This is a genomic window from uncultured Piscinibacter sp., from assembly GCF_937952055.1.
GTDB lineage: Bacteria > Pseudomonadota > Gammaproteobacteria > Burkholderiales > Burkholderiaceae_C > Piscinibacter.
In genome coordinates this window covers 1-56,639 of sequence record NZ_CALFYO010000006.1, presented here as the reverse complement: position 1 = coordinate 56,639, position 56,639 = coordinate 1, and the positions used below count along the sequence as shown (strand labels likewise).

Annotated in this window: 45 protein-coding genes; 12 read left to right on the top strand and 33 right to left on the bottom strand. The window is 71.5% G+C overall.

Annotated features, from left to right (window positions below):
* Positions 1 to 70: 70 nt before the first annotated feature.
* Complete coding sequence (locus tag Q0599_RS01570) at positions 71 to 424, top strand: hypothetical protein (RefSeq protein WP_298824694.1); 354 nt, start codon at positions 71 to 73, stop codon at positions 422 to 424.
* A gap of 289 nt (positions 425 to 713) precedes the next feature.
* Positions 714 to 1,013: a hypothetical protein gene (locus Q0599_RS01565; RefSeq protein WP_298824691.1), complete on the top strand. Its 300-nt coding sequence runs from the start codon at positions 714 to 716 to the stop codon at positions 1,011 to 1,013.
* Positions 1,014 to 1,155: 142 nt separating this feature from the next.
* On the opposite strand, the gene Q0599_RS01560 is transcribed toward Q0599_RS01565, so the two are convergent.
* Together Q0599_RS01560 and Q0599_RS01555 are read right to left on the bottom strand one after the other, a co-directional pair.
* Entirely contained in the window at positions 1,156 to 1,929 is a 774-nt protein-coding gene (locus Q0599_RS01560) for a matrixin family metalloprotease (protein WP_298824688.1), read from the bottom strand.
* Positions 1,930 to 3,667: 1,738 nt separating this feature from the next.
* Complete coding sequence (locus Q0599_RS01555; protein ID WP_298824683.1) at positions 3,668 to 4,108, bottom strand: hypothetical protein; 441 nt, start codon at positions 4,106 to 4,108, stop codon at positions 3,668 to 3,670.
* Between the two features lie 371 nt (positions 4,109 to 4,479).
* Here Q0599_RS01555 and Q0599_RS01550 point away from each other — a divergent pair, with 371 nt between their 5' ends.
* Complete coding sequence (locus Q0599_RS01550; protein ID WP_298824681.1) at positions 4,480 to 4,629, top strand: hypothetical protein; 150 nt, start codon at positions 4,480 to 4,482, stop codon at positions 4,627 to 4,629.
* 1 nt (position 4,630) lies between these two features.
* Positions 4,631 to 4,906, top strand: coding sequence for a hypothetical protein (locus Q0599_RS01545; RefSeq protein ID WP_298824678.1), 276 nt, complete (start codon positions 4,631 to 4,633; stop codon positions 4,904 to 4,906).
* A 170-nt stretch (positions 4,907 to 5,076) separates the two neighbouring features.
* Here the strand turns inward: Q0599_RS01545 and Q0599_RS01540 are convergent, their stop codons facing one another.
* The 9 genes from Q0599_RS01540 to Q0599_RS01500 all read right to left on the bottom strand — a co-directional run bounded on the left by Q0599_RS01540 (position 5,077) and on the right by Q0599_RS01500 (position 16,577).
* Positions 5,077 to 8,286 carry an efflux RND transporter permease subunit gene (locus tag Q0599_RS01540; RefSeq protein WP_298824675.1) on the bottom strand — a complete coding sequence of 1,070 codons (3,210 nt, stop codon included), beginning with the start codon at positions 8,284 to 8,286 and terminating at the stop codon, positions 5,077 to 5,079.
* A complete protein-coding gene (locus tag Q0599_RS01535) occupies positions 8,283 to 9,884 on the bottom strand; it encodes an efflux RND transporter periplasmic adaptor subunit (protein WP_298824672.1) in 1,602 nt (533 codons plus the stop codon). The genes Q0599_RS01540 and Q0599_RS01535 overlap by 4 nt, the downstream gene beginning before the upstream one ends.
* The gene (locus Q0599_RS01530) at positions 9,881 to 11,236 is read right to left on the bottom strand and encodes a TolC family protein (RefSeq protein ID WP_298824669.1); all 1,356 of its coding nucleotides are present in this window, start codon (positions 11,234 to 11,236) and stop codon (positions 9,881 to 9,883) included. Before Q0599_RS01530 ends, Q0599_RS01535 begins: the two co-directional genes overlap by 4 nt.
* Positions 11,237 to 11,349: 113 nt before the next feature.
* Positions 11,350 to 11,709 carry a hypothetical protein gene (locus tag Q0599_RS01525; RefSeq protein ID WP_298824666.1) on the bottom strand — a complete coding sequence of 120 codons (360 nt, stop codon included), beginning with the start codon at positions 11,707 to 11,709 and terminating at the stop codon, positions 11,350 to 11,352.
* A 29-nt stretch (positions 11,710 to 11,738) separates the two neighbouring features.
* Positions 11,739 to 12,926, bottom strand: a complete 1,188-nt coding sequence (locus Q0599_RS01520; protein ID WP_298824663.1) for a type II secretion system F family protein — start codon at positions 12,924 to 12,926, stop codon at positions 11,739 to 11,741.
* Positions 12,927 to 12,929: 3 nt separating this feature from the next.
* A complete protein-coding gene (gspG, locus tag Q0599_RS01515) occupies positions 12,930 to 13,355 on the bottom strand; it encodes a type II secretion system major pseudopilin GspG (protein ID WP_298824661.1) in 426 nt (141 codons plus the stop codon).
* 18 nt (positions 13,356 to 13,373) lie between these two features.
* Entirely contained in the window at positions 13,374 to 13,934 is a 561-nt protein-coding gene (locus tag Q0599_RS01510) for a response regulator (protein WP_298824658.1), read from the bottom strand.
* 10 nt (positions 13,935 to 13,944) lie between these two features.
* Entirely contained in the window at positions 13,945 to 15,228 is a 1,284-nt protein-coding gene (locus Q0599_RS01505) for a hypothetical protein (protein ID WP_298824656.1), read from the bottom strand.
* Positions 15,225 to 16,577 (bottom strand): HAMP domain-containing sensor histidine kinase, encoded by a 1,353-nt coding sequence (locus tag Q0599_RS01500; protein ID WP_298824655.1) that lies wholly within the window; start codon positions 16,575 to 16,577, stop codon positions 15,225 to 15,227. The genes Q0599_RS01505 and Q0599_RS01500 overlap by 4 nt, the downstream gene beginning before the upstream one ends.
* 548 nt (positions 16,578 to 17,125) lie before the next feature.
* On the opposite strand from Q0599_RS01500, the gene Q0599_RS01495 reads away from it, so the two are divergent.
* Genes Q0599_RS01495 through Q0599_RS01470 form a run of 6 tightly spaced genes read left to right on the top strand, consistent with a single transcriptional unit; the run spans position 17,126 to position 28,925 of the window.
* Positions 17,126 to 23,110, top strand: coding sequence for a hypothetical protein (locus tag Q0599_RS01495; protein ID WP_298824653.1), 5,985 nt, complete (start codon positions 17,126 to 17,128; stop codon positions 23,108 to 23,110).
* A gap of 8 nt (positions 23,111 to 23,118) precedes the next feature.
* Positions 23,119 to 25,032, top strand: coding sequence for a cytochrome D1 domain-containing protein (locus tag Q0599_RS01490; protein ID WP_298824650.1), 1,914 nt, complete (start codon positions 23,119 to 23,121; stop codon positions 25,030 to 25,032).
* Positions 25,033 to 25,043: 11 nt separating this feature from the next.
* A complete protein-coding gene (locus tag Q0599_RS01485; RefSeq protein ID WP_298824647.1) occupies positions 25,044 to 25,667 on the top strand; it encodes an SCO family protein in 624 nt (207 codons plus the stop codon).
* A gap of 1 nt (position 25,668) precedes the next feature.
* The gene (locus tag Q0599_RS01480) at positions 25,669 to 26,283 is read left to right on the top strand and encodes an SCO family protein (protein ID WP_298824644.1); all 615 of its coding nucleotides are present in this window, start codon (positions 25,669 to 25,671) and stop codon (positions 26,281 to 26,283) included.
* 3 nt (positions 26,284 to 26,286) lie between these two features.
* The gene (locus tag Q0599_RS01475; RefSeq protein ID WP_298824641.1) at positions 26,287 to 27,870 is read left to right on the top strand and encodes an ABC transporter substrate-binding protein; all 1,584 of its coding nucleotides are present in this window, start codon (positions 26,287 to 26,289) and stop codon (positions 27,868 to 27,870) included.
* Positions 27,867 to 28,925, top strand: coding sequence for a peptidylprolyl isomerase (locus Q0599_RS01470; protein ID WP_298824638.1), 1,059 nt, complete (start codon positions 27,867 to 27,869; stop codon positions 28,923 to 28,925). The genes Q0599_RS01475 and Q0599_RS01470 overlap by 4 nt, the downstream gene beginning before the upstream one ends.
* A 63-nt stretch (positions 28,926 to 28,988) precedes the next feature.
* Here Q0599_RS01470 and Q0599_RS01465 read toward each other — a convergent pair whose 3' ends face one another.
* From Q0599_RS01465 to Q0599_RS01360, 22 genes are all read right to left on the bottom strand, one after another.
* On the bottom strand, positions 28,989 to 29,474 hold the full coding sequence (locus tag Q0599_RS01465; RefSeq protein WP_298824635.1) for a hypothetical protein: 486 nt from the start codon (positions 29,472 to 29,474) through the stop codon (positions 28,989 to 28,991).
* Between the two features lie 335 nt (positions 29,475 to 29,809).
* Positions 29,810 to 30,217 carry a hypothetical protein gene (locus Q0599_RS01460; protein WP_298824633.1) on the bottom strand — a complete coding sequence of 136 codons (408 nt, stop codon included), beginning with the start codon at positions 30,215 to 30,217 and terminating at the stop codon, positions 29,810 to 29,812.
* 233 nt (positions 30,218 to 30,450) lie between these two features.
* A complete protein-coding gene (locus tag Q0599_RS01455) occupies positions 30,451 to 30,984 on the bottom strand; it encodes a type II secretion system protein (protein WP_298824631.1) in 534 nt (177 codons plus the stop codon).
* Positions 30,971 to 31,354 carry a type II secretion system protein gene (locus tag Q0599_RS01450; RefSeq protein ID WP_298824630.1) on the bottom strand — a complete coding sequence of 128 codons (384 nt, stop codon included), beginning with the start codon at positions 31,352 to 31,354 and terminating at the stop codon, positions 30,971 to 30,973. The genes Q0599_RS01455 and Q0599_RS01450 overlap by 14 nt, the downstream gene beginning before the upstream one ends.
* A complete protein-coding gene (locus Q0599_RS01445) occupies positions 31,354 to 31,839 on the bottom strand; it encodes a type II secretion system protein (protein WP_298824627.1) in 486 nt (161 codons plus the stop codon). The genes Q0599_RS01450 and Q0599_RS01445 overlap by 1 nt, the downstream gene beginning before the upstream one ends.
* Positions 31,836 to 34,112 (bottom strand): secretin and TonB N-terminal domain-containing protein, encoded by a 2,277-nt coding sequence (locus Q0599_RS01440; protein WP_298824625.1) that lies wholly within the window; start codon positions 34,110 to 34,112, stop codon positions 31,836 to 31,838. Before Q0599_RS01440 ends, Q0599_RS01445 begins: the two co-directional genes overlap by 4 nt.
* A gap of 6 nt (positions 34,113 to 34,118) precedes the next feature.
* Positions 34,119 to 34,667, bottom strand: a complete 549-nt coding sequence (locus Q0599_RS01435) for a hypothetical protein (protein ID WP_298824624.1) — start codon at positions 34,665 to 34,667, stop codon at positions 34,119 to 34,121.
* Entirely contained in the window at positions 34,664 to 35,197 is a 534-nt protein-coding gene (locus Q0599_RS01430) for a hypothetical protein (RefSeq protein WP_298824622.1), read from the bottom strand. The genes Q0599_RS01435 and Q0599_RS01430 overlap by 4 nt, the downstream gene beginning before the upstream one ends.
* Positions 35,194 to 35,706: a hypothetical protein gene (locus tag Q0599_RS01425; protein ID WP_298824620.1), complete on the bottom strand. Its 513-nt coding sequence runs from the start codon at positions 35,704 to 35,706 to the stop codon at positions 35,194 to 35,196. The genes Q0599_RS01430 and Q0599_RS01425 overlap by 4 nt, the downstream gene beginning before the upstream one ends.
* Complete coding sequence (locus tag Q0599_RS01420; RefSeq protein WP_298824617.1) at positions 35,703 to 36,500, bottom strand: hypothetical protein; 798 nt, start codon at positions 36,498 to 36,500, stop codon at positions 35,703 to 35,705. Before Q0599_RS01420 ends, Q0599_RS01425 begins: the two co-directional genes overlap by 4 nt.
* The gene (locus Q0599_RS01415) at positions 36,481 to 38,181 is read right to left on the bottom strand and encodes a GspE/PulE family protein (protein WP_298824614.1); all 1,701 of its coding nucleotides are present in this window, start codon (positions 38,179 to 38,181) and stop codon (positions 36,481 to 36,483) included. Before Q0599_RS01415 ends, Q0599_RS01420 begins: the two co-directional genes overlap by 20 nt.
* A 201-nt stretch (positions 38,182 to 38,382) precedes the next feature.
* Entirely contained in the window at positions 38,383 to 39,747 is a 1,365-nt protein-coding gene (locus Q0599_RS01410) for a UDP-glucose/GDP-mannose dehydrogenase family protein (RefSeq protein ID WP_298824612.1), read from the bottom strand.
* 15 nt (positions 39,748 to 39,762) lie between these two features.
* Entirely contained in the window at positions 39,763 to 41,322 is a 1,560-nt protein-coding gene (locus tag Q0599_RS01405) for an alginate export family protein (protein WP_298824609.1), read from the bottom strand.
* Positions 41,319 to 42,083 carry a hypothetical protein gene (locus Q0599_RS01400; RefSeq protein ID WP_298824607.1) on the bottom strand — a complete coding sequence of 255 codons (765 nt, stop codon included), beginning with the start codon at positions 42,081 to 42,083 and terminating at the stop codon, positions 41,319 to 41,321. Before Q0599_RS01400 ends, Q0599_RS01405 begins: the two co-directional genes overlap by 4 nt.
* Positions 42,068 to 43,261, bottom strand: coding sequence for a glycosyltransferase (locus Q0599_RS01395; RefSeq protein ID WP_298824604.1), 1,194 nt, complete (start codon positions 43,259 to 43,261; stop codon positions 42,068 to 42,070). Before Q0599_RS01395 ends, Q0599_RS01400 begins: the two co-directional genes overlap by 16 nt.
* Entirely contained in the window at positions 43,254 to 45,047 is a 1,794-nt protein-coding gene (locus Q0599_RS01390; RefSeq protein WP_298824601.1) for an ABC transporter ATP-binding protein, read from the bottom strand. The genes Q0599_RS01395 and Q0599_RS01390 overlap by 8 nt, the downstream gene beginning before the upstream one ends.
* A complete protein-coding gene (locus tag Q0599_RS01385) occupies positions 45,044 to 46,258 on the bottom strand; it encodes a hypothetical protein (RefSeq protein ID WP_298824598.1) in 1,215 nt (404 codons plus the stop codon). The genes Q0599_RS01390 and Q0599_RS01385 overlap by 4 nt, the downstream gene beginning before the upstream one ends.
* Positions 46,255 to 47,616, bottom strand: a complete 1,362-nt coding sequence (locus Q0599_RS01380) for a phosphotransferase (protein ID WP_298824595.1) — start codon at positions 47,614 to 47,616, stop codon at positions 46,255 to 46,257. The genes Q0599_RS01385 and Q0599_RS01380 overlap by 4 nt, the downstream gene beginning before the upstream one ends.
* Positions 47,613 to 49,667, bottom strand: a complete 2,055-nt coding sequence (locus tag Q0599_RS01375; RefSeq protein WP_298824697.1) for an alginate lyase family protein — start codon at positions 49,665 to 49,667, stop codon at positions 47,613 to 47,615. The genes Q0599_RS01380 and Q0599_RS01375 overlap by 4 nt, the downstream gene beginning before the upstream one ends.
* A gap of 2 nt (positions 49,668 to 49,669) precedes the next feature.
* The gene (locus Q0599_RS01370) at positions 49,670 to 51,016 is read right to left on the bottom strand and encodes a glycosyltransferase family 4 protein (RefSeq protein WP_298824592.1); all 1,347 of its coding nucleotides are present in this window, start codon (positions 51,014 to 51,016) and stop codon (positions 49,670 to 49,672) included.
* 12 nt (positions 51,017 to 51,028) lie between these two features.
* Complete coding sequence (locus Q0599_RS01365) at positions 51,029 to 52,273, bottom strand: glycosyltransferase (RefSeq protein WP_298824589.1); 1,245 nt, start codon at positions 52,271 to 52,273, stop codon at positions 51,029 to 51,031.
* Entirely contained in the window at positions 52,270 to 53,544 is a 1,275-nt protein-coding gene (locus Q0599_RS01360) for a glycosyltransferase (protein ID WP_298824586.1), read from the bottom strand. Before Q0599_RS01360 ends, Q0599_RS01365 begins: the two co-directional genes overlap by 4 nt.
* A 173-nt stretch (positions 53,545 to 53,717) precedes the next feature.
* Here Q0599_RS01360 and Q0599_RS01355 point away from each other — a divergent pair, with 173 nt between their 5' ends.
* Positions 53,718 to 55,112 carry an ATP-binding protein gene (locus Q0599_RS01355; protein WP_298824583.1) on the top strand — a complete coding sequence of 465 codons (1,395 nt, stop codon included), beginning with the start codon at positions 53,718 to 53,720 and terminating at the stop codon, positions 55,110 to 55,112.
* Positions 55,113 to 55,128: 16 nt separating this feature from the next.
* Entirely contained in the window at positions 55,129 to 56,538 is a 1,410-nt protein-coding gene (locus tag Q0599_RS01350) for a sigma-54 dependent transcriptional regulator (RefSeq protein WP_298824580.1), read from the top strand.
* Positions 56,539 to 56,639 lie beyond the last annotated feature (101 nt).

Genomic DNA, 56,639 nt, shown 5'->3' with positions numbered 1-56,639 from the left:
GGTCCCGCGGCCCAAGCGCCAATCCGCGGCGGTCGCCTCAGCTCAAACGTTAGGCGGCTCAGGAGACCACATGCGCAACATCTGGCGATTGATTGTCTTCTGTGTACTTGTTGCGAGCTCCATCGCGCGCGCTGCTGACCTCAATGCCACGTATTCGCCAACTCGGGCAGAGTGGCTGAAGCAGTCGCTTATCAGCGGCATCTACGAACAGTCGAACACCTGGGCGAAGCGGCTCGCCGTATTGGTCGCGGTCCGCGCAGAAGAGAACAGCGTCATCATCACGGTCACGCTCGCCAACGGCGAATCAGAGCCAGATGCGAGTGCGAAAGAGCGGTATGTTCAAAGCGTCCGCTCCTCTGCGCGCTCGGTGCTTGATCGCTTTGCGTGGGCCAAAGACGTCAAGCTCACAGTCCAGTTCGCCTAGCGCTTGGCTTTAGCCCCAAAAGGAGGGCAATGCATTGCGCACCGAGCGAAAGAGCCGCCTAACCCTTCGCTGGAGCGGACCGCCACCGGCCTGGCACTTGGGCCGCGAGGCTCCGAGGTTTAGCATCCGCCTCGCGGCCCAAGCGCCATTCCGCCGTCGGCCCGCTCAGCTCAAACGTTAGGCCGCACAGGCTGCGCATGAGCGGGTAAATACGATGGGCGCACTTTAGAAGCACAGTTGCTCGCCCGAGTCAGTCACATACAAGAGTCCAGCCCACAGAGGAAGCCAGATGCAGCCGAACCCTCGGAGCGCACTCTTACTGTTACTGCTTCTCCTGTCAGGCTGCGCGGCTCACTACACCCCAGACGCAGTACAAGATCCCTACGGCTTCTTCTCGGGCATCTGGCACGGCATCGTGTTCCCGTATGCACTCGTGACCAACATCCTCTCTTGGCTGCTGTCACTGGCTGGAATCAGCTTCCTGTCGAGTATCGAGATCATTGGTCGCCCAAACACCGGCCTGTTCTTCTACTACATTGGCTTCGTCATTGGCCTCACCTCGTATGGCTCGGCGAGCGCTGCACGTTAGCCCCGAGAGTGCGGCCTAACCCTTCGCTCGAGCGGGGACCTCCACCGGCATGGCACTTGGCCCGCGAGGCGCTCGTTCTTATCATCCGCCTCGCGGGCCAAGCGCCATGCCGGCGCTCGCGCCTCAGCTCAAACGTTAGGCCTCAGTTTGTCGCCGGTCGTGCATTGCGGGGCGGTCCATACAAGAACTGCGCCCCAGCAATATCGTCAGCTCCGGGCAATCGGCGCAAGTACGTCGGCCTGAGCATCGGGCTGGAACCGCCCTTCCACATCACGGCGGCAGGATCCGAGGATCCCGCAAGTCCTATGACGTGTCCGATCTCATGCAGCGCCAGCAGGTACAGGTCTGTCATATGCAGACCTCCACCTTTAGGAAAGTCCTGCAGCCTAGAGCCCTCTTCACTAGTGGCTATCTGAAAGCCGACATTCGAATTGAGGAAGATGTGGCCAGAACCTGAACCACCGCGCAGTCCTGGTGGGAATGCCGCGCCGGCGGTGAAGTGGGCGGCGAGCCCCCCAAACGGCCATATACCTATGCGAATCATGGGCGAAGTTGAGGTGAGATCGTTCACGGGCTTCTGCGATTGATCCTCACCGATGAACTCGAACTTCAAATCAGCCACTGTCGACCAAGCATCGAACGCACGCTGAAACTCGCAACGGAGCTCGGCAATGTCAAGGCTCCTGATTGCATTGCTTACCTCGGGGTTCGGGTAGAAGTTCGGGAGGCTCGCCAAACTCGTCCCACCGCAGAAGGCGTCGCAGTAGGGGCTGCCCGGCGTTCCGGCGACTACGAATCCCCAAGTCACCACGCCCCCACTGGTCCCTGGCTTCTTCGATGCGCCCCACTTCAGGTATTCACCTGCCTGGCCAGAAGGAACCACTTCGAACGCAGCGGTGCCACCGGTGCACAGCATCGTGCAGGTGCAGACTGAACACCAAACCAGCCGCTGTCGCCATCTCCGAGCCATGCAAAAAAGGCTATCGCAACGCGCACGGTCAGCATTGCTCAGACGCAACACCGTGCATAGCAGGTGACATGAGGCCTAACCCCTCGCTGGAGCCGACTCGCACCGGCATGGCACTTGGCCCGCTTCCCGGAGTGGTCCATCATCCGTCCAGCGGGTCAAGAGCCACACCGGCGCTCGCGCCTCAGCTCAAACGTTAGGCCCCTGAATCCACCGCGTGTAGGTCATCCTCGCTTCGCAAGTCAAATCCAATGAATCGGCCCAAGTTCGATTGGAAGTCGCCCCGGGCGGACCACACGCCGGGCCACCCCAACCCAAACTCACGGAGCCGATCGAGAGTGCCAAGTGCACTCAAAGTTCCGGCCGAGATACAGGGACTTGTTCGCCATGTAATCGGCAAGGATGCAGCGATGGGTGCTCCTATTGTCGAGTACAGACTTGAGCACAGTGCTGGGATCGCCGGAGTCATATGGATGAGCGTACGACTTCAAGAGCGCTATGCGAGATCCACTGACAAGCCGCAGGATTACAGCTTCCTACCGTTCGTCCTTGAGGCTCCCGAGAAACACGTTGGCCAAGACTGGCTCCTCCGCTGGTATGGCGGAGCCTTTTGCTCAACGCCAACATACGCCCGCGAGGAGCTTGCAGCGTTCAAGGCTTGGCAAGCCGCCGGCAGTCCAAAGCCAGGTGCCTAACCCTTCGCTGGAGCGGGACCTCCACCGGCAAGGCACTTGGCCCGCTTCCCGGTGAGGTTCATCAATCGTCCAGCGGGCCAAGCGCCACACCGGCGCTCGCGCCTCAGCTCAAACGTTAGTCGTCATAGATGCTGTGCGCTGCCGTCGTGATGAGCCAGCCAAGCCTAGGGCAGGCTAGGCGATGACAGCTCAGGCTATGCCATCTGGGGTTGCGCCAGCCTGGCCTACCCTCGGCTTTTGGTACATCACTTGCGGTCTTGGCGTACTAACCAGTAGTACGCTGAGGTCCGCTTTGCCTGGAGGGACACCCTATCAGCGCTGGCTCCGGGCGTACCAGAGGCGCCAGATCCGGCGTATCAAATTTGGTGTGGTCCCCAGAGAATGAACGCCGCCACAAGTCAACGACAACCGGAAGACGGTGGTCCTCAAGTCGTCTTCCGGCAGGAGTACCTCGCCGAGCTGGCTAAAGATGCCCAACGGTTCCAGGTTGTGGCGCCTAGGGATGTCGCTGGCTGGAGAGACTCGCGCTTCATTCGGACTCGTCCAGCGTCGCTGTCTGCGCTCGCATCGCCGCTGCCTGTGGAGATGGACTCTGCGGCTGAACCTGGCTTGACCTGTACCATTGCTCGACGCTTGGTCCATAGAAATCAACTACTTAGATACGCGTAGCGAGCTCAACGGTGGTACATGCATTAGTCGTTAAGTACCTGATGTAAAAAGAAAAACTGCTGACCGAGCATCCGGCTACGAACCAAGGGGTCGTGGGTTCGAATCCTGCCAGCCGCGCCAATCACATCAACGGGTCAGCTCTCGCAAGGTGCTGACCCGTTTGTCTTTTCAGAGCTCGGGGCCACTCGGCCAGCCGGCCGTTGCCGACCGACGGCGACCGTCCGGAAGGTTCCTGCGTCCCGCAATTCAGACCGCTGTCGCCTCCTGGCCGGTCAGCGACCCGACGCGTCGGCGCGAACGCGACGCCACCGCCGTGCGCATGATCAGCGCAGCGTCCCGTACACCTCGTCGATGGTGCACGGCGTCGCTGCGGGGCTGCCGAACCGCGAGATGTCCTGCGCGCCGAGCTTGTCGGCCGCGCTGCGGGCCTGCGCATCGCCCCAGTCCGCTGCGCGGTCGTACCAGTAGTAGGCCACGGCCTTTTCGTCCATCGTGTCGCCGACCACCAGTGTCGCGGCGCGGCGAATCAGGCGCAGGCCCTGCACCGTGTCATCGGAATGGATCTTCCCCAGCTCGTACGCGGCGCCCGCATGGCTCGGCCGTGCTGCACGGCACAGGAAATCGGTGGCCTTCCGGTTGTCGTAGAAGGCGTCGGCGTCGTTGCGCGGTGAGCAGCAGTACGACTTGTCGACCTTGTACTGCGCCTCGGCGTCGCCGGTGAGTGCCATGCTCGAGAGCGGCAGCAGGCAGGAAATGGGTTTCATCGCGGCATCCTCCAAAGTGGTGCCGGTACCTTAGGTGCCGCAGGTGCGGTCCCGCATTTCGGCCCAGCTCGGCAGGATTTCATCTGTAATGCGCTGGACCCGGTGCGACATGCCAACGGGGAGCCTTGGCTGAGACACTGGCCACGCACCATGAACGCGCCCCGAGATCCCTTTCCTCCACGCGTCCTGCTGGTCGACATCGACCCGGCGATGGCTTCGCTGCTCGTCGAGTGGCTGGCCGCCGACGGCATGGCGGCCGACGCCGAAACCACACGCACCGAGCCGCCGGCCGCGCTGATCCTGATCGACCTGCCCTCCCGCGACAGGGTGGCCGCGAACGTCTGGCTCGGCTCTGCGGCGCCCGGCCCGCTGTGCCCGTCGTCGTGCTCTCACCCACGCTGCTGCCCCATGTGTCGCCGCAGGGCGAGGTGGCGCGCGCGCTCGGTGCGGCCGCGGTGCTGCCGTCACCCTTGTCGCGGGACCTGCTGTGCGACACCATCGCCACTCTGGTGAACGTCTAGCGTGAAGCTCAACGCACGTCTTCCCGCGGTGTCCGAGGCCTCGTCGCAGCGCCGCGTCGCCTGGATGGGCGGCGTGCTGATCGCGGCCATCGCTGCGCTGGCCACTTGCGACATCTGGCGCACGCACCGCGAGACGATCGTCCAGGCAGAGCGCGACCACGACGTTCAGGCGCGGGTGATCGCCGAGCAGACCACGCGCAGCCTGCAGGCGGTGGACGCCGTGCTGCGCCTCCTGGGCTGGGCCGCATCCAGCTGGCCGCCGCCGCCGGTGCGCTGACCGAAGGCGAACTGGCCTCGCTGAACCAGCAGCTGACGAACCGCTGAGGACAGACCCGGCAAGTCCAGTCCTGCCAGGTGAATGACCGCACCTGGCCAGCAGCGGCCGAGGCAGCCGATGGACCCAGCGCCAGGAACCGCTGCAAATCGTCCGGCGCCGGTGCTGCCGGCTCAGCGACGTGCCTGGACCGCGCCTGCGCCGGGCCCGCCCGGTGCGGCGAGCGTGGCGATGCCGCTGCCTTGCGCCAGCGGGTCGCCACCGCGACGTCGCCGACGCATCAACCGGTACGCCGCCGGGATGACGAACATCGACAGCAGCGGTGCGCTCAGCATGCCGCCCACCATCGGCGCGGCGATGCGCTGCATCACCTCGCTGCCGGTGCCCGCACCCCAGAACAGCGGCAGCAGGCCGGCGACGATCACCGCCACCGTCATCGCCTTGGGGCGCACGCGCAGCACGGCCCCTTCGCGGATCGCGTCGAGCAGGGCGTCGTCGTCGTCGCGCCCGGCATCGAGCCGCGCCTGCCAGGCCTGTTTCAGGTACAGCAGCATGATCACGCCGAACTCGGCCGCCACGCCAGCCAGTGCGATGAAACCGACCGCACTGGCCACCGACAGGTGGTGGCCCAGCAGCCACAGCAGCCAGACGCCGCCCACCAGCGCGAAGGGCAGCGTCGACATCAGCAGCAACGCCTCGTCCAGGCGCCTGAACGTGAGGTACAGAAGCACGAAGATGATCAGCAGCGTGAAGGGCACCACCAGCTTGAGCTTGGCGGTGGCGCGCTCGAGGAACTCGAACTGCCCCGACCAGCTGACCGAGTAGCCGGCCGGCAGCTGCACCTGCTCGCCCACGGCACGCTGCATGTCCCGCACCGCACCGCGCAGGTCCCGGCCGCGGATGTCCACGTACACGAAGCCCGCCAGGCGGGCGTTCTCGCTGCGCAGCATCGGCGGGCCGTCGCTGAAGCGCAGCTCGGCCACGTCGCCGAGCAGCAGGCGCTGGCCGCGCGGGGTGACGATGGGCAGCGCGCGCAGGCGGGCCATCGAGTCGCGCAGCTCGCGCGGGTAGCGCAGGTTGATCGGGAAGCGCTGCAGGCCCTCGACCGTCTCGCCGATGTTCATGCCACCCACGGCGCCCGCCACCACGTCCTGCACGTCGGCGATGTTCAGGCCGTATCGTGCGGCGGCATCGCGCCGGATGTCCACGTCGATGTAGCGGCCGCCGGTGAGTCGCTCGGCGAAGGCGCTGGAAACGCCCGCCACGTTCTTCACCGCGCGTTCGACCTGACCGGTCAGGCGGTCGATGGTGGCGAGGTCCGGTCCCGCCACCTTCACGCCCACCGGGCTCTTGATGCCGGTGGCGAGCATGTCGATGCGGTTGCGGATGGGCGGCACCCAGATGTTCGACAGCCCCGGCACGCGCACGACGCGGTCCAGTTCCTCGACCAGCCGGTCGGGTGTCATCCCCGGTCGCCACTGCGCGCGTGGCTTGAACTGGATCGTCGTCTCGAACATCTCCAGCGGCGCCGGATCGGTGGCGGTCTCGGCGCGGCCGGCCTTGCCGTAGACGCTGCGCACCTCGGGCACGGTCCTGATCAGGCGGTCGGTCTGCTGCAGCAGCTCGGCCGCCTTGGCCGCAGACAGGCCGGGCAGCGCGGTGGGCATGTACAGCAGGTCGCCTTCGTCCAGCGGCGGCATGAACTCGCTGCCCAGCTGTTGCAGGGGCCACAGGCTCGCCACCAGCAGCAGGCCAGCCACTGCCAGCGTCAGCCTCGGCAGCTTCAGCGCCGCGTCCAGCAGCGGCCGGTAGAGTGCGATCAGCGCACGATTCAGCGGGTTGGCCATCTCGCCCGGGATGCGGCCGCGGATGAGATAGCCCATCAGGACGGGGACGAGCGTCACCGCCAGGCCCGCCGCCGCCGCCATGGCGTAGGTCTTCGTGAAGGCCAGCGGCGCGAACAGCCGTCCTTCCTGTGCCTCGAGCGTGAACACGGGCACGAAGCTGAGCGTGATGATCAGCAGCGAGAAGAACAAGGCCGGGCCCACCTCGACCGCCGCGTCGCCGACGACGCGCCAGCGCGTCTCGCCATCGAGCGTCCGGCCGGGATGGACGTGCGCCCACTGTTCGAGATGCTTGTGCGCGTTCTCGATCATCACGATGGCCGCATCGACCATCGCGCCGATGGCGATGGCGATGCCGCCCAGCGACATCACGTTGGCGTTGACACCCTGGTGCTGCATCACGACGAAGGCGCCGAGCACGCCCAGCGGCAGCGAGACGATGGCGACCAGCGCGCTGCGCAGGTGGAACAGGAATGCCAGGCACACCAGTGCGACCACGGCAAACTCCTCCAGCAGCTTGACGGTGAGGTTCTCCACCGCGCGTTCGATCAGGCCCGATCGGTCGTACACCGGCACGATCTCGACGCCCGCGGGCAGGCCGCGCTGCAGTTCGGCCAGCTTGACCTTCACCGCGGCGATCGTCTGCAAAGCGTTCTTGCCGGAGCGCATCACGATCACGCCGCCGACCGCTTCGCCTTCGCCGTCCAGCTCGCCGATGCCGCGGCGCATCTCGGGGCCCGTCTGGATGCGCGCGACATCGCCCAGCCGCACCGAGACGCCGCTGTCGGTGGTCGCCAGCGGGATGGCGCGGAAGTCGTCCAGCGTCTGCAGATAGCCGTTGGCACGGACGGCATACTCGGCCTCGCCGATCTCGATCACCGATCCGCCGGCCTCCTGGTTGGCGCGGGCGACGGCGCCGCTGACCATCGTCTGCGAGATGCGGTAGGCGGCCAGCTTGTCGGGGTCGAGCACGATCTGGTACTGACGCACCATGCCGCCGATGCTGGCGACCTCGGCCACGTCGGGAACCGTCTTCAGCTCGAAGCGCAGGAACCAGTCCTGCAGGGCGCGCAATTGCGCCAGGTCGTGGCCGCCCCGCCGGTCCACCAGCGCGTACTGGTAGATCCAGCCGACGCCGGTGGCGTCCGGGCCGATCGAGGACCTGGCCGCGGCGGGCAGGCGCGACTGCACCTGGTTCAGGTACTCGAGCACGCGCGAGCGCGCCCAGTACAGGTCCACGCCGTCGTCGAAGATGACGTAGACGAAGCTGTCGCCGAACATCGAGAAGCCGCGCACCGCCTTCGTGCCGGGCACCGACAGCATCGTGGTCGTCAGCGGATAGGTGACCTGGTTCTCGACGATCCGGGGCGCCTGCCCCGGCCAGCTGGTGCGGATGATGACCTGCGTGTCGGACAGGTCGGGCAGGGCGTCCAGCGGGGTGCGCAGCAGTGCCACCACGCCCCAGGCGGTGACCAGCACGCTGGCCATCAGCACGAGGAAGCGGTTGGCCAGGCTCCATCGGATGAGGGCGCCGATCACTTGGCGGCTCCCGACGCGGCGCGCTGGATGGTGGTGATCTGCGGCACGTCACCGTCCTGCAGGCGGAACTCCACCTCGACCTGATCGCCCGGCGCCAGGCCACGCGGGCGCTGCGGCGCGGGCGGCAGGCGGAAGTCCATCGCCATCTGCGGCCATTTCAGCGCCGGGATCGGCGGGTGCTCCAGCGTGACAGTGTCGCCTTCGATCGCATCGATGCGCGCGGCGGTGCGATGCAGCGTCGCGGCCGGGACCGCGCTCTCCTGGTTCAGCCGGGCTTCCAGTCCGCGCAGGCTGGCTTCCGAGTCGATCAGGAACTGGCCCGACAGCACCACGCGCTGGCCCGCGGCCAGGCCCGCCACGACCTCGGTCTGGCCGTTCGCCTCCAGGCCGGTCTTCACCTCCACGGGTCGAAAGCGACCTTCTGCTTCCGCCAGCATCACCACGCTGCGGCGTCCGGTGCGGATCACCGCTTCGCTGGGCAGCAGCAGCGCCTTGGCACGCGCAGGCTGGGCCAGGCGCAGCTGCACGAACATGCCAGGCACCAGTCGAGCGCCCGGATTGGCCAGTTCCATGCGCGCCTTCAGCGTGCGGGTGGCGGCGTCGACCTCGGGCAGCAGCGCCTGCACGCGGCCGACGAACTCCTGCCCGGGCGCGGCGGGGCTGGTGGCCACCACGCGCGCGCCGGACTCGACCAGTGCCGCCTGGCTCTCGGGCACCTGCCCTTCGGCCCAGACCGTGCGGGTGCCTTGCAGGCGCAGGATCGGCATGCCGGGCATCACGGTGGCACCTTCGCGCACCATCAGCTCGGAGACGACGCCGGCGACCGGCGCGGCCAGGGTCACGCGGGCGCGCACCTGGCCCTCGCGGGCCACTCGGGCGATCAGGGCGTCGTCCATGCCGGCCTGGCGCATGCGCGCGCGGGCCGCGTCGCGCAATGCGTCGACGTCCGGGCCATTCATGCGCGCCACGGCCAGGTACTCCTCCTGCGCCGCCACCCAGTCCGGGATGTAGAGGTCCGCCAGCGGCGCCCCGACGGCCACGCGGTCGAACGTCGCGCGCACGTGCAGCTTCTCGACGAAGCCCATGGCGCGCGCGGAGACGACTTCCTGCAGGCGTTCGTTCCACGCCACGTTGCCGACGGCGCCGACTTCCGTCGCGAGCGAACCTTCGACCACCGCCGCGGTGCGCAGGCCGAGGTTCTGCTGCACGCGGGGGCTGACGCTGACGATCGCGCTGTCGTCCCCGCCGCCCTGGCCGCCACCCGCATAGCGCGGCACCAGCATCATGTCCATGAAGGGCGACTTGCCCGGGGCGTCGAAGTTCTTTCCCGGCACCATCGGATCGTGGTAGTTCTGGATGCGCAGGCCGGTGACGGGATCGACATCGCCGGCCTTCAGGCCGTCGCGGATGTGGCGGCGCGTCGCCGCCTCGCCCTGCGGAACCGTCCATTGCGATGGGTCGGCGGGCGCGGCGGCGACCGCCGCCGGGGCTGCCATCATGGCCATGCCCTGGTTCATGCCGATCCACCAGGCCGCGCCGCCCACGGCGGCGAGAACGGCCATGCCGGCGCCGGCGAGCTTCAAGGTCTTCGGGTTCATCGTGCAGCTCCTTCAAGAGCGGTGTGCGCGGCAGCGGCCGTCGGTTCGGCGGGGATCAGGAACTCCAGCCGGGTCCACAGCCGCGCGGTCTGGAGCTCGAGGTCGATGCGTTCCATCTGCAGCGCCAGCGCTGCGCGGCGGGCGTCGAGCACCGCCGACAGCGGAGACTGTCCGCCCCGGTAGGCGGCCAGCGCGGCGTCGACACGCTGCTGCGCCAGCGCAGCGCGGTCGCGGTCGATCAGCGCCAGCCGCGCCAGGCCGGCGCGCCAGGCCGCGATCCACGACTCGGTCTGTGCGAGGTGTTCACGCGCCAGTTCCTCGCGTTCGGCACGCAGGGCTTCGGCCTGCGCCAGGCGGGCCGCGAGCTCGCGATCCTGTCGTTGCGGCCGGTCCCAGGGCAAGGGCAGCGAGACCCCGACAGACACCATGTTCGCGAAGCGCGAGCCGCGCTGGCCGAACATCAGCTCCGCGCTCCAGTCCGGCTCGCGCTCGGCGCGGGCCGCCGCGGCTTCCGCGCCGGCCTGGGCTTCACGCGCGGCCAATTGCAGCAGATCGGGGTGGTGGCCCAGCCGATCGGACACGTCGTGCCCGACCAGCGCATGCTGCGCCAGCGCTGGCGCCTCGGCCAGCGGCAGATGGTCCGGCTCGCCGGTCCAGCGCGCCAGCATGCGGCGCGCATTGGCCACCTCGGCGTCGACATCCAGCAGCGCTTGCTCCAGCTGGGCCAACGCGTCGCGTGCCGCGATCAGGTCGGCCGGCATGGCGCGCGCGCCTCGCAGCGCCGCCTCGGCCGCCTCGACCTGCGAGCGCACTTCGCTGCGCAACCGCTGCAGCACGGCCTGCCGCTGTTCGGCCGCCCGCCGCTCGAACCAGGCGATGGCGGTGTCGCGCTGCACGGCCGCGATGCGCACGCGGCGCTCCGCCTGCGCCGCCTCGGCCTCGCGCTCGAAGCGCTGGGCGCGCGCGCTGAGCTTGTCCGCGCGCGTGAAGGTCTGCATGAGGCTGATCGAGCGTTGCGTCATGAAGTCGCGCGTCGTGCTGAAGCGGTCCGGCCCTTCGACCGGCACGTTGTCGAGCGACAGGCGCAGCACGGGGTCGGGGCGCTGCGCGGCGGCCACGGCCATCTCGCGCGCGGCGCGGGCCGTCGCGACGGCAGCGGCCGGGGATGTCGCGCGCGCCGTCGCGGCCTGCACCGCGTCGTGGACGGACAGCGCGGCGCGCACATCGGCCGTCGACTGCGCCTGAGCGGTCCATGCCGCGGTCAGCAGCGAGGCTGCGAGCCAGGCATGCGACGCGCAGGGGGAGGGGCGGCGCGGAACGGCGCGCCGCCTCGGTGGTACGAAAAACATCATGAACTGGACTCCGACGGGCATCGCCGCGCAGGGGCGCCTGCGCGGCCAATGACTGATCGAGCGCTGGCCCGGGGCGAACGCTCACCCAGGCGCGCCGGGGGCGCGCTGGAGGATCAGCCGGCGGACGGAGGTCGCCAGGGCGCGCCGGGCGGCGCGGTCGGCGCGGGGATGGTCGGCGCGAGCGGCGCGCCGGACGACGCGGCGGTTCCCAAACCCCGTGCGGCCGGTGCCGGCGCCCAGGCCACAAAGCCCTGGCAATCGGTTCCGGTCTTGCACAGGTGGCCGGTCTCGGCCCAGGCCGGCATGTCGTTGCAGCAGTCGGGCAGGTCGTCGGGGGCGAGGCCATCGGCCAGCAGCATGGCCTCCATCATGCCCGCCTCCATCGGACAGGGCGCCTCGGTGGCCCGCGCGAGACTCGCGCCCGGCAGGGCGAGGCAGGCGCACAGAACGAGGGTCAGAAGGCGGCGCAGCACGGCGGCAGTGTAAGAGGCAACGTGCGACGTCATTGCAGGCTGCTGGCCAGCTCGAAGACCGGCATGTAGAGCAGGATGACGATCAGTCCGATGACGCAGCCGATCAGCGCCATCAGGATCGGTTCGACCAGACGTGTGCCGATCTCGACCCAGCGTGCCAGCTCGTCGTCGTAGAGCGTCGCCACGCGGTCCATCATCGGGCCCAGCTCGCCGGTGCGCTCGCCGACGCCGAGCATGCTCAGCGATGTCGGCGTCGTGAGTCCGTGCAGGCTCAACGCCGTCGACGCCGGCTGGCCCTCGCTGACCTCGCGCCGGGCTTCCCGCAGCGCCGGGCGCAGGGCAGGATCGAGCAGGCCCTCGGCCATCTCGAGCGCGGTCAGCAGCGGCATGCCGCTGCGCAGCAGCATGCCGAGCGTGCGATAGAAGCGGGCCAGCTGGTAGATGCGCAGCAGCTCGCCGAGCCTGGGCAGCGCCCACAGCCGCTGCCACAGCCACTGCCGGGTCGCCGGGCGCGTGAAGGCATAGACGCTCAGCGCGGTCAGCGCGGCGAGCCCGGACAGCACGGCGGAAGCGTGGGCGCCCAGCAACTGGCCCCACTGCATGAGCAGGCGGGACATCCACGGCAGCTGGCCGCCGATGTCCTCGTAGATCTGGCCGAAGCGCGGCACCACGTAGAACATGAGGAACGCGGCCACCAGGGCGCCGGCTCCCAGCAGCAGCAGCGGGTAGATCGAGGCGTTCACGACCTTGCCGTGCAAGCGGTCGATCTGCTGCTGGTAGGACACGAAGCGCGCCAGCGCCTCCTGGAGGTCGCCGGTGCGCTCGCTGGCGCGGATCGTGGCCACGAACAGCGGCGGGAAGGCCGCGGGTTCCTGATCCATGGCGAACGACAGGCTTCGTCCGGCGCGCACGTGCGTCAGCAGCGCGCGCAGCGTCTGCGCGCTGCTGCGCGAGGACTCCTGCGCCATCGCCTCGAGGGCCTCGACGGTGCCCAGGCCTGCATCGAGCAGGGCGACGAGCTGCTGCGCGAACAGCAGCAGCGCGAAGCGCTCGCCGCGGCGCACCAGCCAGCGCGCCGGCGAGAGGTCGGGGTGGACCGAGATCACGTTCAGGCCACGGTCCCGCGCCATGTGACCGGCCAGCGCCCGTGTCGGCGCCTCGAGGTGCAGGACGGTCAGCGTTCCGCCGCTGGCCAGCGCCTTGACGCGGTAGAGCATGACCTACCAGTTGCTCACGTCGGCGGCGTCGCCGCTGCCCCCGGGTCGCCCGTCGCTGCCCAGCGAGGAGATGTCGACTTCGCCATGCTCGCCGGGCGCCCGGTAGACATAGGGCCGGCCCCAGGGGTCGGCCGGCAGCTGGCGCTTCAGGTAGGGCCCATCCCACTTGGGTTCGTCGCTGGGCCGCGTGACGAGGGCGATCAGGCCCTGCTCGGTGCTCGGGTAGCGGCCCGTGTCGGCCCGGTACTGGTCGAGCGCCTTCTCGAGCGAGTCGATCTGCGCGCGCGCCATCTTGCTCTCCGACTTGCCCACCTGGGCGAAGTAGCGCGGCGCCACGTAGGCCGCCAGCATGCCGATGATGACCATCACCACCATCAGCTCGAGCAGGGTGAAGCCAGCCAGCGGCGATCGTCTTGCGCGTGGGGTCATGGACGGCGCTCCTCCCGGTCAGCGTCGCACGGGGTGCTTGTTCAGCTTGCGCTGCAGCGTGCGCCGGTGGATGCCCAGCAGCCGCGCGCTCTCGGAGATGTTGCCCTGCTGCTCGGCCAGCACGCGGTGGATGTGCTCCCATTCGACCCGATAGACCGAGGGCACGTCCTGCACCGGCACGGTGTCGTCGAACTCGGGCTCGTCACGCTGCAGCGCGGCCAGCACCTCGTCCGCGTTGGCCGGCTTACTCAGGTAGTAGCAGGCGCCCAGCTTGATGGCGTCGATGGTGGTCGCGATGCTGCCGAATCCGGTCAGCACCACCATGCGGATGCCCTTGCCGATGGCGCTGAGCCGCTTCACCAGGGTCAGGCCCGAACCGCCGGGCAGGCGCAGGTCGATCACCGCGAAGTCGGGCGGCGAGGCGATGGCCGCTGCGATGGCCGCCTCGACGTCGTTGGCGACGCGGGTCGTGTAGCCGCGCCGCTCGAAGGCATTGGCCAGCGTGCGCGCCAGCACCTCGTCGTCGTCCACGACCATGATCGAGGCGTTGCGCGGGAGGGGGGCGGTGTGAGTGTCCATGGGCTTCTCGTCAACTCATCGAAGGCTGCTCGCCGGCATTGCGCGCGGGCATGGCAGGGAGCATCACCTGCAGAATGCACTGGTGACCTTCGGCACGACGGCTGAGCGAACCGTTGAAGCGGTTGAGCAGCGTCGCCGCCAGCGCGATCGGGCCATCGTCCGGCGTCGTGGTGTCCGGCGCGTCCGTGGCGGGGGCACGGCGCCGCGGCGGTTCCTGCCCGCGCAGTCCGACGCTCACCCACTGCCGATCCCAGCGGATGTCGATGTGCACGCGGTGCGGGTCGGCTTCGCCGCAGTGGCGGATGAGCAGCACCAGCGCGTCGCGCAGCGAGCGCTCGGCCACCACTCGCGGCGCCTCGCGCGTGGGCTGGTCGATGTCCACCTCCAGCGTGGTGTCGATCAGCTCGCACTCGTGCACCGCGGACTCCACCAGCGCCCGGATGTCGCGCGCCTCGCCGTGCTGCCCGCGCGTCTGGCCCACCGATTCGAGCAGTTCGCTCAGGCGCGACTTGCACAGCTCGATCTGGCCGGCGAGCGTCGCCAGCGCGGCCTCGCACTCGTGCGGTGCCAGACGCTCCTGGCGCAGTTCGTGGACCAGCACCGACATGGTCGACAGCGGCGAGCTGATGGCGTCGGCGGCGCGCGCGGCCACCGAGCCGAGCGCGCGCGCGCTGAGTTCGTTGAGCGCGTCCTCGCGGGCGCGGGCCACGCGCCGCTCGTGCTTGCGCGACAACCTCGCCACGGCATAGACGAAGCAGGCGAGCAGGCCGAATGCGATCAGCTCGCCGGTCTCATGGGTTGTCGTTCCCGCGGCGAGCGAGGGCGAGTCCGTCCGGCCGAGCAGCAGCAGCATCGCCAGCGTCGCCGCTGCACAACCGAGCAGCCGCGGCCACGACAGTGCGTAGGCCGCGAGCGACATCGGCAGCAGGTAGAAGACGATGAACGGGTTGTTGGTGCCGCCGGTCTGGTGCAGCATGTAGGTGAGCAGCGTCGTGTCCGCCAGCAGGTGCACGACGAAGAGGTTCTCGCCCGGCGTGGCGTTGTCGCGCAGCCGCAGCCGCACCGCCAGGCTCAGCAGCACCGCGCACAGCAGCACGAACCCGGCGTGCTGCCAGGCGGAGAGCTCGGGGTGCCCTCCCGCCGAGAGCAGCGGCAGGACGATGCTGGCCAGGGTCAGCAGCACCCGCTCGACGATGAGCAGCGAGACCAGCCGGCGGTTGAAGGCACCGAGCAGGTTCGGATCGACGAGGTCGTCTCGCCGACGGCCCCAGGCCGACGTCGCGCGGCGTGTCATGCCTCGGCTCCTTCGTCGTCGGCCCACAAGCCATCCATCACCGGCAGCTGGATCTCGGCGCAGGCGCCGCCCTCGGGGTCGTTGCGCAGCTCGAGCGAGCCGCCCAGCCGGGCCACCGCGGTGCGCGCCAGCGCCAGGCCCAGGCCGTTGCCGGCGCCCTTCTCCTTGGTGGTGAAGAACAGCGTGCCGACCCGATCCTGCAGTTCCGGCGGGATGCCCGGCCCTCGATCGTGCACGGCGATGCGCATCACCTCGGCGTCCCAGCCGACGCGCACCTGCACCCAGCCGGGCGACACGTCGGCCGCGTTGCCCAGCAGGTTGAGCAGGCCCTGGCGCAGGGCGAGGTCGTGGTGCACGGTCGGTGCGGTGCCGTCCGTCTCGATGAGCAGCGAGGCCTGGACGCCCGGCCGGCGCGCCTCGAACGCATCGAGCAGCTCGCGCACGAAGGCGTCCAGCGGCATCGCCTGGAAGCCGCTGCGCGCGTCGAAGGTGTTGCGGCCGTAGCTGAGCAGCGTGCCCAGGGTGTCCTGGCAGCGGCGCAACTGCCCCGCCGTGGTGCGCAGCATGGTCTTGAACTCCTCGTCCTGGCCGGGACGGCGCTCCATCTCGCGGATCAGCACGGCCATGGTCGACAAGGGCTGCGACAGCTCGTGCGCGGCGCCGGCGGCCAGCACGCCGATGCGGGCGAGGTGCTCGTTGCACATCTCGCTCTCGCGGCGGGTGGCGAAGACGCGCTCGCTGCGGCGCAGCGCCAGGGAGATGCGCGCCACGAAGTGCGCCACCATGCCGGCCGTCACCGCGTAGTTCACCCACATGCCCGCCACCAGCAGCTGCAGGTAGCGCGCCTCCTCCCCCGCGTGGAAGAGCGGGCGGAAGAACAGCACCAGCAGCGAGTAGCAGGCGACCGTCGCCAGCGCGACGATCCAGGTGTAGGTCCAGGGCAGGCTCGCGGCGGTGATCGCCAGCGGCAGCAGCAGCATGCCGACGAAGGGGTTCGTGCCGCCGCCGGCCATCGCCAGCAGCAGCGACAACGCGCCCACGTCCACCATCAGCTGATACAGCAGCTCGCGGTCGCTGACCAGCCGTGGCGATGCCAGGCGGCGCCAGGTGGCGATGTTGAACAGCAGCAGCGCGAGGATGGTCAGCGCCATCGCGCCGATCGGCAGGTCGATGCCCAGCCCATGGTGGGTCACCGTCACCGTCAGCGTCTGGGCGGTGATCGCGATGTTGCGCATCACCACCAGTTGCCGCAGGTTGTGCCTGGCGGAGCCCTGCACGAAGGCAAGCGCCGGCCCACCATGCAGGTTCTCGACTCGCCCGAAACCGAGGATCGCACTCGCCGTGCCCATACATCACCCCCAACGTGGCCGCACATCGCAAGTTCCGAGCACAGCGCAGCCCATGCACCTTCGGGCGGTGGTCAGTGCGACGTCTGCGTCACTTTCTGACCCCGGCGACCCCTGATCCGGATCCGCCCTCGCGCTGCCTTGTCCCAGGCAGTCCGTTGATGCACATGTTGCAAGGTGTACCGGCAAATGACCAGTGGTGATCCCCTGGGTTGGTGCTGTTTTTCAACAACTCAGGACCCTCCGGCGCTTACGAACTCTCACATCCGGGAAATCACCCCCCGGACCGCTCTCGATTCATGGAATTGCGACCTTCTGCTGTGCGTTGCCAACCCCGCGATCACGTGCGGCAAGTTGCCGCAGCTGCGACCGCGAGCATCGCGGCGAAATCCGCGCTTCCCAGGGAAAAACGCGCCGCAGCGGCGCTGCGCGAGCCGGTCCACGCGCATCGGTGCGGCAAAGAGCCACATGGTCAAGGCGAGGCTTGCTGTCCAGACTTCGCCCATCCGGTCCGCAAAGGCGGGCCGCCGAACGTATCGGGAGAACGCGCCATGAAAGCACTGCGAGCCTTGACCCGTGTTGCGCTGACACCGCTGCTGGCCCTCGTGGGGATCGCCCCCGCCGCCGCGGCGATCACCTGCGAGCGCAACGTCAGCGCCGATGTCGTCGCCTTCGACATGCCGCTCATGTACAACCGGCTTGGCGCCTCGAACGTCAACGGCAAGATGTTCGCGCTCAAGCGCGACGTCATCAACAAGAGCAGCCTCCAGCCGCTGACCGCGGGCGGCTCGGCCACGCCGGGCCAAGTCGAGCTGCGGCCGGACAAGCGGCCGCGGCCGATCGTGCTGCGCGTGCGCGTGGGCGACTGCCTGACGGTCAACCTGACCAACCTGCTGACGCCGACGCCGAATCCGAACAAGAACGTTCCGCTGACCACCGCGCCCGGCCAGCTGTTCACCGTGCAGGTCGACGAGCAGGTCGCCTCGCGCGTGGTCGGCTTCAACGTTTCCGGCATGCAGCTCGTCAACAGCATCGACGACGACAGCAGCATGGTCGGCCGCAATCACCTCACCGGCGGCCAGGGCACGCCCAGCAGCGAGACGGGCAGCATGGTGCCGCAGGGCGGCAGCCGCACCTACAAGCTGTGGGCCGAGAAGGAGGGCGTGTTCATCGTCACCAGCGAGGGCGCCACCGTCGGCTCCGACGCCAACCAGGGCCACTCCACCGTCGGCCTGTTCGGCCAGGTCATCGTCGAGCCGCGCGGCGCGAAGATCTACCGCGGCCAGGTGGTCGAGGAGGAGTTGCGCCTGGCCACAGTCGGCACCTTGCCCACCGGCCAGCCCAAGCTCAACTACGAGGCCACCTACCCGAGCGGCGGCGTCTGGGCCGACGAGGGCAAGGCCGGCCTGCCGGTGCTCAACACGATGAAGTGCGCCAGCGCCACCTCCTGCGAGATCGTGCATGCGGAGATCAACGGCGTGATCGTCGGGCCCGAGGCCGACGGCAGCTTCCCGCCGGGCACCTACCCGCTGGAGGGCACGGGCCGGCGCAACCCGACGCTGCCCAACCGCCTGGAGCCGTTCCGCGACTTCGCGCAGCTCTGGCATGACGAGCCCGGGGCGGCGCAGGCCTTCCCCGGCTTCTACGTCGACGACCCGGTGTTCAGCTACGTGCTGGCCGGCGTCAAGGACGGCTTCATGATCAATTACGGCTCCGGCGGCATCGGTTCCGAGATCATCGCCAACCGCCTGGGCGTGGGCCCGATGCACGACTGCCTGTCCTGCGCCTACGAGGAGTTCTTCCTCACCTCGTACGCGGTGGGTGACCCGGCGCTGATCGTCGACATCCCGGCCAACCTCGGCCTCGAGGCGCTGCTGCCGGGCCAGGCGCCGCCGCCGGGGACCACCGGGATCAAGGCGAACTACGTCATCGGCGCGGAAGACCCGTCGAACGTGCACATGAGCTACATCGGCGACTTCGTCAAGTTCCGCAACACGCACATCGGCAAGGAGCAGCACGTCTTCCACCTGCACAACCACCAGTGGCTGTACAACCCGAACGACGACAACTCCAACTACCTCGACGCGCAGGGCATCGGCCCGGGCGCGAGCTACACCTACGAGATCAACTTCGGCGGCTCGGGCAACCGCAACAAGAGCGCCGGCGACGCCATCTTCCACTGCCACTTCTACCCGCACTTCGCGCAGGGCATGTGGTACCACTGGCGCAACCTCGACACGCTGGAGACCGGCACCCAGTTGGCCGCCTCCGGCACCGGCTACCACACCACGCGCTGGGCGCTGGCCAACACCACGCCGGCGGTGGGCGCACGCGCCTACCCTGACGGCGAGATCGTGGCGGGTGTGCCGATCCCGGCCGTCGTGCCGCTGCCCGGCAAGGCCCTGCCGGTGATGCACGGCAAGGTGGAGGTGGTGAAGAAGTTGGCGGCTGACGGCGTCACCGTGGTCGGCTCCAATGCCAAGGTCGTGGACCGCACGAAGAACCCCGGCTACCCGTTCTGGGTCGCCGGCATCGAGGACGTGGTCGGCCAGCGTCCGCCCAGCCCGGTGCTGGACATGCTGACGCCCGCGCAGGTGGCGGCACTGAATCCCCCGAGCTGCAAGAATGACCCCAACTGTCTGTGGGCCAACCTCGACCCGGCCCAGGCGGCCGGCTTCGACGGCGGCCTGCCGCGCCATGCGCTGCAGGGTTATGCCGACGGCGGCGTGGCGGCCGTGACGGTGAACAACCTCGACTTCACGAAGACGATCGAGGCGGCCAAGCCGGTGTACTACCCCGAGGAGGGCACCGACCTCGAGAAGGTGGCGATGGCCTTCCACGCCACCCGCGAGCACGCCAGCTCCAAGGTCGACATGTACGGCAACGTCAGCGATGCGAACTTCATCACCAACGGCGCCAAGCCGTCGATCGGTTCGCCGTATCACGAGCCCTGCATCGACGACGCCGGCGCGCGGCTGAACCAGGGCGTGCTCGGCCAGTTCTTCAGCGGCGAGAGCCGCACCGGCATGAGCACCCGCGGCGCCAGCGTGTTCAACGCGCAGACCCCGCGCATCTACAAGGGTGCGAACATCCAGTTCGACGCCGTCCTGAACAAGGCCGGCTACCATTACCCGCAGCAGCGCATCATCTCGCTGTGGGAAGACGCCGGCCCGGTGATCGCCAAGCAGCAGCCGCCGGAACCGCTGGTGATGCGCCTGAACACCTTCGACTGCGCGGTGTTCCACCACAGCAACCTGGTGCCCGAGTACTACGAGCTCGACGACTTCCAGGTGCGCACGCCGACCGACATCATCGGCCAGCACATCCACCTGCCGAAGTGGGACCTGACCACCACCGACGGTGCCGCGAACGGCTGGAACTACGAGGACGGCACCTTCTCGCCGGGCGCGGTGCGCGAGCGCATCCACGCCATCCGCCACTTCAACCACTGCGTGGGCACCGACAGCGGCGACCCGCGTGACGGCACCGGGGCGTGCCCGGTGGCGAAGGAGCACCCGTACTTCGGCAGCGTGGCGAAGAGCCTCGGCGGGCGTTTCCCCGAGGTGTGGAAGGGCGCGCGCACGACCATGCAGCGCTGGTTCGCCGACCCGGTGGTCAACGCCCTGGGCGTGGATCGCGGCCTGGGCATCATCTTCACGCACGACCACTACGGCCCGTCCTCGCACCAGCAGATCGGCCTGTACGCCACCGTGCTGGCCGAGCCGGCCGGCTCGGCGTGGGTGCAGAACGAGACCGGCAGCGGCCTGGGCTGCACGACCGAAGTCAACACCACCCAGCCGGCCGGCACGACCGCGCCGAACACCAAGCCGTGCCGCTGGGACGGCGGCCCGACGAGCTGGCAGGCGGCCATCCTGCCGCCGGCCACCGCGCCGCTGGGCAGCAACGTGAAGTCCGAGACGGTGACGGAGCACCGCGAGTTCTACTTCGAGTACAGCGACTTCCAGCACGCCTACGAGGCCGGTGTCTACGTCGGCGCCGACGCGCTCGGCCTGCCGACGCCGGCGACCATCGTCGTCGACGCCACCAACCCGTCGCGCGCCACGGCGCCGGCGCTGGCCAACACCTTCCGCAACGCGATCAACCCGCCGGCGCGGCAGCAGATCAAGCCGCTGTTCCCGGACATCACCATCGAGGTGGCCGGCGGCATCATCCCGGGCTGCCCGGCGCGGCCCTGCCCGCAGGCGATCTCGGTGGAGGACCCGGGCGTGATGGTGGTGAACTACCGCCAGGAGCCGGTGGCGCTGCGCGTGTTCGATCCGAAGAAGACCGGGCCGGACGGCAGGGCCGGGGCACAGGCCGACGGCGTGGCCGGCGACCTGGCCTACGCGCTGTCGAGCAAGGTGGTCGACAAGGCGGGCACGGTGACGCCGATCGTGCGCAAGATCGACGCGATGAACAAGACCGAGGCGCAGCTCGGCTTCTGGGGCAAGACGCTGAACGCGCCGACGGCCACCGAAGGCGGCGACCCGTTCACGCCGATGATGCGCGCCTACAACGGCGACATGATCCGCGTGAAGATCCAGGCCGGTGGCCACGAGGAGGAGCACAACGCCACCATCCACGGCGTCAAGTGGCTGCAGGCGGGCTCGGGCTTCGGCCGCGCGCCCAACTCCGGCTGGCGCAATGGCCAGGCCGCTGGCATCTCCGAGCAGTTCACCTTCGCCGCGCCGATCGTTCCGGCGGTGCAGCAGGTGAAGAACGGCGGCGTGAAGGACCACGCCTACAGCCTGGATGCCTCGATGGACGGCTGGTGGACGGGCATGTGGGGCCTGCTGCGTCACTACTCCGTGAAGCGCGACGACCTCTGGGCGCTGCCGAACAACCCCGTCACGAAGTCGCCGACCATCACCAACAGCTCCCAATTCGTGGGCGTGTGTCCGGCCGACGCTGCGGCGACGGCGCGCAAGTACGACGTGGTGGCGATGCTCGCCAACGACCTGCTGCCCAAGCCGCCGGGCGTGAGCATCGCGTGGGGCAACAGCACGCAGCACAACGGCGCGGCCGTCAACCCGGACGGCGGCACGCTGGTCTACAACTCGCGCACCACGGCCATCCCGCAGGTGACGATTCCGGGTGAACACGGCGAGGAGGACACCGTGCTCGGCGGCCACGCCGGCCCGATCCACGACCCGACGGCCATGCTGTACGTGCGCCTCAATGACCTGGAGCCGATCAACCCGCGGGCGGGGGCCTGCAAGACCGCCAAGGACGGCACGCCGGGAACGGCCAACCCGTCCTGCCCGGTGAAGCTGAAGACGGACCAGAAGGTCGAGCCGCTGATCCTGCGTGCCGCCGCCGGCGAGTGCGTGGAGGTGACGCTGTACAACCGGCTGCCGCAGGTCGCCCCCGACCTGCCCACGCTGGGCACGCTGATCGGCGCGGTCAAGCGTGACCGCAACCGCGCCGAGGGCTCGGTGCCGTTCGACACCAACCTGGTGCGCCCGTCCAGCACCGTGGGCCTGCACGCGCAGCTGGTCGCCATGGACGTGACCCAGGACGACGGCGCCAACATCGGCGGCAACATCGAGCAGACGGTGAGCCCGGTCGACCCGGCGACGGGCAAGGCCGGTAAGAAGGCGGTGTACCGCTGGTATGCGGGCGACGTCAGCGCCATTCGCGACGGCAACGGCGTGAAGCTCATCGCCACGCCGGTGGAGTTCGGCGGCGTCGGCCTGATGCCGGCCGACAAGGTGAAGCAGGGCCAGAAGTCGCTGGTGGGTTCGCTCGTCGTCCTGCCCAAGGGCGCCACCTGGACGGAGGACGCGAATCAGCATGCGCAGGCGACGGTCACTGCCACGAAGGAGGATGGAACGCAATACCAGTACCGTGACTTCGCGCTGGTGATGACGAAGAACCTGAACCACCGCTACGCCGACGGCTTCCCCGTCGAGCACATGAACGGCGAAGGCGCGGGCATGCCGGAGGACAGCCAGGAGAACAGCGCCATGGCGTTCAACTACGGCATCGAGCCGCTGTGGTTCCGCCTCGGCGTCGCCCCGAACGCGCCGTTCGGCGGCGCCGGCTGCGGCCCCGGCTGCTACGGCGGCGCGGAGAAGGCTTACCAGGCCTACAGCAACGTGCTGAGCGGCAACGCGGACCCGGTCACCCCGGTGTTCGTGGCCAAGGCGGGCCAGGAGGTGCGCATGCACGTCGCGGTGCCGCACAGCACCAGCCGCGGCAGCACCATGGGCATCCACGGCCATGTCTGGCAGCGTGATCCGTACGTGTGCTCGGGCGAGGCGATGTACGGCCTGACCGGCAAGTGCACCTCGGTGGCCAATGGCACGCAGTTCGACGACGCGGGCATGCCGCTGGTCGGCTCGCGCGACATCGGCAACAACCCGGTGGGCTTCGCGCAGGGCGGGCAGGAGAGCCTGCAGGGCTACACGCACTTCACCTTCCGCCTGCCCAAGGCGGGCGGGGAGAACGCGGTGAAGGGCGACTACCTGTTCCGCGACAAGGGGTCGTTCGGCAACGCCAGCGGCCTGTGGGGCATCATCCGCGTCCAGGAATAAGACGCACCATGATGACGAGCCGAGCAGGGAGCAAGCGTGCGGTCGCCATCGCCATGGCGGTGGCGGCCGGCCTCGCGGCGGCCGCCGAGCCGCAGCGCGTGGCCAAGGACGGCGTGGAGGTGCGCTTCAGCGCGCGGCCCGTCGGCGGGGCGACCAGGCTGGTGGAGGGTGGCGTCGCCGAGGTGCGCTTCCAGATCGTCGACGAGATGAGTGGGCAGCCGGTGCGCGGTGCGGTGCCGGCGGCCTGGATGGACCTGGCCGAGCTGATCCGCGCGCGCGGCGATGGCCCGCAGGTGCGCTCCTGCCGCGACAAGATCGCGCTGTACCTGAAGGGCGTGGTCGGCATCCGCCCGATCGTCGACCTGAACAGCTACTCGATGGTGGTGCTCAACAAGGACAACAGCCTGACCGTCATCGACCCCAACGTGTCGATGGCCGGCAGCACCAGCACGCTGGCGCAGCTGCGCATCGAGCAGCCGGGCATGGACTGGGCGCAGGATGATGGGCGCAAGGCGCTGTACGTCAGCATGCCGCGCGCCGGCAAGGTGGCGGTGGTCGACACCGAGACCTTCAAGCTGCGCGTCAACGTCGAGGCGGGCCCGGAGCCGATGCGCGTGGCATTGCAGCCCGACGGCAAGTACCTCTGGGTCGGCAACGACGCGCGCGAGGCCGGCCGCAGCGGCGTCACCGCGATCGATGCCGACACGCTGAAGGTGGTGGCGCAACTGCCCACCGGCGCCGGCCACCACGAGATCGCCGTGTCGGCCGACAGCCGGCACGTGTTCGTCAGCAACCGCGACGCCGGCACCGTCAGCGTGATCGACGCCGCCAGCCAGCGCAAGCTGCGCGACGTGAGCACCGGACCGATGCCGATCGCGCTGGCCTACAGCGCGCTGTCGCGCTCGCTGTACGTGGCCGACGGCCGCGACGGCAGCGTGGCGGTGCTCGACGGCGAGGGCCGCGAGGTGCGCAAGCGCATCGCGCTGCAGACGGGCATCGGGCCGATGCGTTTCTCGCCCGACGGCCGCCACGCTCTGGTGCTCAACCCCTCGGCGCAGAAGGTGTTCGTGCTGGATGCGTCGAGCGACGAACTGGTGCACACGCTGGACCTGCCGGGCCAGCCCTTCCAGCTCAACTTCACGCGCGGCTTCGCCTACGTGCGCCTGCTCGACAGCGAGCGCGTCATGATGGTCAACCTGGGCACGCTGGGCCGCGGCAAGAAGCCGACGGTGCAGTCCTTCGCCGCCGGCGCGGCGGCGCCGAAGTTCGCCGGCGACCTGGTGCTGGCCGACTCCATCTCGCCGGCCAGCGCGGAGGCGGCGGTGTTCGTCGTCAGCCCGTCGGACAACACCACCTACTTCTACATGGAGGGCATGAACGCGCCCTCGAGCAACTACCTGGCGCGCGGCTACGAGGCGCGCGCGATCACGGTGGTGGACCGCAGCCTGAAGGAGGTCGAGCCCGGCGTCTACGCCGCGCAGGTCAAGCTGCCCGCGTCGGGCCGCTTCGACGTCGCCTTCCAGCTCGACTCGCCCAAGCTGCTGCACTGCTTCAGCGCCGAGGTCGACCGCGATCCGCAGCTGGCGCGCGAACGCCGGCCGGTGGCGGTGGAATACCTGATCGACGAGCGCACGGTGAGCAGCGGCCAGACGTTGGCGTTGCGCTTCCGCCTCGTCGAGCCGGGCAGCGGCGCGCCGCGGGCGGGACTGCGCGACGCGCGCGTGCAGTACTACCTGGCGCCCGGCCGCGGCCGCACCGAGGTGCCGGCGCGCGAGATCGGCGACGGTGTCTACGAGGCGCAGCTCAGGCTCGCCGAGGCCGGCGCCTACTATGTGCATGCCGGCTCGCCGTCGCTGAAGGCGCCGGCGAACGAACTGCCCTACCTGACGCTGCGCGCCGTGGCGCCGGCCAACCGCCACTGAGAGGAACGTCCATGCACCGACCGATCCGCCGCCGCACTGCCGTGCCCCGCCTGCTGCTGGCCCTCTGCGCGGCGCTGACCGGCATCGCGGCGGCGCACGAGATGCACCAGCACCACGAGGCGCCGCCGCCCGGCGCGGTGACGGTGCGCGGCCTGGACACCAAGCTGGTCGACCAGGACGGGCGCGCGCTGAACCTGCAGCGGGAGGTGATCGGCTCGCGCATCGTGGTGGTCGACTTCGTCTACACCACCTGCACCACGGTCTGCCCGCTGGCCTCGGCGATCTTCGCCGATCTGCAGACGCAGCTCGGCGAGCGCGTCGGCCGCGACGTCGTGCTGGTCACGATCACCGTCGACCCGGTGCGGGACACGCCGCAGAAGCTGAAGGCCTACGCGGCGAAGTTCGGCGCCGGCCCCGGCTGGAGCTGGATGACCGGCTCGCCGGTGGCGGTCAACGAGGTGCTCAAGGGCCTGGGCGCCTACACGCCGGACTTCACCCAGCACCCGCAGATGATGCTGGTGGGCGACGGCCGAAGCGGCGGCTGGACGCGCTTCTCGGGCCTGCCGGATCCGAAGAAGCTGGCCGAGCATGTGCGCCGCCTCGACCAGCAGCGCAGCGCGCGCGCCGGAGGCTGAGATGGCGACGCGCCGACATCTGTTCCTCGCGGCGGCCCTGGCCGCCTTCGCGGCGCTGCCGCTGGCGGCATCCGCCCAGGACGCCGCGGCGCGCGAGGCGAAAGCGCGCGGCTACTTCACCGACACCGTGCTGCAGGCGCAGGACGGCCGCTCGCTGCGCTTCTTCTCCGACGTGCTGAAGGACCGCGTGGTGCTGGTGAACTTCGTGTTCACCGAGTGCGGCGACTCCTGCCCGCTGATCACGCACAAGCTGCTGCAGGCGCGGCAACTGCTGGGCGCGCAGGCGAGCGAGGTGCGCTACGTCTCGGTCACCATCGACCCGGAGCGCGAAACGCCGCAGACCATGGCCGCCTTCGCGCGCAAGCACGGCGCCGTCGACCCGCAGTGGCTGTGGCTCAGCGGCACCAAGGCGAACATCGACCTGGTGACCAAGCGGCTCGGCGCCTACACCGATACGCGCGAGGAGCACTTCACCGGCCTGATCGTCGGCAACCTGCGCACCGACCGCTGGGTGAAGATCCGTCCCGACGCGCCGCCGGCGGTGATCGCCGAGCAATTGCGCCGCGTCGGCGAGCTCGACGCGCGGGTCGGTGCCGTCGCGCCCCGCGCACCCTGACCGATGACCGCCCGGGCGCGCCTGGGTCGCGGGCTCGCGCTGCTGGCGTGTGGTGCGCTGTCGCTGGCGGCCGCAGCCGTCGAGCTCACGGCGCAGGAACGCGCCGGGCAGCGCCTCTACCGCGAAGGCATGGGCGCCAGCGGCCACGAGGTGAGTGCGCGCGTTGGCGCCGTGAACATGCCGGTGCCCGGGCGCGTGGTGCCGTGCGCCAACTGCCATGGCCGCGACGGCCTGGGGCGCCCCGAGGGCGGCCTGCTGCCGCCGGTGATCACCTGGTCGGAGCTGACCAAGGCCTATGGCCACCGTCACGACAGCGGCCGCAGCCATCCGCCCTTCGACGAGCGCAGCCTGCTGCGCGCGGTGACGCAGGGCCTCGACCCGGCCGGCCAGGCGCTGGACCCCGGCATGCCGCGCTACGCGCTCGGCCGCGAGGACCAGGACAACCTGGTCGCCTACCTGAAGCGGCTGGAGCACGACCACGATCCGGGCGTCGCGGCCGGCGCGCTGCGCCTGGGCACGCTGCTGCCGCTGTCCGGACCGCAGGCCGACAGCGGCACGATGGCGCGGCGCGTGCTGGACGCCTACCTGGCCGACCTCAACGAAGGCGGCGGGCTGTACGGCCGCCGGCTCGAACTGGTGGCGGTCGACGCCGCCGCGCCGCGCGAGGAGCTCGCCAGGCGCTGGAACGAGATGCTGGCCGGCGGCGACGTGCTGGCGCTGCTCGCGCCGATGACGCCGGGTGCCGAAGCCGAACTGCTGCCGCTGGCGGAAGCGCAGCGCGTGCCGGTGGTCGGTCCGCTCGGGGCGGGCGCGGTGCCGGCCGAAGGCAACCCGCGCTACACCTTCTTCGTGCAGGCCGGCCTGCGCGAGCTGGTGCGCACGCTGGCCGTGTACGCCACGCAGGCGGCGCCCGGCGTGCCGCTGCTGCTGGTGGCACCCGACGATGCCGCCCACGAGCCGCTGGCCGCAGCGCTGCGGCAGCAATGCGAGCGCGTGCGCTGTGCCGCGCTGGCTGCGCACCGCCCGGCGAGCGGCCGCTTCGATGCCGAGGCGGCGCTGGCGGCGCTGGCGGCGAGCCGCGCCGGGGTGGTGGTCTTCCTCGCCGGCGAGGCCGAGCTCGAGGCCTTCCTGCGCGCTGCCGACGCGCGTGGCCGCCACCCGACCGTGCTGCTGCCCGGCGCGCTCGGCGCGCGCGCCGCGGTGCGCGCGCCGGCCGGCTTCGCGGGGCGCATCCTGCTCGCCTACCCGTCGGCGCCGGGCGAGGCGCTGCGTGCCGGCAGCCGCTTCGAGGCCTTCCGCACCCGGCACGCGCTGCCCTCCGCCGGGCTCGCCACGCAGGTGGCGGCCTACGCTGCCGCGGCGCTGCTCGCCGAGGGCGTGCGCCGCAGCGGCCGCGCGCTGGGCCGCGAGCGGCTGGTCGAGAGCCTGGAGGCGCTGCGCGACTTCCGCACCGACGCCGTGCCGCCGCTGAGCTACGGCCCGGACCGCCGCATCGGCGCGCTCGGCGGCCACATCGTCGCCGTCGACGCCGCCAGCGCCGGCGCCACCCGTTTCCGCACGGTCAGCGCATGGCAGCCGCTCGAGTGAACCGCCTCCGCCCGCTGCGCGGGCTGGGCGCCTGCGTGCTGGTGACGCTGGCGCTGCTGCCGGCGCTCAGCCCTGCGCAGGTGCAGGCCTACGGCGCGGCGGCACGTGTCAACGGCCAGCCGATCGGCAACGAGCAGCTGGAGCGCAGCTTCGAGGAGTACCTGCGCGAGCGGCAGATCAACATCGGCGCGCTGCGCAGTCCGCAGCGCGCGAAGACGCTCAAGCGCGAGGCGCTGGACCTGCTGATCGATCAGGAACTGCTGTGGCAGGAGGCGCAGCGCGGCGCCACGCTGGCGACGGACCAGGAGGTGCAGGCGGCGATCGAGAAGATCCGCGCCGGCTTCTCGTCGCCGGAGGCGTTCAGCGGGCGGCTGCGCGCCGAAGGCTACACGGACGAGTCCTACGCCGCGCACATGCGCCGGTTGCTTTCGGCGCGCAAGGTGCTGGAGGGGGCGTCGGCCGGCGTGTCGGTGGGCGAGCGCGAGATCCACGAGTTCTACCAGCGCCACGAGGCCGACTTCCTGCGCCCCGAGCAGCGCCGGCTGCGCCACCTCTACCTGCCCTTCACGGCGGAGATGGACGAGGCGGGCCGCGCCCAGGCGCGCGCCAGCATCGCCGCGCTGCGCGAGCGCGCCCGCGCCGATGGCGGCGACTTCGCGGCGCTGGCGCGCGAGCACTCGCGCGGCGCGTCGGCGGCCCAGGGCGGCGACATCGGCTTCGTGCAGCGCGAGGAGCTGGCGGCGCCGCTGGCCGAGGCGGCGTTCGCGCTCGCCGAGGGCGAGGTGTCCCAGGTGGTCGAGCTGCCCGACGGCCTGCACCTGCTGAAGGTCGAGCAGCGCATTGCCGCGCAGCGCGTGCCCGAGTCCGAGTCGCGCGAGCGCATCCGCACCCACCTGCTGGCCGTGCAGGGCCAGCAGGCGCGCGAGGCGCTGCTCGCGCGGCTGCGCGAACAGGCGCGCATCGAGGTGCTGGCGCCGCTGCCGGCGGTGGGCAAGGAGTCGGACGAAAGCTTCTCGCCGGCGAAGCGGGCGCGCAACGCCGGCGCCGCGCGCTGAAACAACAGGGCCCCGCCGCGGCGGGGCCCTGTCGTCCCAAGACGTCTGCAGGAAGCGCGTCGCTCAGAGCCCCATGATGCAGGACTGCACCTGGGTGATCGCGGTGCGGATCTGGCCATAGCCAGGGTCGATCAGCTTGGCCGAGCCGGCCCAGCCGTCCAGGCGAGAGATCAGCTTCGTGGTCGTGCTGCCCGCGTCGGCGACCTTGCCCTGTTCGAGCTTGGAGTCGATCGACGACAGCGTGTTGTAGACGCTGCACTCGTTCTGCGTCATCGGGCCCGCCTCGTACACCGTCATGCTGACCTTGGCGCGCGGGCCGGTCACGACCTTCACCGCGCAGTTGTCGACATCCTTGTTGCCGAGGAACGAGTCGCCGTTGTCCTCGGTCGCCGCCCAGGCGCCGGTGGTCGGTTCCAGCGGCTTCGCGAGCAGCGAATTGAAGCCGATCAGGTCACGGCAACTGGTCTGTGCCTGGACGCTGCCCACGGCGGCGGACAGGGCGACGAGCACGGCGGCGGCAGCGGCGGTGCGTTTCGAACGAGTTTCCATCGAACATTCCCTCCGGAGGATGCCGGCGATTTCGAGGTGCCGGCGGTGGTTGAGCCTGGACCCTGCTGCACCGCATACCCCCTACGGTGCACGATGTAAATGTGCGACTGGCACATATCTTCGTCCACTGCTCATCCCCGGGGGTACGGCCACGCATTCCCGGGGGGGTACTGGACTGGCCGTTCGACGAGGAACCGCGGCACGGGACGCGCAGCGCACCGCCTGCGCGCGCCGCTTCCGGGACGCGCAAAAACCAAGGGCCCCGCCGAAGCGGGGCCCTTGGTTCCCAACGACCGGAGCGTTCAGTCAGTCCGCGGAGGTCGGATGCGCATCGATCAGATGGTGTTGTCGACGCACTCCTTTGCGAGGGCGGCCGCTTCCATGATGCCGTCGGCGCTGACGAGCTTCGGCTTGGCGGCGCTGGCCAGTGTGTCCGCCTTGTCGTGGATGTCCTGCAGCTTGACGCTCGCGTCGGCCAGCTTCTTCGCGCGGACCTTTTGCGCCGCTTCGCTCAGCTTGCCGAGCATGCCGGTCCGGTCGCGTCCGTTCGTGAACTCGCCGGCGTAGATCTCCGCCTCCAGGTAGTCGAACTGCGCGCCGATGTAGGACACCACCGGCCCGCCCGACGTGGTGATGACGCATTGCTTCGCCAGCTTGTCGTCGCCGCCGTAACTGCCGGCCTGCGCCGACATCGCGGCGACCACGCCGATCGCGGCCAGAGCCGCCTTCATTGCCTTTGCCATTTCCGTATCTCTCCGATGACGCGCCGGGAGCCGGAAGGGTCCGGATCGGCGCAGATTGATGACCCAACTTCACCGCTCTGCATACGCTGCGGTGTATGCAGCGTGCCCAGTAAATGTGCGCCAAACACTTTGCCCCGTCCATCACCTGAACCCGGGGCCAGTCGGGTTTCGTGACTTCCTTCCAGTGGTGAAATGCCGCACCCGAACGAGTGCCTGGTAACAGGGTGTAGACGTCAGCGCGTAAGTGGGCTAGCGGGTTTCCAGCCCGCCGGCGGCGCCGGCGCGGTCTGCTCGCGCACCTGGAACACCCAGTCCGCGTGTCGCGCGGCGCCCTCGAAGTCGGCCTCGTCGGGGGCGAAGCCGGCCGTCTTCATCGGCGCGGCCTGCGACAGGCTGTGCACGCCGAGGATGCCGCCGTCGGCGGCAAGCACCAGGCCCCACTCGTCGCGACCGGTCACCGGGTCGACGGGGATGCGGCGCAGGTGCCGGCGCACGCCGGGCAGCCGCGGGTCGCGTAGCAGGTCTTCCAGCGCCGGCGGGAACTGCCGCTTGCCGCCCACCGGCAGGCGCCGGTAGGCGTCGATGGCGCGGCGCAGTTCGCGGCCGGCCTCGAGCAGCTCGCGCTCGCGCTCGCGGCGCTCGGCGGTCTGCCACAGCGTGCCCAGCGCCACGGCGCCGGTGGAGGTCACGACGACGAGCAGCAGCACCACGAAGTAGGTGAAGCCGCCTTCGCGGCGCGCGCGGCAGGGGCGCTCACCAGCTCGCATAGGCCGTGCCGTCGCGGGCCGCGCCGGCCGCGCCGCTCTTCACGTCGTAGACCGAGCCCAGGTCACGGTCCGCCGGCGGCTCGATCACCCAGGTCTCGCTGCTCTCGGTGAGCGGATCGGCGGGCACGCGCCGTATGTAGCGCTGCGCGACCAGCTCCTCCAGCGAGGCGGGGTAGCGGCCGGTGTCGGCGAAGTGCTTGTCGATGGCATCGCGCATCACCGCGAGGTCCTGGCGCAGCGCGGCCTCGCGCGCCAGGTCGACGCTGCGGAAGTAGCGCGGCGCCGCGATCGACAGCAGCAGGCTGACCACCGCCATCACGACGAGCAGCTCGATGAGGGTGAAGCCGCGGCGGCGGCACGCGCTGCGCATCACCACTCCCGGTAGGGCCGGCCGTTGAGGCCCTGGCCCGGCGCGAGCGAATAGACGTCGTAGACGTCGCGGCCCTCGCTGGGCGCATCGTGCGGGCTGTCGTAGCTGCGCAGGCCCCAGGTGAGCTCGGCGGGCAGCGCCGCGTCGCGCACGAGCGGATCGCGCGGCAGGCGGCGCAGGAAATGGATGCGCCGCCGCTCCGCGCTGCGCGCGTCGTCGACGCCCTCGACCAGCACCTGCAGCGTCGGCGGGTAGCCCGACGCATCGGCCTGGCGGTCGATGCGGCCTTCGTCGCCGGCGCGCTTGTAGGCGTCGATCGCCTGGCGGATCTCGCGCAGCGCGGCACGCAGCTCCTGCTCCTGGCTGCGCCGCGCCGCGAGCTCGGCCACCGGCAGGGCCATGGTCGCGAGCAGCGAGACGATGGCCACCGTGACCAGCAGCTCGATCAGTGTGAAGCCGCGCGCAGCCACGGCCGGCCGCCTCATCGCGCCACCGCGAGCTGGTGCGGCGGCGACGGCTGCGTGCCGAGCATGCGGTTGCCCGGCCCGACCGGCGACACCGCCACCGCCTGCACCTGCGTGGAGGCCTGGCTGTCGAGCACCTTGAAGGTGACGGCCATCAGGTCGCCCTCGCCGGACGCGCCGCCGCCGACGCGCGCGAAGCGCGCCCTCAGCACCCCGGCCTGCGTGTCGACGCGGTGGTTCACCGCCGTGGGCGCGCCTCCGCCCTTCATGAAGCTGCCCTCGGCGAAGCGCACGAAGGCGAGCGAGGCGGGGTCGTAGGTGACCTGCACGGCGGCGCCGGCCAGCGGCTGCGCGGTGCGCGCGTTGAGCACCAGGGTGATCTCCTCGCCGACGCGGCCCTGCGCCGGCCCCGACCAGGCGAGCGACACGCCTTCGGCCGGGGCGGCCGCCGCCGGCGACCGCGCGGCCGCGCCGGACGGCGCGGAGGCCCCCGGCAGCGCCGGGGCTGCCGCGCCGACGCCGGACAGCGTGCGCGCGAACAGCGGCGCGCTGCGCAGCGCGCCTTCGGTGCCCGACCAGAACTCGGTGAGCTGCGCCTCGACGTGACGCACGTTGCGCACCAGCCGCGGCGTGATGGCGAGCACGATCTCGGTCTTCTGCTTGTCGGTCTGGTGGCTGCCGAACAGGTGGCTGAGCACCGGCATCTCGCCGATGCCGGGCACGCGGTTGGCCGAGCGGCGCTCGTCGTCGCGGATCAGGCCCATCAGCACCTGCGTCTCGCCGTCCTGCAGGCGCAGCACGGTGTTGGCATTGCGCGTGCCGACGCGGTAGGCGACGCTGCCGTTCGCCGTGGTGGTCTTCTCGCCCAGCGTGCTGACCTCGAGCGCGACCTTGATGTCGACGTCGTCGTCGAGGTGCACGTTGGGCTCGACCTCCAGCTTGAGGCCGACGTCGAGGTAGGTGATGGTCTCGGCGCTGAGCACGTTGCCGGTGGCCACCGTGGTCTGGCCGGAGATCACCGGCACGCGGTCGCCGATCTGGATGCGCGCCTTCTCGCGGTTCTTCACGCGGATGCGCGGGCTGGCGAGGATGTTGCTGTCGCCGTCGGTGGCCTTCAGGTTGAGGGTCGCCGTCGGGCTGTTCACCGCGATGCGGCTCGAGTTGATGCCGCGCAGGTCCCTGAGCACGAACGGCGTGCCGGTGATGTCGACGACGCCGAAGCCGAACTGGTCGGTCCACTTGACGCCCAGCTCGGACAGCCGCGAGTGCGTCACCTCGAGCACCTCGACCTCGAGCACCACCTCGGGCTCGGCCAGGTCGTGCGCGGCGATCAGCTTCTCGGCCAGGCGGATCGCCTCCGGCGTGTCGCGCATGACCAGCAGGTTGAGCTTCTCGTCGATGAAGACGTCCTTCGTCTTGAGCATCGTCTTGACGAGGTTGAGCGTCTGCTTCGCGTCGGCGTTCTCCAGGTAGAAGTTGCGGATCATCAGCTCCTGGTACTCGCGCAGCTTCTGCGCCGTCGCCGGGTAGACCAGGATGGTGTTCTCCGAGACGACCTTCTTCTCGAGCTGGTTGGTCATCAGCAGCAGGTCGATGGCGTCCTCGACCGAGACCTGGTTGGCGTAGATGGTGGTCTTGGCGTCGCTCTTCACGTCCTTGTCGAACACGAAGTTGATGCCGGTCGAGCGCGACAGCGCGCTGATCGCGCTGCGCAGGCTGGCGTCGCGGAACTCCAGCGTGACCGGCTTCTGCTGGCGCGCCTTCAGCGCCGGGCCGGCGAGCGTCTCGCGCTGGCGCTGCTCCTCGAGCTGGCGTATCAGTGTGCGGGCCTCGCGCTGCGCCGGGTTCTCGCGCAGCACGGCGCGGGCAAGCGCCAGGGCGCCGTCGCGGTCGCCGGCGGCGAGCAGCCCTTGCGCCTGGCGTGCCAGGTCGACATGGCGCCGCTGCGCCGCCACCGCCTCCAGCCCGGCGCGCGCACGCGGATGGTCGGGCTGCAGCTTGACCACGCGCTCGAACTGCGCCTGCGCCTCGTCGATCTGTCCGGCGGCGAGATGGCCCTGCGCGATGGCGAGCAGGCGGCCGATCACCTGCTCCTGCCGGCCGAGCCACTCGGCGCGCAGCGCGACATTGCCCGGCCGCTCGCGCGACGCTTCGGCAAGCGTCGCCAGGCCTTCCTCGTAGCGCCCCTGGTCGAGCAGTGCGAGCGCCTGCTGGCGGCGCGTGTCGGTGGCGCAGCCGGCCAGCAGCGAGAGCGCGAGGGCCAGGGCCAGCGTGGTGTGCGAGCGAAGGTGCATCGGCATTCAGTCCCGGAAGCGGATCGTCTGCCGCGTGTCCAGCGGCAGGTAGAGGAACTCCAGCTCGTTGCCGCGCGGCCCGACGAGCTGGTACTCGGTGCCGATCGCCGCGCCCGCCCGCAGCGTCAGCACCTGCGCGCCGTGCTCGAGGTAGTAGACCGGCTCCTGCCCCTCCTCGGCGAGCGTGCCGACGTAGACGAAGGGCAGCGGTGGCGCGGTCGGCTCGGGTGGGGCCGCCGGCGGCGGCGGAGGCGGTGGCGGCGGCGCCGGCGGAGGCGGCGGCTGCCACGAGTGGCCGGCGAACAGGTCGGCGGACGGCGGCGCCACCGGGGCCACCGGCTCCGGACGGCGCAGCAGGTCGAGCGACAGGTGGGCCGGGGCGGACGCCGTCTCCGTCTGGCGCGGCGCGGCGACGGGCGGTGAAGGCGCTTCGGGAACCGCCACGGCCGGGGCGTCGCCGGCGGCACCGTCGCCTTCGCCCAGCACCACGCCGGCCGTGGCGGCCAGCACCACGCCGGCCGCGGCGATCCAGTGGCTGCGCAGCGGCGCCCTCACGTGCCCGCCTCCGGCAGGAAGAGCGTCAGGTGCACCTGCGCGTCGACCTCCTGTTCGTCGATGCGCCGGCGTTCGAACGAGACCTGGTCCAGTGCCGCGTTGGGCAGCGTCTGCAGCGCGGCCGAGACGAAGGTGCGCAGCGCGGGGTAGCTGCCGCGCACCGGCAGCACGATCTGGTAGCGGCGCAGCCGGCCGTCGCGTTCGTGCAGCAGGCGGTACTCGCCCTGGCGCAGCGTGATGCCGGTGGCGCGCGCGACCACGTGCAGCCGGGCGAGGTGGTCGGGCAGGCTGCCGCGGTCGACATGCCGGTAGAAGGACTGCAGCTCGCGCGCCGCGGTCTCGGTGGCGCTGTCGCCGCGGCTCGGCGCCACGGCGAGGCGCACGGTGTCGGCGTCCAGCACGTCGGCGCGTGCCTGCAGCGGCGGCAGCACGGCCAGCTGCAGCGCCGCGGCCAGGCCGAGCAGCGCCAGCGCCAGCGTCGCCAGCCAGACTTCGGCGTACTGCCGCAGCAGCCAGGCCAGGCGCGTCATGGCTGCACCTTCCAGCTCGCCGCGATGGTGAAGTTCAGCGGCCGGCGCGGGTCGTCGACGCGCATCTCGTGACGCACCAGGTGCACGTCGGTCAGCGGTCCCGGCTCGCTGAGCCGAGCGACATAGGTCAGCACGGCCAGGAAATCGAGCGCCTCGCCGGTGATCGACAGCTCGCGCTTGCGCACGTCGGGCTCGATGGCGAGCAGGGCCACCCGCTCGTAGGCCGCCGACTCGACGGTGCGGAACAGATCGTCCCAGGGCAGGGCGAGCCGCTGCACCACCTGCTCGGCGGTGCGCAGCTCGCGGACCAGCGCCGGGTCCAGGCGTGCCTGCGCTGCCGCCGCCAGGCGTCCGGGGCGCAAGGGTTGCGCGGCCTGATCGATGCGGTCGCGCAGCTCGGCGGCGCGCGACAGGCCGTCCAGCGACAGCACCACGCCGACGAGCAGCAGCAGCCACACCGCCAGGCGCACGCGCCGGCGCGGGAGCAGGTCGAGGTCGAGCGGCTTCATGTGGCGTGGGCGAAGAGGGCCAGCGCCGGGTCGGCGCGGCGCGCGGCCGGCGGGCGCAGCGCGCGGTAGGCCTGGCCGTCGCGCAGCGGCTCGGCGCGGCCCGAGGCGTCGAACAGGTACACCGGCATGTCGGCGGCGAGGCCGTGCACGGCGATCTGGCGTTCCACCAGCGCCTCGTTCCAGCCGCTGCCGACGCGGCTGACCTGCACCGCGTTCCAGTGCCCGCCGCGCACCACGGCGCAGCCCAGGCAGCCGGGCTCCAGCACCAGCAGGCAGGCGTCGCCGGCGAGTTCGCGGCGGAACTGGTTGAACGCCGGCATCAGCATCGGCTGCACCGCGTCGAGGCGCAGCGACGCGCCTTCGGCCGCGCCATGCAGCGCGGCGATGAGTTCCCGGTCCACCGCGCAGACCAGCGCGGGTGCGCCGAAGGCACAGGGCGCGAGCTTCACGTGCCAGCCTTCGGCGATCTCGCCGTAGGTCTCGCGCAGCAGGTGGCGCGCCAGCGCCTCGCGTTCGGCCGTGCCGGTCATGCCGTCGTGCCACGGCAGCACGAGGTAGCGCACGAAGTGGTTGGACAGCACCACGCGCAGGCCGCCGCGCCGCGCGCTGCGTCCGCCGAGCCACTCGCGCAGGCTGGCCAGGGCCGGCGCCCAGCGCGGCCCCGACGTCGACGGGCTGCACGGCAGCGAGGCGCGCTCGGCCGGCTGCGCCGACCAGCCGGGGGCCCACACGGCGGCGTTCAAGCCGGTCGGCGACAGGGCGGCATACAGGCGGTCAGACCAGCGCAGTGACACGATTGATCTCCTGCAGGGTGGTAACGCCCTGGCGCACCAGGTCGACGGCGGCTTCGCGCATCAGCCGCGTGCCGCGGCCGAGCGCGAGCTGGCGGATCGCGCGCACCGACTCGCGGCGGGCGATCAGCTCGCGCATCTCCTCGTCGAGCACGAGCAGCTCGGCCACCGCACGCCGGCCGCGGTAGCCCGAGCCGCGGCAATGGCCGCAGCCCAGGCCCTGGCGGAAGCGGAAGCCGCGCACCGCCGACGGGTCCAGCCCCGAGGCGAGCAGCAGCTCGCGTGGCGGCTTCTTGCGCTGCGCGCAGTGCTCGCAGACCATGCGCACCAGTCGCTGCGCGACGATGCCGTTGGTCGCGGCGGCGAAGCTGAACGAGTCCACGCCCATCGTGCCGATGCGGCCGATGACGTCGAACACGCTGTTCGCATGCACGGTGGTGAGCACCAGGTGGCCGGTCAGCGCGGCCTGCACGGCGATCTGCGCGGTCTCGGCGTCGCGCACCTCGCCGACGAGGATCTTGTCGGGGTCGTGGCGCAGGATCGAGCGCAGACCGCGGGCGAAGGTCAGGCCCTTCTTCTCGTTGACCGGGATCTGCAGCACGCCCGGAAGCTGGTACTCCACCGGGTCCTCGATGGTGATGATCTTGTCCTGGCCGAGGTTGATCTCGGTGACGGCGGCGTACAGCGTGGTGGTCTTGCCGCTGCCCGTCGGGCCGGTGACCAGCAGCATGCCGTAGGGCATCGCCGAGAGCGCGCGGATGCTGCGCATCACGTCGGCGTCCAGGCCGAGCAGGTCCAGCCGCAGCCCGCGCACCTGGTCGGCCAGCGAGCGCTTGTCGAGCACGCGCAGCACCGCGTCCTCGCCGTGGATGCTGGGCATCACCGAGACGCGGAAGTCGACCGGGCGGTCCTGGAACGAGAGCTGGAAGCGCCCGTCCTGCGGGATGCGTCGCTCGGCGATGTCGAGCTCGCTCATCACCTTGATGCGCGACAGCACCTGGTCGGCCAGCTCGGCGCCGCGCGGACGAGCCGCGGGGGTGAGCACGCCGTCGAGCCGGTACTTGATGACCAGGCCCTCCGGATCGGTCTCGAAGTGGATGTCGCTGGCGCCCGACTTGAGGGCGTCGTAGAGCGTCGAGTGCACCAGCCGCACGACCGGGCTCTCGTCGTCGTTGATGGACGCCAGCGAGAGCTGCGCCAGGCCTGCGGCGCGATGCGCCTCGTCGCCGCCTTCGGACAGCGCCTCGACGCCGTCGAGTGCGCGCGTCAGGTCCTCCTGGCGGCGCAGGTAGGCGGCGATCGCCTTGGGGTGCGCCAGCCACCAGGTCCAGGGCTCGCGCACGCGCTCCTCGATCGCGGCCATCGTGTCCACCGCGAAGGGGTCGCCGATCACGATGGCGAGGTCGCCGCCCGCCAGGCGCACCGGCACGCAGCCGCGCTGCGCGGCCTCGGGCAGCGGCAGTTCGTCGAAGTCCGGGCTCAGGTCGCGCAGTTCCTGCATGCCGAGCACCGGGTAGGACAGCGACTGGCCGAGCACGCGCACGAAGGCGTCCTCGTCCAGCGCCGCCTGTTCCTCGAGCACCTCGAGCAGGCTGCGCCCGCTGCGGGCGGCCTCGTCCCGGCCGCGCGCGAAATCTGCCGGCTGGAGCGGGGGAAGGGACGATGTGAGTACAACAGGATTCATGAACCCGCCACCAATGCACGGAAGCCTCCCATGCGGAGGTCCTTGGTCCACTGTAGCGAGAACGGGGCCTCGCGCCGGCTCGTGCGGCAAAACGCCGCGGCTGCGGCGGAGGCGGCCCCCGCCCTGCGGGGGTGGACGCGCGCAGGCGCGCGCCGGCGGCGCCCTGGGGCGCCGGCCGCGGCGCGCGTCGGGCCGCGTGCGTCAGGCTGCCAGGGCCAGCGGCACCTCCGCCGGCACCTCCGGCGCAGCGCGTCCGATCGGCTGGTAGTCGAAGCCGGCCTCGCGCATCATCGCCGGGTCGAACAGGTTGCGCCCGTCGACGACGACGGGCTGGCGCATCAGCGCGGCCATGCGCTCAAGGTCAGGGCTGCGGTAGGCCTTCCACTCGGTCACCACGAGCAGTGCGTCGACCCCCTCGAGCGCCTGCATCGGCGTGTCGGCGAAGGCCAGCGCCGGCAGGTCGGCGAACACCTTGCGCGCCGCCGGCATGGCCTGCGGGTCGTGCGCGGTGATGCGCGCGCCGCGTTTGGCCAGCTCGGCCACGAGCACGCGGCTGGGCGCCTCGCGCAGGTCGTCGGTGTCGGGCTTGAACGCCAGCCCCCAGAGCGCGAAGTGGCGGCCCGTGAGGTCCTCGCCGAAGCGCTGCACGATGCGCTCGACGAGCACGCGCTTCTGCCGCTCGTTGGCGCGCTCCACCGCGCCGAGCACGTGCAGCGGCTCGCCGACCTCGGCGGCGCTGTGCACCAGCGCCTTCACGTCCTTGGGGAAGCAGGAGCCGCCGTAGCCGCAGCCGGCATAGAGGAACTGCGCGCCGATGCGCGGGTCGCTGCCGATGCCGCGGCGCACCTGCTCGATGTCGGCGCCGAGCTTCTCGGCCAGCAGCGCCATCTCGTTCATGAAGCTGATGCGCGTGGCCAGCATCGCGTTGGCGGCGTACTTGGTCAGCTCGGCCGAGCGCAGGTCCATCAGGATCAGCTTGTCGCGCTGGCGCTGGAAGGGCGCGTACAGCGCCTGCATCAGGTAGCGGGCACGCAGGTCGTCGGCGCCGACGATGATGCGGTCCGGGCGCATGAAGTCCTCCACCGCCGCCCCCTCCTTGAGGAACTCGGGATTGGAGACCACGCTGAAGGGCACGCTCACGCCGCGTGCCGCCTGCGCCGCGCCGATCGCCTCGCGCACCGCGTCGGCGGTGCCCACCGGCACGGTGCTCTTGTCGATGACGCACTTGTAGTCGGTCATGTGCTCGCCGATCGCGCAGGCGGCGGCCAGCACGTGCCGCATGTCGGCGGCGCCGTCCTCGTCGGGAGGCGTGCCCACGGCGATGAACTGCAGGGTGCCGAAGCGCACGCCCTCGCGCACGTCGGTGCCGAAGTGCAGCCGGCCCTGGGCGACGTTGCGCATCACGATCTCTTTCAGACCCGGCTCGAAGATCGGGATCTCGCCCTGCGCCAGGCGCGCGATCTTCTCGGCGTCGACGTCGATGCACAGCACGTCGTTGCCCATCTCGGCAAAGCAGGCACCAGTCACCAGGCCCACGTAGCCTGTTCCCACGACGGTCAGTTTCATGGTTTCTCCTTCGGGTCAGAAGTTCAGCGCGGCGCCCAGCTCGATGGCGTGGGCGGGGTCGCGCTGGTCGTCGGCAAAAGCGGCGCCGGGCAGGAAGCGCGAGCCGCGCAGGGTCAGCTCGAGGTGCTTCCACTCGCGCACGGCGATCAGCAGGTCGACTTCGCGGCCGATGTCGCCGTTGCCGCCCAGCGGATCGACGGACAGGCGCGCGCCGGCGATGGTGTTGCGCGGCACCGGCTGCCGGTAGCGGTAGCCGACCAGTTCGACCGAGCTGTTGCCGAGCACGCGGATGCCCAGCGCCAGCGTGCGCACCTCGAGGTTGGAGAGTTCGGGCCGCAGCAGCTCGCCATAGACGCGCAGCCGCTTCACGCCGCCCAGGCGCGCCTTGTTCTCCTGCAGGCCGGTCTGGCGGAAATTGGCGTCCAGCGTGGCGCCGAGTTCGCCGCCCGAGCCGCGCGCGTACGCCGCGGCGATCGACGGCCGCAGCGGCCAGGGCAGGATCAGCAGCGCGCCGCCGTCCAGCGCGTGGCCGCGCACGCGCCGCCTGGCGGTGGCGCCGGCGAGGTAGCTGCCGTCGGCCTGCTCGTCGAACGCGGTGAGCGCCTCGTGGCCGCGCAGCATCGCCAGGTCGGCCCAGTAGCCCAGCCGCAGGCCGTTGTCGGCGCGGAACTGGCCGCTCGCGCGCAGGCCCAGCCAGCGCGCCCTCAGGTCGCTCGGGTCGGTGGCCTCCTCGTCGATGGCGATGCGGCCCGGCGCAGGGCTCGACGAGCCGTCGTGCTGCAGCAGCCAGAACAGCTCGAGCGCGTGGCGCTGCGCCGGCCGCCAGCTGGCCTGGCCGAACCAGCGCGTCACGCCGCGCGCGCTCGGCGCGAGGCTGCGCTCGCTGGAGGACACGCGCATCAGCTCGCGCGCCAGGCCGCTCTCCAGTCGCCATCCCTCGCCGGCGCCGACCGCGCGCAGCGCGTCGAGGTCTTCGTCCCACCACCAGGCGCGGCGGTCGATCAGCGCCACGCGGCCGGCCTGCAGCGACCAGGGCGAGCCGCCGACGCGGTCGAACCGCACCCAGGTCTGGCCGCGCTCGAGCGAGCTTGCCCGCGTGGATCCGCTGCCCTCGGTGCGGCGTCTCTCGTGCAGGCCGACGGCCTGCACGAAGACCTCGCGGTCGGGCGCCGGGAAGCCGCGCGCCTCGAGCTTGACCTCGTGCTCGCGCACGCGGCGGTCGCGCGCGCGGGCCCGTTGCAGGTCGAAGTTGCGGCGCTGCTCGTCGCTGTACTCCCAGCTGCCGCCGAGCTGGACGGGCCAGCCGAAGAGCTCCACCGTGAAGGGTTGTTCCGGGCGGCGCTCGTCGACGCGCTGGCCCTCGCGCAGGGTGGGCACGGGCGCGGGCGCCGCCTGCGCGTCCTTCGCCTCCTTGGCGGTGTTCGGCAGCGGCGGGTCGAAGAACAGCTCGAGCACGCGCTGGCGTTCGGTGCCGGTCTCGGCCCGCGCCGGCAGGGCGGCCGCGCAGACGAGCGCCACGGCGGCCAGCAGGAGGATGCGGTGTTGCGCGCCCACGGGACCCCCTTGCGCGCTCATGGCGTCCGCTCGACGGCGCGCGCCGTCGTCGGCAGCAGATCGGCCATCGGCTGCCAGCGCACCGCGCCGTGCCGCGCGATGCGCGCGAGCCAGCCGGCGAGCAGCGCGACCTCGTCGCCATCCATCTCGGCGTGGTGCAGCATCAGGCCGAACGGTGCGCCATCGCCGGCGCGTGCGCGCAGCGCCTCGGCGATGGCGTGCGCCGCCGCGGCCGGGCCGCCCTCGCGCATGCGGCGGCTCCAGTCGACGTCCACCGCGATCTCGGGCAGCGCGTCCTGCTGCGGCGCGCCGCGGTCGCGCGACAGCGCGGCGAAGCCGAGCTCGGCGAGCACCGCCGGCGTGTGCACGGCGCAGCGGTTCCACGGCGGCGTGAACAGCGGCTGCGCACGCCCGCCGAGCAGGTGCTGCAGCAGCAGCCAGGCGGCGCGGATGTCGCTGCGTTGCACGGCGGCCGTGCGCGCGGCGCCGAACTCGCACTTGCGCCCCTCGGCCTGGTGGTTGGCGTGGGTGGCGCCGTGCTGGTGCACGGCGACGCGCCGCGGCGCGGCGTCGATGCGCGCCCGCAACTCCGCCGCCAGCGGGTCGCTCAGCGCCAGCGGGATGGCCGCGAGGTCGATCGCCGTGCCGGCGCGATCGACGGCGTCGAGCAGCGCCAGCAGGCGCGCATCGTGCCAGCCGGCGTCGTCGTCGCGGACGAAGGCGTCGAGCGGCGCGGGCAGCGCGTCGAGTGCCTCGAGCACCGGGCTCAGCGGGTCGCCCATGCGACCTCCCGCGTGACCTGGCTGCGCTCGAGCCGGTCGGCCAGCCAGTCGGCGCTGCGCGCCGCGCCGTCCAGCGTCAGCGCTGCCGGCCGGGGCGCGAAGCGGAGCAGCGACTCGATCGCGCGGGCCAGCGCTTGCGGCTGCAGCGCACCGGCGGGCAGGCATTGCAGCGCGCCGAGCGCGGCGAGCTTTTCGGCGCGGCCGCGCTGCTCGTTCTCGGTGGCCGTCTCGTAGGGCGCGACGAGTGCCGGCACGCCGGAGACGACGAGGTCGAGCGCGGTGTTGTAGCCGCACTGGCTGAGCGAAGCGCGCGCGCGGCGCATCTCCTCGACCATGTCGCCGACATGGCGCAGCAACTGCACGCCGGGCAGCGCGGCCGCCTCGGATTGCAGCGCGCGCCACTGCGGCTCGGGCAGGAAGGGGCCGGCGACGAGGCGCATCGGCAGCGGCTGCGACAGGTGCTCGCGCGCCGCCAGCGCGGTGCGCAGCAGTGCTTCGCCGACGATGCCGCCGCCGGCCGAGACGAGCAGGTGGTCGCCGCGCGGCACCGCGCCCGCGCGCTCGCGCGCCGGCACCACGTAACCGCTGTGGAACACCGGCGTGCGCATCGGCCGCGCCGGGTGGAAGCTGTCCTGCAGGCGTGCGAAGGCGGCGTCGGCGTGCACGATCACCGCGTCGAAGTAGCGGTCCGCCAGCCAGCGGGCGCGGTCGTCGTGGTGCTGCTGGTCGGGTCGCGCGTCGACCAGGATGTCGCGCAGGCTGCAGGCCACCAGCGCCGGCGCGCCCGCCTGGCGCCGGGCCGCGCGGATCATCGGCAGGATCTCGCCGGCGAACTTCTTGCGGCCGAAGGGAAACAGTTCGACCAGCAGCACCGCCGGCCGCGTCACGCGGACCGCCTCGTCGATCAGGTGGCGGCGCTCGGCGCGGGCGCGGGCCACGTCCAGCGTGGCGTCGCGGCTGATCACGGTGTGGCCGTCGTCCATGCCCAGCGGCGGCAGGTCGATGCGCTCGATCGCCTGCGGCACCGGCACTCCCGGCGGCAGCCGCCCGCCGTTGAGGAAGACGACGCGGAAGCGCCGCGACAGTGCCTGCGCCAGTGCGAAGCTGCGCGTCAGGTGGCCGATGCCCAGCGAGTGCTGGCAGTAGAACAGCAGGGTGGGCAGGATCTGGTCAGGCATGGCGTCGCTCCACCAGGGCGAGGTAGGCGCCGCGCTGGCGCAGCAGCGCGGCGTGCGTGCCCTGCTCGACGACGCGGCCGTCCTTCAGCACGAGCACGCGGTCGTAGGCCGGCATGTCCGCGAGGTCGTGCGCGATGACGATCAGCGTGCGGCCGCGGTGCACGCGCGCCACCGCCTCGTGGATGAGCCGCGCCGAGGTGGCATCGACGGCGGCGGTGGGCTCGTCCATCGCCAGGATGGCCGGCTCCTTGACCAGTGCGCGGGCCAGGCACAGTCGCGCGCGCTGCCCGCCGGACAGCGTGGCGCCGCGTTCGCCCAGTTCGGTGTCGTAGCCCTGCGGCAGGTCGACGACGAACTCGTGCGCGCGCGCGGCGCGCGCCGCCGCCTCGATCGCCTCGGGCGGCGCGTCGGGACGCCCGTAGGCGATGTTCTCGCGCACCGACACGCCGAACAGCATGTGCTCCTGCAGCACGATGCCGATCTCGCGGCGCAGGCTGTCGCGGCGGTAGCGTCGGATGTCGATGCCGTCGATCAGGATGCGGCCGCGGCTCGGCTCGTACAGGCGCAGCAGCAGGTTGACCAGCGTCGACTTGCCGGCGCCCGAGGGGCCGACCAGCGCGACGCGTTCGCCCGCGGCGATGCGCAGGTTCAGGCCGTCGAGCACCGGCCGCCCGTCCGCGTAGCCGAAGCACACGTCCTCGAAGACGATCTCGCCGGCCGGCCGCGACAGCTCCAGCGCGTCGGGTGCGTCGGCGATGTCGGGCTCCAGGTCGAGCAGCTCGGCGACGCGCTGCGCGCTCACGCCGGCGCGCGAGAACTTCGCCGCCAGCCGACCGAGGTCGCGCACCGGCTTGTACAGGGCGGTGACGTAGCTGACGAAGATGAGCAGCTCGCCCGGCGTGAGCCGCCCGGCGAGCACCTCGCGGGCACCGAGCAGCACGGTGATCGCCGTGCCGGCGGCGCTGACCACGGCGATCGCCTTGACGATGGCGCCGGCGCTGCGCGTGCTGCGCATGCCGCTGGCGTAGTTGGCCTCGATCTCGCGGCGGAAGCGGTCCTCCTCGAAACCCTGGCGGCCGAAGGCCTGCACCAGCGCGATCGAGCTGAGCACCTCGTTCAGCCGCGAGGTCATGCGACCCTCGTGCCTGCGCTGCTCGCGCACGGTGGCCTTGACGCGGCGGTTGAGCCAGAAAATCACGCCCAGCAGCGGCGGCAGCGTGGCCGCCACCGCCAGCGCAAGCCGCCAGTTCAGCATGAACATCACCGCCAGCATCGCCACCAGCGTGAGCGCATGCCGCACCAGCGTCAGCGCCCAGTCCGCGAACATGTCGCGCAGCAGGTTGGTGTCGCCGGCCACCTTGGTGATCAACTCGCCGCTGCGGCTGTCGCGGTGGTAGGCGAGCGACAGGCGCTGCAGCTGCGCGAACAGCGCGACGCGCAGCCGCCAGGTGATGCGGTGACCGACCTGGGCGCTGTGGTACAGGTGCAGGTAGGACATCGCGCCGGCGAGCATCGCGATCGCCGCGATGGCGCCGGCCGCGGCGAGCAGCGCCGGCCAGGGGCCGAGCGCGAGCAGCGGCTGCAGCGGCGCGAGCGCGGCCGGCAGCGCGTGGCCGAGCAGGATGTGGTCGAAGATGATCTTCAGCGGCCACGGCGCCAGCACCTCGGCCAGCACGGCGCCGGCCAGGCCCAGCGCGGCCAGGACGAGCGCGGCGCGCTGCTCGCGCAGGCACTCGCGCACCAGGGCACGCAGCCGCGCGCCGGGTCGCGGCGACGACGGGCTCACCACGAGGTCTCCTCGAAGCCGTGCGCGCACAGCGCTTCGGCGCGCGCCAGGCGGTTCGCCAGCACGTCGCGCCAGCCCTCGACCTGGAAGACGAAGGCGCGGCTGGCCTGCAGCAGCACCTGCACCGCCAGGTGCCACTGCAGCCGGCGGCGGCCGAAGCGCTCGGGCGCCTCCTGCGCATAGGCGGCGATCAGCAGCGCCCCGACGTCGGCGGTGGCGCTGGCGTCGGGCAGCCGCGTGACGAAGGCGGCGAGGTCCTCCATCGGGTCGCCGAGCGCGAACTCGTCGAAGTCGTGCAGGACGATGCGTTCGCCGTCCACGCCCACCTGCCCGGCGTGGAAGTCGCCGTGGATCAGGCCATTGACGGGCTGCGGCAGGGTGAGCGCGGCGCGCTCGATCGCGTCGGCGACGCGCGCCGCGCGGTCGGCCAGCGCGGGCAGCGCGCGGCCGATCTTGCGCTGGCGGCGGCGCACCTCGCCGAGCCAGTGTGCCTGGTCGTGCACTGCGTCGGCATGCAGCGGCGCGGCGTGCAGGGCCGCCATCGCGCGTGCCAGTCGGCCCGGCAGGGTGCGCGGCCAGGGCAGCGCCAGCATCGAGGCCAGCGGCACGCCGGGCGCGCAGGCCTGCCAGACGCAGCGCGTGTGGGCGTGCCAGGCCAGCGGCCGCGCGACGGCGGGGGCCTGCGCGTCGCCTTGCGCCACCGACCAGAAGTGCTGGAAGCGCGCGTGGATGCGTGCCCCCCGATCGTCGCTGAAGGTCTTCGCGTACAGCGTCGCGTCGCCCTGCTGGTAGCGCAGCGTGGCGCGCTGCTCCGGCTCCCAGCGCAGCACCTCCACCTCGGCCGGCGCATCGCCGTGCCAGGCGAGCGCCCGGGGCGCGTCGAGCAACTCGCCCAGCTGCGGCAGCCCGGGGTCGTCGGGCCAGCGCCACAGCAGCATGTCCAGCGGCGGCACGGCGATTGCGCGCGTGCCCTGTCCGGCCTGCAGGCTGGCGCCGTCGCGCCAGGTCTTCGCGTAGTAGCGCTGCGTGCTGCCGTCATGCAGCACGAGATCGTAGACCGCCGTCAGCGGATGCGGATGCCGCCGCCGTGACGCGCTGCGGCGCACCTTGCCGATGCGCAGCTCGGCGATGCGCGGCGCGTCCGGCAGCCAGGCAGCGAGCAGTCCGCGCATCGCGACCGGGTCCAGACAGGTGTCGATCGTGCCGTTCACGCCAGCTCCTCCAGCGTGGCCCCGGCCAGCTCGGCGGCGAGCTCGACCAGGCGCGGCGCGATCGCGAAGCGGCCCGGCTTGAGGTTGACCACGCAGCGCCAGGCGCGCTGGGTGAGCAGGCTCCAGGCCGTGGCCCAGGCCAGCGCGGGCGCCGCCGGCAGCCTGCCGCCGCTGCGCGCGTAGCCGGCGAGCAGCGCGTCCCACGCGGCGGCGTCGCGGCGCGCCGCGGCGCCGTCGAGCACGGCGCGGTAGATGCCCTCGGCGCACCAGCTGCCCAGCTCGAGCAGCGCCGGTCCGCGGCACGCGCCGTCGAGGTCGATCAGCGCCAGCCGGTCGCCATCGACCAGCACGTTGCGCGGGTGCAGGTCGCCGTGCAGCGTGGCCGCCGGCGCGCCGGCGTGCCGCCGGAGTCCGGCACCGAGGCGGGCGGTGGCGAGGCGCAGCTGGCGCCGCGCACCGGGAAGGCTCTCGGCGAGCACGGCCGTCACCTCGTCCAGGCGCGCCCGCAGCGCCTCCGGCGTGAGCGTGCGCGCCAGTGCCAGCGGCACGCCGTGCAGCGCGGCCAGCTGTGCCCCGAGCGGGCCGGCCAGCGCGGCGGCGCGCGCGGCCGGCAGGTCGAGCAGTGCCGTGCCGGGGAGGGCCTGCTGCCAGTGCAGTTGCGTGGCCGGCTGCCACAGCAGCGGCGCCGGCGTGTGCAGGCGGCCGCTGCGCCATGCGCTCGAGGCCTGCAGGCCGCGCAGCAGCTCGTGCACCGTGGCGCCGTCGGGATCGACGCTGGACTTGGCGTAGACGCGGGCCGCGCGCTCGGCGCCGGCGCGCGACCAGCGCAGGTCGACGCGTGCGGTGAGGCGCTGTTCGGGCACGTACTGCACGACCTCGACGCGGTGCCTGTCGAGGCTCGCGCCGCGCGCGCCGAGGGCGTCCAGCACTGCGGGCAGCCAGCGTTCGCGCAGGGCCGCCGCATCGGCGAGCGCGCGCGGCGCGGCCAGCTTGGCGTCGTTGGGCCACCACCAGGTCAGCATGTCCAGCTCGGGCAGCAGGCGCAGCGCCGGGCCGGCCGGCGAGGGCAGCTGCGCCGCCGCGGCAGCGCGCGCCTGGCGTCCCGCCAGCGTGTCGGCCGGGCACAGCCGGGCCGCCACGCGCTGCGCGAAGCAGTCGCCGTCGACGGCGTCGCGCAACTCGAGGCGATAGGCGATCGACGCGTTGCGCCGTGGGCGGTACTTCACGCGCTCGACCACGCAGCGCTGCAGCAGCGCGCCCGAGCCGCGCAGCGTCTCGCCGAAGCGGCGCGCCATCTCGACCGGGTCGAGCGCACGCGCCAGCTGCGGCAGCACGGGGTCGTGCGGCAGCGCGTTCATGCCTGGCCCTCGACGTGCAGCCGCACCGCGCCGCCGGGCCCGCGCAGCATGGCGCCGGCGTGCGAGACGGCGCGCACCAGTGCGCCGCCTGCCGTGCGGCGCCAGTGCAGCCAGCGGCCCTGGAAGATCCATTCGCCGAGGTGCCAGTGGCGAGCCGGCACGCCGCGCGCGTGGAACCAGCCGTCGTGCCAGACGACCCCGTCGACCGCCATGCGGATGTCCAGCGCGGTTGCCGCCTCGCCGTGGCCGCCGCGCACTGCCTGTTCGTTCACCGACAGGCGCGCCGGCTCGCCCCGCCAGGGCAGCAGCACGCTGTCGAAGTCGATGTCGCGGCCCTGCGCCGTCGTGCGCAGCGCCGGGGCCGGCTGCTTGTGGCCGTAGCGTGCCGAGACCCAGGACGGCACGAGCTCGACACGCTGGCCGGCACGGCGCGGCTGCGCGATCGACAGGCCCGGGCTGGCCAGCACGCCGTCCGCGTCGAGCGCCGCGCAGCCCTGCGCCGCGCTGCCGAGCTGGAAGCGCAGCGCGTAGTCGTGCGCGCTGGCGGCACGCAGCGTGTCGGACACGATCCAGTAGCGCCGGTCCACGAACACCAGGCAGCGCTCGTGCACCGCGTCGTAGGCGTGGCTGACGCAGCGCCCGTGCAGCAGGTCGAGCCGTTCGCCGTCGATGTGCTCGATCAGCGTGCAGTCGGGCGCCGGCCCGGCGATCTTGTGGCGCACCGATCCCTGCGCGTGGCGCGACGGTTCCTTGACGGGGCGCGGCTCGTAGCGGGTCTGGGTGCGGCCGTCGACGCACACCGTGTTGTGCGCCGCGGTGTGGCGGAAGTGCACGCGCCAGTTGGTCTCGCCCGCCTCGCTGTAGGTGTATCGGCCGGGGTCGACCAGCCGCGGTGCGCCGAACGCGGCGAGCTCGAAGGACAGCGCGTCGAAGTGACCGTGATTGCCCTCGCCCAGCGGCCCGCAGTCGAACACGAGGTGCTGCGCGTCGGCCTCCCAGCCGCTGCGCAGCACGTGGTAGCCGCTGGCCGCGAAGTGCGCATTGCGCGCCTGCGGGCGCCGGCCCTGTGCGCCCAGCGTCGCCACCCAGCGCAGTTCGTCGAGGTCGTAGAGCTGCGCGGCCTGCAGCAGCAGCGTCGCGAAGCCGCGCGCGTCGCCGTCGGAGAAGCTGGGCATGCCGCCATGCGGCTGGTGCACCTGCATGGAGAAGGCCAGAGCGCGCCGCAGCGCCTCGTCCATCGCCGCAGGCACCGCCACGCCGTTGCGCGCCGCGAGCTGGCGCACCTGCAGCCAGTTGCGCAGCGCGAGGTGGTGGTAGTCGGTCGAGAGCTCGCAGTGCACGCCGTCGGCGAGCAGGTCGGCCTGCAGGTTGGCCTGCGTCTCGGCCAGCGCCAGCGCGCGCCAATCGGCGGCGCGCGCGAACTCCGGGAAGACCACGCCGGCGAGAAAGATCGCCAGCAGCTCCAGCGTGCGGTGGTTGCGCTTGGGCGTCAGGTGGGCGCAGAGGAATTCCACCTGCTCGTGGATCGAGTGCAGCAGGCGGCGGAAGAAGGCCGCGTCGATCGGCGCGCCGCGGCGATCGTGCATCACCAGGCCGTGCAGGCTGTAGATCCAGTTCTGCACGCGCCGGCCGGTCACGTCGGCGGCGATGAAGCCGGGCGGCACCTGCCGCATCCAGCCGTCGAGCAGCGCGCTCCAGCGCGCGACGCAGCGCGCCTCGCCGCTGTGCTGCCAGGCCTGTGCCAGGCCGACGGCGTAGTAGAACTTGTGCAGCAGGATGTGCCACTCGATGTCGGCGCTGGGGTTGGCCAGCCAGTCCATCGGGTCGGGCAGCGCGTGGGTCTCGCCGTTGAACTCGAAGCGGCCGTCCAGCACGCCGGCAATGCGCTCGGGCGTCACCTCCTCGGGGTCGATCACCGGATCGAAGCGCACGCCGCGCTCGCCGCGGTAGTGCGCCAGCAGCGCCGCATCGTCGAGCGAGCGCCAGGGGGCGCGCAGCAGGGCGTCCTCGCGCGGTGCCGCGGTGCGGCCGCCGAAGCCTTCGGCCAGCATCCTCACGACAGCGCCTCCCGGCGCCGCGCCGCCGCGCCGTGCGAGCTGGCGCGCTGCAGTTGGGCGACGAACAGATCGCGCAGCGCGACCGTGGTGCGGCGCGAGTCGAAGCGCTCGCAGATGCGCTCGCGCGCGGCCCCCGCCAGCGCCGCGTGCAGGCGCTCGTCGGTGAGCACGCGGCGCAGGGCATCGGCCAGCCCGGCGGGATCGCGCGGCTCGACCAGCAGGCCGTGCACGCCGTCGTCGATCATCTCGGGAATGCCGGAGATCGCCGTGCTGACCACGGGCACGCCCATCGCCATCGCCTCGGCCAGCACGTTGGGGAAGCCGTCGCGGTCGCCGTCCTCCATGACCTGGCAGGGCAGCGCGAAGACATGCGCCTGGCGGTAGATCTCGCGCAGCTCGACCTGCGTCACCGGGCCGAGCAGGCGCATGTGCGCGCCGAGGCCGCGCGCGGCGATCAGGCCCGCGACCGCCGCGCTGGCGCTGCCGGGCTCGCCGACGATGCGGCACTCGAAGTCCAGGCCGGCGTCGCGCAGCCGCGCGCAGGCCTCGACGAGCTGGTCGAAGCCCTTCTTCTCGACCAGTCGCCCGACCGCGAGGATCATCGGCCGCCGCCGCGCCGCGGGCTGGGCGCCGGGTCGGAACCAGTCGGTGTCCAGCCCGTGGTAGATCGCATGCACCTCGGCCGGCCGCGGATGGCGCGCGCGCAGCACGTCGGCATTGGCGCAGGTGCAGGTGGCGACGAAGCGCGCGCCGTGCATCTTGCGCTCCAGCAGGTCGCCGGGGTTGAGCTCGGCCTGGTAGATGTCCTTGGCGTGCGCGGTGAAGCTGTAGCTCTTGCCGCTCATGCGCGCGGCCAGCCAGGTGATGGTGGCCACGCCGTGGCAGAAGTGGCCGTGCAGGTGGGCAACGTCGCCGCGGCGTTGCAGGTCGGCGGCGATGGCGCCGGCCTGCAGGAACTCCTTCACGAAGACCTTGCGCAGGCGCAGCCGCCCCTGCTCGTCGCGGCCGCGGTGCCGCCACGCCAGCGCGAGCGCGCTGCCCAGGGCGCCTGCCCAGCGCAGCGGATGGCGTCGCGCCACCTGCACGTGGTCGCGCCAGAACGCCGGCAGGTTGTCGCGCAGCCAGCGCGGCAGCGAGTGGCCCGACAGGGAGGTGGCGCGCGGCAGGTGGGCCAGCGGCGCGCGGATCGCGGCGACCACCGGGTGCACCTGCGCTTCGTGCTCCTGCTTCACCGAGTACAGTCGCAGGTCCAGGCCGAGGCGCTCGAGCTGGTGGATCTCGTGGGTGATGAAGGTCTCCGACAGGCGCGGGAAGCCGTTCATCACGTAGGCGACGCGTTCCATGGTCGTCGGCTCTCAGGCGAGGGCGCAGGGGGCGTCGTGCGCATGCTGGGCCTCCAGCAGTCCCAGCACGACCCGCAGGTTGCGGTCGTTGTCGAAATGCTGCGTGACCGTACGGCGCGCTTCGCGGCCGAGCTGTGCGCCGAGCGCCGGGTCCTCGATCAGCCGCTGCGCGGCGTCGGCCAGCGCGTCCACATCCTCGGCCCCGACGAGAAGGCCGTTGTCGCCGTCACGGACCACCTCGGGAATGCCGGAGACGCGCGTGGCCACCACCGGCAGTCCCATGGCCATGGCCTCGAGCAGCACGTTGGGGATGCCGTCGCGGTCGCCGTCGGCGGCGACCCGGCTGGGCTGCACGTAGACGGCGGCGCGCGCGTACCGCTCGATGACCTGCTCGCGCGCCAGCTTGCCGGTGAGTTGCACCTGGTCCGCCAGACCCAGCTGGTCGATCAGCTCGGCAAGGCGGTCGTGCTCCTCGCCGTAGCCGACGATCTCGCAGCGGAACGGCACGCCGCGCCGGTTCAGTACCCGGCAGGCCCGGACCAGCGTGTCCAGGCCCTTCTTCTCGCGCAGCCGGCCGACGGACAGCAGCAGGGGCACCAGCGAGGGCACGGCGCGGCGCGCGGGGTGGAACACGGAGGCGTCGATGCCGTGGTACATGCGGTGGATTGGCGCTTCAGGCGCGACGCGACGCAGCGTGCGGCAGTTGAAATCGGTGCAGGTGACGGTGAAGCGCGCCGCCTCCAGCTTGCGGCGCAGGTCGTCGGAGCGCGACAGGTAGATGTCCTTGGCGTGCGCCGAGATGGAGAACGGCAGGCCGCTCAGCGCGGACACCAGCTCGGCCACGTCGGCCGGCGCAGAGATGAAGTGCGCGTGCAGGTGCGCCACGCCGTCACGGCGCAGTTGCCCGGCCAGCCAGCCGGCGCGCACGAAGTCGCGCAGGCCACCGCGACCGCGGCGGAGCGCGGCGAGCAGTGCGCGCGCGTAGTGCCAGGGCGAGCTGACCGCCAGGCGCAGGTGCCGACGTGCCGTGCGCAGCGCGTCGTCGCGCAGCGAGAGCGGCAACTGCACGACGGGCGCGCGAACCTGCGCGACGGCCGCGTGCGTCACCCGATCGGTCGGCGCGGCGAGTGTGTACACGCGCAGCGGCACGCCCAGGCGCTCGAGGCCGAGCACCTCCTCGAGCACGAAGGTCTCGGTGAGCTTGGGGAAGACCTTCACCAGCACGCCCACGGCGTGCGGCTGCTGCGGCCCGTTCATGCCAGTGCCCCCTGTGCCCGGCCGCGGTCTCGGGCGACGCGTGCCCGGGGCGGCGCGGCCGATGCATCGTCCGCGAGCGGGACGGGCACGTGCTCGAGCAACTCGAAGAGCGCCTCCGTGACGCGCGCCAGGCCGTCGATGCGGCGCAGCGCCGGCGGTTGCTGCTGCGCGCTCCAGGCGGTCAGTTCGGCCTGCAGTGCGGCCATCAGCGTGGTCACGCCGAGCAGTTCCGGGTGCAGCATGCGCACCAGGCCGAGCGCGGCCATGCGCTCGGCGCGGATGCACTGTTCCTGTCCGGGCTTCACGCGCGGCACGAGCAGGGCGCGCTTGCGCAGCGTCAGCAGTTCGCAGACGGTGTTGTAGCCGCCCATGGCCAGCACCACGTCGGCGCCGGCCATCAGCGACATCATGTCGTCGCAGAAGTCCTGCACGCTGACGTTGTTGAGCGCCTGCGCGGCCAGGTGCACGCCGTCGCGGTCGGACGCGTCCATCTCCGGCCCGCACACGACATGGGTGCGCGGGCGCTGGAGCGGCGGCAGCGCGGCGAGCGCGGCCAGCGCGGTGCGCACGAGCAACTGGCCGTCCGCGCCGCCGCCGGGCGTGACCAGCAGCAGCGGCTCGCCTGGCGTGACGCCGAGCGCCCGGCGCACCACCTCGCGCGGCTGTCGGCCGCCTTCGCGCGCGATGTAGCCGCAGAAGCGCACCTTGGCCGCCGCGAAGGGCGGGAAGTCGTACTCGAGGCGCATGTCGTAGACCTCCGGACAACCGACCACCAGCACCTGGTCGTAGTAGGCGCTGATCGCCTCGAAGTAGCCGTTCTTGCGCCAGATGCGCGTGGTGGATTCGGCGCTGTCGAGGATGTCGCGCAGCAGCAGCACCATCCGCGGCCGGCGGGCCGCGTCGGGCAGGGCCTGCAGCGCGCCGGCGAGTTCGTCCTCGACGCCGAAGGGCTTCTTGTCGACCAGGATCAGGTCGGGGGCGAAGTCGGCGATCGCCGAGCGGATCAGGTTCGCGCGCAGGCGCACCGTCTCCTCGAGCGACAGCGGCAGCGTGCGGGCGCCGTAGCGTCCGGCGGTGTCGCGCGACAGGCAGGGCAGCTTGACGTAGTCGATGCGCTCCGGGATGCGGAAGGCATGCAGCATCGGCGATCCGGTGACGATCAGCACCGACACCTCGGCGGACGACTGCACCAGGTGGCGCGCCACCTCCAGCATGCGGCGGATGTTGCCCAGGCCGAAGGTGTCGTGCGAGTAAACGAGGATGCGTTGCATGGGCTGGCCCCTTGTGATGCTCTTGAATGTTTGGGAAAATTGTCCCAACGTCATTCAAGTTTCGGACCAGCCCATGTCGATCACGCAAGTCATTGATTCGCCGAGGGCAAGGGCTTTCCGGCCGCCGCCGCACCGGCTCCGGTGGGGCAAATGCCCCACCCATTGGGGGTGACATGGCCCCATCCCCCGCCGGCTCGCGCACCTTCCGCCTGGCGCCCTGGTTCGCCGGCGTTTCGCTGATCGCCATCGCGGCGATCGCTGCGGCGAGCGTCTGGCTGCTGTCCTGGTTCGTGACGCAGCGCATGCTGCTGCAGGAAGGCACGCTGACGCGGGACTTCGTGCACAACCTGATGCTGGTGGAGGCGCCGCTGCAGGACTTCATCGCCAACCCGGGCGGCCCGCTGTCCCCGGAAGTCGACGAGCCGTTCCAGCACCTGGCCCACATGCCGGACGTGCTGCGCGCCAACCTCTACGACCGCGAGCGCACCGTGCTGTGGTCCAGCGACACGGCGCTGATCGGCCGGCGATTCGGATCCAACGAAGAGCTCGACAAGGCACTTCGCGGCAGTGTGGTGGTGGAGCGCAAGACCCGCGAGGAGCGCGAGCACGGCAAGGCCGAGTACGTGGCGCTGGCGCAGCCCGACGAACTGTTCGTCGAGATCTACGTGCCCGTGCGTCACGCGCAGACCGGCGAGGTGGTCGGCGCGATCGAGTTCTACAAGAACCCGCGCAGCCTGATGCAGATCCTCGTCCAGCTGCGCCAGTACATGGCGCTGGGCGCGCTCGGCTTCGGGCTGCTGCTGTTCGTCGCGTTGTACGGCCTGGTGCGGCGCGCGGACGGACACATTCAGCAGCAGCAGCTGCGGCTGGCCGAGAACGAAGCCTATGCCGCGCTCGGCGAGATGAGCTCGGTGGTGGCGCACGGCATCCGCAATCCGCTGGCGGCGATGCGCAGCTCGGCCGAGCTGATCATCGACGGCATGCGCGGCGAAACACGCCCGGGCGACGCGGCCGCGACGAAGGAAGCCGCGCGCGACATCGTCGAGCAGGCGGACCGGCTCGGTGCCTGGCTGCGCGAGCTGCTCGCCTACACGCGCCCGGTCGAGGGTGCACCCCAGCCCCTGTCGGTGGGTCCGCTGGTGCGGAGCTGTCTGCAGGAATTCGCGCGCGACATCGAGCGCCGCCATGTTCAGGCGCGGGCCGAACTGGCAGACGATCTGCCGCCGGTGCAGGGTGATGCGCTGTGCGTCGGGCAGGTGCTGCGCAGCGTGATGGCCAACGCGCTCGATGCGGTGCCCGACGGCGGCCGCATCACCGTCAAGGCCAGCACCGACGAGCGCCAGCGCCTGCTCACGCTGCAGGTGCGCGACAACGGCAGCGGCATCGCCAAGGCGAAGCGCTCGCGGGTCGGCCAGCCGTTCTTCACGACCAAGTCCCACGGCATGGGGGTCGGGCTCGCGCTCGCGCGTCGCGTGCTGGAGCGCCACGGCGGCAAGCTGCACATCGCCAGCGAGTCCGGCCGCGGCACCGTCGTGTCCATCATGCTGCGCCTCGCACCGGCAGCCTGAGCCCGGAGGAACAGCGATGAACGGCGCCATCCTGATCATCGAGGACGAAGCGGTCCTCGCGAAGAACATGCGCACCTGGCTGGAGCGCAACGAATACGTCGTGGAGAGCGTGTCCACCGCCGAGGAGGGCCTGGCGCGCATGGAGAGCTTCGCCCCCGATGCGGTGGTGCTCGACTTCAACCTGCCCGGCATGGACGGCCTGCAGGCGCTGGAGCGCATCCGCGCCGTCAATCCCGCCACGCAGGTGATCATGGTCACCGGCCACGGCAATGTCGAGATGGCGGTCGAGGCGATGAAGGCCGGCGCGCTCGACTTCCTCACCAAACCGGTGGCGCTCTCGCGGCTGGGCATGCTGCTCGAGCGCGCCACCACGCAGGCGCGCAAGGACAGCGCACTGGCCTACTACCGCCGGCGCGACGGCGAAGGCGCCGATCTGAGCACGCTGCGCGGCGACTCCCCCGGCATGCGCAACCTGCACTCGATGCTGCGCCAGCTGCTGCGCAGCGAGGCGCAATTGCGCGACGGCGAGGCGCCGGCGGTGCTGGTGCGCGGCGAGACCGGCACCGGCAAGGAACTGGTGGCCCGCGCGCTGCACTTCAACGGCCCGCGGCGCGACATGCCCTTCGTCGAACTGAACTGCGCGGCCCTGCCGGCGCAGCTGCTCGAGTCGGAACTGTTCGGTCACGAGCGCGGCGCCTTCACCGACGCGCGCGAGCGCAAGCTCGGCCTGGTCGAGACGGCCGAGGGTGGTACGCTGTTCCTCGACGAGATCGGCGACATGGAGCAGCCGCTGCAGGCCAAGCTGCTCAAGCTGCTCGAGGAACGCACCGTACGGCGCCTGGGCAGCGTGCGCGAGCAGCGCGTCGACGTGCGCATCGTCGCCGCCACGCACCGGCCGCTGGACCAGTTGGTGCGCGAGGGCCGCTTCCGCGCCGACCTGTACTTCCGGCTGCGGGTCGTGCAACTCGACCTGCCGCCGCTGCGCGAGCGCGGCGACGACATCCTGCTGCTGGCGCGCCACTTCGTCGCGCACCATTCGGCGCGCTATGGCCGACCCGTGCCCACCTTCAGCGCGGCGGCCGAGCGCGCGCTGATGAGTCACGCCTGGCCGGGCAACGTGCGCGAGCTGCGCAACCTGCTCGAGCAGGCGGTGCTGCTGGCGCACGGCGACACGCTCGAGGCCGAGGATCTCGGCCTGCGCATCGATGCCGCCGCCGTGGCCACCGACACCTCGCCGGGCGCACTGGGGTCGCGCACGCTGCCGGAGATGGAGCGCGAGGCGCTGGTCCAGGCGCTCTTCCGCGCGGGCTGGAACGTCAGCCGTGCGGCCCGCGAACTGGGCATCAGCCGCGACACGCTGCGCTATCGGATCGACAAGCACGGCCTCGCCGCGGCCATGCCGGTGGACTTCCGGGAGACGCGTTGAACTGATACCAATATGTTGGTGACGTCGGCTTGACGGACCTGCGAATTGGGAAAATAATCCCAAACGTGGACGTCGAGAACCGAATCCAGGTGGCCCTGAAC

Bases quoted from the DNA above. Each gene is read 5' to 3' on its own strand.
- Q0599_RS01500 (WP_298824655.1), bottom strand. From the start codon at position 16,577: ATGGGCACGGCGAGTGCGATCCTCGGTTTCGGGCGAGTCGAGAACCTG.
- Q0599_RS01480 (WP_298824644.1), top strand. From the start codon at position 25,669: ATGGCGACGCGCCGACATCTGTTCCTCGCGGCGGCCCTGGCCGCCTTC.
- Q0599_RS01495 (WP_298824653.1), top strand. From the start codon at position 17,126: ATGAAAGCACTGCGAGCCTTGACCCGTGTTGCGCTGACACCGCTGCTG.
- Q0599_RS01475 (WP_298824641.1), top strand. From the start codon at position 26,287: ATGACCGCCCGGGCGCGCCTGGGTCGCGGGCTCGCGCTGCTGGCGTGT.
- Q0599_RS01570 (WP_298824694.1), top strand. From the start codon at position 71: ATGCGCAACATCTGGCGATTGATTGTCTTCTGTGTACTTGTTGCGAGC.
- Q0599_RS01380 (WP_298824595.1), bottom strand. From the start codon at position 47,616: ATGAACGCGCTGCCGCACGACCCCGTGCTGCCGCAGCTGGCGCGTGCG.
- Q0599_RS01455 (WP_298824631.1), bottom strand. From the start codon at position 30,984: ATGCGAGCTGGTGAGCGCCCCTGCCGCGCGCGCCGCGAAGGCGGCTTC.
- Q0599_RS01445 (WP_298824627.1), bottom strand. From the start codon at position 31,839: ATGAGGCGGCCGGCCGTGGCTGCGCGCGGCTTCACACTGATCGAGCTG.
- Q0599_RS01405 (WP_298824609.1), bottom strand. From the start codon at position 41,322: ATGAGCGCGCAAGGGGGTCCCGTGGGCGCGCAACACCGCATCCTCCTG.
- Q0599_RS01490 (WP_298824650.1), top strand. From the start codon at position 23,119: ATGATGACGAGCCGAGCAGGGAGCAAGCGTGCGGTCGCCATCGCCATG.
- Q0599_RS01415 (WP_298824614.1), bottom strand. From the start codon at position 38,181: ATGAATCCTGTTGTACTCACATCGTCCCTTCCCCCGCTCCAGCCGGCA.
- Q0599_RS01465 (WP_298824635.1), bottom strand. From the start codon at position 29,474: ATGGAAACTCGTTCGAAACGCACCGCCGCTGCCGCCGCCGTGCTCGTC.
- Q0599_RS01360 (WP_298824586.1), bottom strand. From the start codon at position 53,544: ATGCAACGCATCCTCGTTTACTCGCACGACACCTTCGGCCTGGGCAAC.
- Q0599_RS01460 (WP_298824633.1), bottom strand. From the start codon at position 30,217: ATGGCAAAGGCAATGAAGGCGGCTCTGGCCGCGATCGGCGTGGTCGCC.
- Q0599_RS01410 (WP_298824612.1), bottom strand. From the start codon at position 39,747: ATGAAACTGACCGTCGTGGGAACAGGCTACGTGGGCCTGGTGACTGGT.
- Q0599_RS01505 (WP_298824656.1), bottom strand. From the start codon at position 15,228: ATGACACGCCGCGCGACGTCGGCCTGGGGCCGTCGGCGAGACGACCTC.
- Q0599_RS01555 (WP_298824683.1), bottom strand. From the start codon at position 4,108: ATGAAACCCATTTCCTGCCTGCTGCCGCTCTCGAGCATGGCACTCACC.
- Q0599_RS01485 (WP_298824647.1), top strand. From the start codon at position 25,044: ATGCACCGACCGATCCGCCGCCGCACTGCCGTGCCCCGCCTGCTGCTG.
- Q0599_RS01530 (WP_298824669.1), bottom strand. From the start codon at position 11,236: ATGATGTTTTTCGTACCACCGAGGCGGCGCGCCGTTCCGCGCCGCCCC.
- Q0599_RS01365 (WP_298824589.1), bottom strand. From the start codon at position 52,273: ATGAACGGGCCGCAGCAGCCGCACGCCGTGGGCGTGCTGGTGAAGGTC.
- Q0599_RS01440 (WP_298824625.1), bottom strand. From the start codon at position 34,112: ATGCACCTTCGCTCGCACACCACGCTGGCCCTGGCCCTCGCGCTCTCG.
- Q0599_RS01375 (WP_298824697.1), bottom strand. From the start codon at position 49,667: ATGCTGGCCGAAGGCTTCGGCGGCCGCACCGCGGCACCGCGCGAGGAC.
- Q0599_RS01510 (WP_298824658.1), bottom strand. From the start codon at position 13,934: ATGGACACTCACACCGCCCCCCTCCCGCGCAACGCCTCGATCATGGTC.
- Q0599_RS01395 (WP_298824604.1), bottom strand. From the start codon at position 43,261: ATGCCTGACCAGATCCTGCCCACCCTGCTGTTCTACTGCCAGCACTCG.
- Q0599_RS01430 (WP_298824622.1), bottom strand. From the start codon at position 35,197: ATGACGCGCCTGGCCTGGCTGCTGCGGCAGTACGCCGAAGTCTGGCTG.
- Q0599_RS01350 (WP_298824580.1), top strand. From the start codon at position 55,129: ATGAACGGCGCCATCCTGATCATCGAGGACGAAGCGGTCCTCGCGAAG.
- Q0599_RS01450 (WP_298824630.1), bottom strand. From the start codon at position 31,354: ATGCGCAGCGCGTGCCGCCGCCGCGGCTTCACCCTCATCGAGCTGCTC.
- Q0599_RS01355 (WP_298824583.1), top strand. From the start codon at position 53,718: ATGGCCCCATCCCCCGCCGGCTCGCGCACCTTCCGCCTGGCGCCCTGG.
- Q0599_RS01400 (WP_298824607.1), bottom strand. From the start codon at position 42,083: ATGGGCGACCCGCTGAGCCCGGTGCTCGAGGCACTCGACGCGCTGCCC.
- Q0599_RS01370 (WP_298824592.1), bottom strand. From the start codon at position 51,016: ATGGAACGCGTCGCCTACGTGATGAACGGCTTCCCGCGCCTGTCGGAG.
- Q0599_RS01565 (WP_298824691.1), top strand. From the start codon at position 714: ATGCAGCCGAACCCTCGGAGCGCACTCTTACTGTTACTGCTTCTCCTG.
- Q0599_RS01425 (WP_298824620.1), bottom strand. From the start codon at position 35,706: ATGAAGCCGCTCGACCTCGACCTGCTCCCGCGCCGGCGCGTGCGCCTG.
- Q0599_RS01535 (WP_298824672.1), bottom strand. From the start codon at position 9,884: ATGAACCCGAAGACCTTGAAGCTCGCCGGCGCCGGCATGGCCGTTCTC.
- gspG (WP_298824661.1), bottom strand. From the start codon at position 13,355: ATGACCCCACGCGCAAGACGATCGCCGCTGGCTGGCTTCACCCTGCTC.
- Q0599_RS01560 (WP_298824688.1), bottom strand. From the start codon at position 1,929: ATGCTGTGCACCGGTGGCACCGCTGCGTTCGAAGTGGTTCCTTCTGGC.
- Q0599_RS01520 (WP_298824663.1), bottom strand. From the start codon at position 12,926: ATGCTCTACCGCGTCAAGGCGCTGGCCAGCGGCGGAACGCTGACCGTC.